We start from the raw sequence: 42,220 nt of genomic DNA, 5'->3' as shown, positions 1-42,220 counted from the left end.
TTCTTGACGACCATAGAGCATTGGAACCACCTGATCCCATCCCGAACTCAGTAGTGAAACGATGCATCGCCGATGGTAGTGTGGGGTTTCCCCATGTGAGAGTAGGTCATCGTCAAGATTAAATTCCGAAACCCCATTTGCGAAAGCAGATGGGGTTTTGTTTTGGGCGGTCGGAAAATGGGCGTGCCAATTCCACGCTTCCTCTGTTGGCTTCAAGCAATCCGGCATCGTCTTTGAATACGGTATCTTCAAAAAACCACGCCTACCCGTTACGGCCTACCAAATCATGCTCCAACCTGCCGTTGGGCAAATGGATACAAAGTGTTTCTGCATTTTTGGTATGGTGCAGCACATTTTCACAGGGATTGATCTTTCATCCGCAGGACGCGGCGTCGACCTTCTTCAACGAGATGCTGTAGAAATGCCTGAACCGATAACGATCAAGGATCACGAAAAAGAGAACCGCCTGGTCAACAAGCGCCTGCTCGCCTGCGCGTTGCTCGTGATTGGCATCACCTGTGCCCTGGTGGGGCGTATGTACTTCCTGCAGGTCGTACAGTTCGACTACCACTCCACTATTTCCGAGAACAACCGCGTCCACGTGCTGCCCATCACGCCGACGCGTGGGTTGATCTATGACCGTAATGGCGTCGTACTGGCCGATAACCGTCCCAGCTACAACTTGACCATCACCCGTGAGCGCACCACCGACCTCAAGGCCGAACTGGACGCCATCGTCAACTTGCTGCATCTGCCCGCCGAAGACCGCGCTGTATTCGACAAGGCGCTGAAACAGGCGCGTCACCCTTTCGTGCCTGTGACATTGTTTTATGAACTTACCGAAGAGCAGATCGCGCTGCTGGCCGTAAACGAATTCCGTCTGCCTGGGGTAGACGTAGAACCGCAATTCGTTCGCCACTACCCCTTGGGCGCTCACTTTGCCCATTCGATCGGTTACGTAGGACGGATCAACGAGAAAGAATCCAAAGCGCTCGACTCGGTGGAGTACCGCGGTACCCAGTCCATCGGCAAGACCGGTATTGAGCGCTTCTACGAGTCCGAGCTGCATGGCCACGTAGGCTATGAGGAAGTCGAGACCAATGCCCAGGGCCGCGTACTTCGCGTGCTCAAGCACACCGACCCGATTCCCGGCAAAAACATCGTCCTGAGCCTCGACGTCCATCTCCAAGAAGCGGCAGAAGAAGCCCTGGGCGATCGCCGAGGTTCAGTGGTTGCCCTCGACCCGCAAACCGGTGAAGTACTGGCGATGGTCAGCAAGCCGAGCTTTGACCCGAACCTGTTCGTTACCGGTATCAGCTTCAAGGAATATGCTGCGCTGCATGATTCCATCGACCGACCGCTGTTCAACCGCGTTCTCAGAGGGCTCTATGCGCCTGGCTCGACCATCAAGCCGGAAGTCGCCATCGCCGGCCTGGACAGTGGCGTCGTCACCGCCCAAACCCGCGTGTTCGATCCCGGTTACTACCAACTGCCGGACTTTGACCACAAATACCGCAACTGGAACCACAGCGGTGACGGCTGGGTAGACATGGACGCGGCGATTATGCGCTCCAACGACACCTATTTTTACGACCTCGCCCACAAGCTCGGCATCGACCGCCTGCACGACTACTTGGCTGAGTTCGGCCTGGGTCAGAAAGTGTCGCTGGATATGTTCGAAGAGTCAGCTGGCCTGATGCCTTCCCAGGCATGGAAGCGTGCCACCCGCCGTCAACCCTGGTTCCCGGGTGAAACGGTGATCCTCGGCATCGGCCAGGGCTATATGCAGGTCACGCCGCTGCAATTGGCCCAAGCCACCGCGTTGATCGCCAACAAGGGCGTGTGGAATCGACCCCACCTGGCCAAGACCATTAATGGCGTGCCGCCGGTGGACGAAAATCCCATGCCCAACGTAGTCCTCAAGAACCCGCACGACTGGGAGCAGGTCAACCACGGCATGCAGCTGGTGATGCACGATCCTCGCGGTATTGCCCGTGCCGCCGCACAAGGCGCGCAATACCGCATCGCTGGTAAGAGTGGTACGGCGCAAGTGGTGGCGATCAAACAGGGCGAGCGCTATAACCGTGAAAAGACCCTGGAACGACATCGTGATAACGCGTTGTTTGTCGGCTTCGCGCCAGCTGAACACCCCAAAATCGTGATTTCGGTAATGATCGAAAACGGCGAGGCCGGTGGTCGCGTTGCAGGACCGGTCGTGCGCCAGATCATGGATGCCTGGTTACTCGATCAGGAAGGCCACTTGAAACCGCAATATGCGACCCCGGCCAAAGCGCCTGGAGACCCAAAGGTTTAAATCAAACCGTCCACTCGTCCCACCGCTCTACATCCTCATAGACAAGCCAGGGCACATCATGGGCTGTCCAGAGGTGCGCGGTGGGGCTGGCGCCCGGGTCATCATCCAGCGTCGCCACCCGCACGATGACGTGCGGTTGATGCCCACGCTCCGCCATCAGATGCGAGCCGCAGCGCGAGCAGAAATGCCTGAATTTACCCGGCGACGATTCAAAGGACGCCAACAGCTCCGCGCCCTGAGTCCAGCGAAAGTGCTCACGCATCACGCCGGCTGTCGCTACGAATGCCGCCGCATGCACCTTGCGGCAGCTGTTGCAGTGGCAGTGGCTGATGGGCATGTCGAGGCCGTCTACCTGGTAGCGCACGCCTTTGCAGAAGCAACTTCCATTCAATGGGTCAGTCATAACGTATTGCCGGTTCAAGGATGGGGTCATCATCATTGCTTACAACCTAAGGTTGCGCATTATTTGATGTCGCCTACTGTCAATGGAGGAGGTGACTTATGCACGTATTAGATCGCATAGAACGAAAAGTCCTGCTCAACGCGTCACGTAAAAAGGTGTGGGAAGCCCTCACCGATGCCGAGCAATTCGGCAGCTGGTTTGGTATCGCTCTAAAAGGCAAAACCTTCGTTGCTGGGCAAACGCTCGAGGCGCCTATCACTTATCCGGGGTACGAACACGTGATCTGGAAGGCCAAAATCGAACGCATCCTGCCGCAAACGCTGTTCTCTTTCTGGTGGCACCCCTTCGCGGTCGAGAAGGGCGTCGACTACGACCAGGAAACCCCGACACTGGTGGAATTCACCATTGAAGACCGAGCGCCGGGCATTCTGCTGCGAGTGGTCGAATCGGGCTTTGACGCCGTGCCTCAGGCCCGTCGGCAAAAGGCCTTCAAGATGAATTCCCGTGGGTGGGACGAGCAGATGGGCAACATCGAAACCTACCTGAACCAGGCCCGCCAGGCCTAACCCCGATGGGCATCAGGGTTGATGCCCGTTTTTCCTGTCGAAGCCTCGCAACAAATTTACGAGATTAAGATCTGCGCACGCGGATGCCGAGTAGAATCACGCCCTGAAAGCGATTCCTGAGGTGCGGTACGGTGGATTTACAGCAGGGTTTTGTCCTGACCCGGCATTGGCGCGATACGCCGACGGGCACGGAGGTCAGTTTCTGGCTGGCCACCGACCAGGGCCCGAGGTTTATCCGCCTACCCGTGCAGACCTCCGTGATGTTCGTCCCCGAAGCCCATCGCAAGCCGCTGGATTGGTTGCTCAAGGGGGAGCGCGATATCGAATTGCGCCCGTTGCAGCTATGCGATTTCCACCACCGTCCCGTCCTGGGCTTGTATACGCGTCAGCATCGCCAGGCGATGGACGTGGAAAAGCGCCTGCGCGCCGCGGGTGTCGATGTCTACGAAGGCGACGTGCGCCCACCCGAGCGCTACATGATGGAGCGTTTCATCACGGCGCCCGTGTGGTTTGGCGGCACGCCCGATACCAGCGGTGTGCTCTGCGACGCACAGATGAAGCCCGCGCCCGACTACCGCCCGCCGCTGAAACTGGTGTCTCTCGACATCGAGACCACCGCCCAGGGCGATCTCTATTCGATTGCCCTCGAAGGCTGCGGCGAGCGCCAGGTGTACATGCTCGGCCCGCCGAACAAAACTGACGCGGTGGACTTTAAGCTCGACTACTGCGACACCCGCGCCCAATTGCTCGAGCGCCTCAACGAGTGGCTCGCCCAGCATGACCCCGACGCGATCATCGGCTGGAACGTGGTGCAATTCGACCTGCGCGTCCTCCACGAACATGCCCAGCGCCTCAACGTGCCGCTCATGCTCGGGCGTGGCGACGAGCCTATGGCTTGGCGCGAGCACGGCAGCCGCAACCATTACTTCGCCGCGGCCGCGGGGCGGCTGATCATTGATGGTATCGAAGCCCTGCGCTCGGCCACTTGGAGCTTCGAATCCTTCAGCCTGGAAAACGTCGCGCAAACCCTGCTGGGCGAGGGCAAGGACATCTCCACACCGTACCAGCGCATGGATGAGATCAACCGCATGTTCGCCGAGGACAAGCCCGCCCTGGCGCGCTACAACCTCAAGGATTGCGAACTGGTTACGCGGATTTTCGAGAAGACCGAACTGCTCAAATTCCTGCTGGAGCGCGCCAGCGTTACGGGATTGCCGGCCGATCGCAACGGTGGCTCCGTCGCCGCGTTCACCCATTTGTATATGCCGTTGATGCACCGCCAAGGCTTCGTCGCGCCGAACCTGGGCGACAAACCACCCCAGGCCAGCCCCGGCGGCTTTGTCATGGACTCACGCCCCGGTCTCTACGAGTCGGTGCTGGTGCTCGATTACAAAAGCCTCTACCCGTCGATTATCCGCAGCTTCCTGATCGACCCGGTCGGCCTGATCGAAGGCCTCAAGTACCCCGATGACAGCGACTCGGTGGAAGGCTTTCGTGGCGCACGTTTTTCCCGCACCCGGCACTGTTTGCCGGCCATCGTCGCGCGGGTCTCCGAGGGCCGTGAAGTGGCCAAGCGCGAACACAATGCACCGCTGTCCCAAGCCCTGAAAATCATCATGAACGCCTTCTACGGCGTACTCGGTTCCAGCGGGTGCCGCTTCTTCGACACCCGACTGGCCTCGTCGATCACGATGCGCGGCCACCAGATCATGCGTCAGACCCGCGAACTGGTCGAAGCCCAGGGCTACGAGGTGATCTACGGCGACACCGACTCCACGTTCGTCTGGCTCGGCAGCGCGCACTCCCAGGAGGAGGCCAGCCGCATCGGCCGAGGGTTGGTGCAGCACGTCAATGACTGGTGGCGCGAGCACTTGCACACCACATTCGGCCTGCAAAGCGCCTTGGAATTACAGTACGAAACCCACTTCACGCGCTTCCTCATGCCAACCATCCGTGGTGCGGAGGAGGGCAGCAAAAAGCGCTACGCCGGCCTGGTGGTTCGCAGCGATGGCAGCGAAGACATGGTCTACAAAGGCCTGGAAACCGTACGCAGCGACTGGTCGCCGCTGGCCCGCCGGTTCCAGCAGGAACTCTACCAGCGCATCTTCCATCGCCAGCCCCATCAAGACTACATACGCGACTACGTACGCCGCACCTTGAGCGGCGAGTTCGATGAGTTGCTGATCTACCGCAAACGCCTGCGCCGCCGGCTGGATGATTACGAACGCAACGTGCCGCCCCATGTGCGCGCTGCGCGCCTGGCCGATGAGTACAACGACCGCTTGAACCGGCCGCGCCAATACCAGCGCGGTGGCTGGATCAGCTACGTGATCAGCGTCAACGGCCCGGAACCGTTGGAAGTGCGCCAGGCGCCCATCGACTACGACCACTACGTCACCCGGCAATTGCAGCCGGTGGCCGATGCGATCCTGCCGTTCGTGAATGACGATTTCAGCACCCTGGTCGGTGGGCAAATGGGCCTGTTTTAAAACGCTTGCCTCGTTTGTGTGAGTGCCTGCACTCTTGGGCACTGACGACCCAAACACGGCGCCGCTTCCATGACCCAGATCACACTGACCGGCACCACGGTCGAACTCCTGCCCCTGCAAAGGGCACACAAGGCCGCCTTGCTCGAGGCCGCCGCCGATGGCGAACTGTGGAACCTCAAGGTCACCCACGTACCGGGCCCGGACACCGTCGATCAATACATCGACACCGCCTTGGCGGGCCGCGACGCTGGCACCATGATCCCCTTCACCCTGGTGCGCCGCGATACCGGCCACGTGGTCGGCAGCACGCGGTTCTGGAAGGTCGACCGGGTCAATCGCAAGCTGGAAATCGGCCATACCTGGCTGGCGCTGTCCGCGCAGAAAAGCGGCATCAATACTGAAGCCAAGCTGCTGTTGCTGACCTACGCTTTCGACGTGCTCGACTGCGTGCGCGTGCAATTCACCACAGACGAACTCAACGAAAAATCCCGCGCGGCGATCCTGCGGCTCGGTGCCGTTCAGGAAGGCATCGTGCGCCACGAACGCATCATGCCTGACGGCCGCAAGCGCAACTCGGTGCGCTTCAGCATCATCGATTCGGAATGGCCGCAGGTGAAAGCCAACGTGCAGGCCAAACTGCAACGCTAGGAGGAAAAGCCCATGTACACGCTTTATGGCATCGACGAGTCCGGCTCCTGCATGATCGAAATCGCCCTGCAGCGCTGTGCGGTGCCATGGCGACGGGTAGACGCAGCCTCTTGGGCCGACGGCGAGGGCAGCGACGAACTGGCCCGCATCAACCCGCTCAAACAAGTGCCCACCCTGGTCACCCCCGACGGCCAGGTGCTGTCGGAAAGCGCCGCGATCCTGATCCACCTGGGCCTGGAGTTTCCCGCTTCTAACCTACTGGCGGGCAACCGCGCGCAGATCATTCGCGGCCTGGTGTACATCGCTGCCAATTGCTATTCGGCGATAGGCATCATCGACTACCCGCAACGCTGGCTGGGCGACGTCAACGAAACTGTGCAGGCGCAACTGGTCACCGGCACCCGGCGCTACCTGCACCAGGCCTGGGTGGTGTTCGCCGATCAGTTTGCCGACCAGTTGTTTGCCGCCAACAACGCACCCAATGCGCTGGGCTTGATGGCGGCTGCAGTGTCGCGCTGGGACGAGGCGCGGGAGGCGTTGAATGGCCTGGCGCCGGGCTTTGCCCAGACACTCGCGCAAGTGGATGCCGACCCCCTCGTAGCGCCCGTATTTGCTCGGCATTGGCCGGAATGGAAGGTCTCATAATGTTTCCGCAATCAGTGGAAACAATGCCAGCCACATCCACCAAACCCTTGCGTAGCGGGCGTCCTGACCTACGCTTTCTTAAAGTGGTGTAGGAATCATCCTTGAATTTGACTGTCGCAGACATGAAACTCAAGAACCCTGCATGGAATTTAAAGGAGGTGCGCATGCTCATCCGGTCGCTGACCCTGGCTACCTTGATGGCTTTTACGGGGCCGCTGTTGGCTGCTGATGATATCAACCCGCTCAAGCAGGACTTGGGCAAAGCCCGGCCGCTGGTGGTGGTGGAGCTTGATGCCGGCAACGACACCTTGGCGACCCTCAAGAAACAGTTGGACGAGCCTGCGACCAAGCAGTCCTTTGAAGAACGCAGCATGGTGTTCTACACCGTGAAGTTCGGCAGCATCGGTGCCGAAGGCGAGAAGTTCGCCAAGGACCCCAAGGACAACAAAAAGCTCACGCCGCCAGAGACCAACGCGCTGATACGCGCCCTCAAGCTGGGTGCGGGCAGCGGCACCAAGGTGATCCTGGTGGGCAAGGACGGCGAGAAGAAACTCGAGAAGACCGTGCCACCGGATACCCTCGACCTGAAGGAATTTTTCAGCGCTATCGACCAGATGCCGATGGCTGAAAAAGAAGCCGCCGCCGCCGCGGAACCTGAACCTGCAGCACCGCCGCCAGCCAAGGGCGCCAAGCCTGCCAAGCACGGCAGCAAGCCAGCCCCTCAGCCCCTCGACGACTGAAATACAAATCTCCAGGTGGGAGCTGCGGCGCCGCTCCCACAGTTGGATCTGCTGCGTCCTTAAGTCGGTGCCTTTTCCCCAACCGCCTTACGCACCGGAAACGGAAAGTAGAAAAACCGCAGGAACGCCACCCGCTTGATCACTTCCCCGATCAACAACGGCACCACCACCGCCACCACAAAACCGATGCAGGCCGCGATAAGCGCGGGCAGCCCCAGACGCTCCATCAGGTCGAAGGTCTTGTGTTGGATTTCGCCGTGGAAGATCAGCAGGATCAGCGTCGACTGGCCGATGTAGGTCATCCCGCGCGTGATCAGCGCCGACACCATCAGCACCCGCGCCAGCGCCCAGCACGCGTACACCCCAATCACCGCCATCAGGCTGGTCCACAGCCAGTGATCGTAGCGACGCTGCGCCAGGTCCATGGTGTCACCTCGGTAGAGGAACACGGCGGCAAACAGCACGACCGACACCAACAGGGTCAGCAGTGAACCCGCATGGGTGCGCAGCCAGTCCCGCAGCAGATAGCCGTAGATGAAACAGGTGCTGCTGATCAGGGTGATATCCAGGCTGAACGGTAGGCCCGGCAGTACCCAAGTGCTGCCGCCCAGGGTCACCGGCCGTTGCCAGAACCACGGCAGCGTCCAGATGCCGATCAGCAAGGGCACCAGCATTACCAGGCAACGCACGGCCAGCGGCAGGCGCTGGATCAGTCGGAGCACGACCCAACTGAACAGGATCGCCACCCAGAAGTGTGGCAAAAACCACAGCGCCTGCCACGGGATGGTGTCCACCGAGGCATACAGCACGCCGCCAATATCCGGCAGCAGCGGCTGGCCACGCAGGATACTGCGCACGATCACATAGGTGAGCATGGTGAAGAAAAACGGCTTGAGCAGGCCGTCAGCCTTGCGCACGGCCATCTCTACAAAGGGTTGTTCAGGCTTGAAGAACACCCCGGACAAAAAGAAGAACAACGGCAAAATGAACGACGCCAGTATCGGATACAGCACGTCCGGCGAGGTGGCGACGAACCAGCTGTGTGCATACACGATCACCAGGATGCCGATGCCTTTGGCGATATCCATTTGAATCCAGCGATGTTTCATCTGAGTCGTCCCGATCGATCGTTCATGCCTTGCGCCACGGCTTCAGCCACAGCCCCATCCCGAGCAACACCACGGCGCCGGCCAGGGTGCTCAGCCCCAATTGCAGCCACACGCCCTCAATCCGAAACAGCGCCAACGCCGCCGCGCCCATCAGCACGCCACTGAGCAACCATTGCCGCGCCCAGGGCAGGGCACCCAGCAAGCCCTGGCGTTGCATCAACAGCAACGCGGTGCAGAGCACTCCCGCCAGGGCCGCCAACGGAATGCCCGCCAGCCCGAATACAAACGGCAGTACCCCCAGCAACAGCACATTGACCAGGCTGCCGAGCAGCTCGCAGCGCAGTGGTTGGCGCGTGTCACCGGCGGCGTAGGCATAACGTGCGAGCAGGGCGTTCCAGGCGCCGAATACCAGCGGCACGGCAAACCAGGCCAGCAGCAGCGGCAACGGTGAGTCCAGCGATTGCGCGGGCAGCAGCAACGCCACCAGGCTCGGGGCCGCCGCCACCAGGCCGACGCCGGCGGGCAGGGTCAGCATGCTGGCGGTCTCCAGGCCACGCTTGAGCAGGGCCAGGCGCTCAGCGCCCTGGCGGCGGCTCATCATGCCCAGCAGCACCTGGTTGAGGCTCATCAGCGCAATCAGCGGCAGGTTCATCAACTTGCGCGCCAGGTTGACCCAGGTCACCGCGCCTTCGCCCAGTAACGACGCCACCAGCCGTTCGATCAACGCCAATCCCTGGCTGGCACCATTGCTCAATAACAAGGGACCGATGCGTTGGCCCAATTCCCGCAGCGGCGCCAACGACAGCTGCCAATGCCACGGCCGCCAGCCCTGGCGCCACATCGATGGCAACAGCGCCAACGGCATCAACAGGCTGCCCGCCAGACAGGCCAGCGCCAGCGAATGCGGTTGGGTGGCGGTGCCGGCCAGTGCGAGGTAGGTCACCGGCGGCAGGTTGAACAACAACGAGCCCAAGCCTGCCAGCACAAAACGTTCGCTGGCCTGCAAAGGAATGCTGAACAGCGCATGCAGCATCAGCCCCGGCACGCACCAGGCGACAATCTGCAAGTTATTGCTGGCGAGCGCCGTGGCACTGGCCGCCAGGCCCGGCCCGAGCAATTGCACCAGCCACGGCGCCAACAGTGTCAGCAGCAGGCTGGTGACCAGCGCGATCAGCAGCAACGCCGGGAACAACACCGTCAACCAGCCTAGTCGCTCGTCGTCCTTGCGCGCCAGGTACAGCGGCAGCGCAGCGGCACTCAGCACGCCGCCGGCCAACGACATGCGCAGCGCCTCCGGTAAAAACAGGGCGATCAGGAACGCATCGCTGCGTTCTCCTGCGCCCCAGGCCGCCACCAGCAACCATTCACGGGCAAAGCCCAGGCACAGGCCGAGCAGCGTCGCCAGCGTCAGCCAGACGGCGGAGCCCAGCATCAGGGTTGCGCGCCATCAAGCGCGGATTCGCGAACGGCCACGTTTTTCACCTGCGGCAGGCGCGCCGGAAACAGTCGCCGCGCCTCCAGCACATTGATCCCGACCATCAGCCAGAACAGCGCAACCATCACCACCGCAAAGCTGAAGTAATGGTCGAACAGACCGCTGACCAGCGCCGAGAGAATCCCGGCGGTGGTGCCCAGCCACAGTGCATTGTCCTTGGTCAGGCGGATCGGGCCGCTGTCCGGGCGCGCTTCACGCCACCAGCGTACCGTCACCGCCACAAAGAACAGCATGCCGACGATGCCGGTCTTGTAGATGAAGTTCAGCCACAGGTTGGAGATGCCCAACAAGTCGGTGCCCGGCACCGGCGGGTCGACCTTGAAACCGATGCCGAACGGATACGCCAACACCGCCTGCGGGAACATGCGGTATTCGTCGAAACGCACTTCGGTACTGGCGTTGTTCGAGGAAAAAATCGTCGCCAGGCGTTCCTGCAACGGCGGATACGCGATCACCAGCGCCACCGTCAGCGCCGCGCCGATCATCAGCAAACGCCCGGTGTATGGCACCCGGCGCGTGGCCATCCACAGCAGCACCAGCGCCAGGCTGACCATCGCGCCACGGCTACTGGCCAGCAGCAACGCCGCCGCGCCGAGGCAGGCCACGCTCAGCCCCAATGCGCGCTTCCAGCCTTGCTCGGTCATGCCGAAGCAAAAGGCCAGGGGCAGCAGCAACGCCATGATCCCGCCGATGGCATTCGGGTGCATCCACGGTGAGCCCATGCGCGAAGACATGGCCTCCAGGCCGAATTTCAGCATGTCGAAGTTGCCGTAATTGAACAGCGCCAGGATCGGCGCGATACCGGCCCCGGAGCGTGTGCGCACGAACACCGCGATCGACAGCACCAGCATCGCCAGGCTGCCCAGCAGCAAGGCGATCACCAGGGATTCGCGGTGCTTGTGGTCCACCAGCAATTTGGCGCAGAGGAACACCGACGACAGGCTCAGCAACCAGCGCAACCAATTGGCCACGCCGCTGGTGTCGGCGTGGATGGTGACCTGGCCGACGATAAACGGGAACACGCTGAACAGCATCAGCCACAACAGCATCTGGTCGGTGGGGCGGCGGGTGAGGCTCGGTGGGTCGGGCAGGCGTGTCAGCAAGTTGTGCCACAGCACCGCGCCCCAGGTCAGCGCCAGGATGGCTTCGCTGACGGTGCTGCGAATGCCCAGGTTGACGGTGGAGTACGGCATGAACGTGGCGACCAGGGCAAACAGCAACAGGCCCCAGAACGGAAAGCGCAGGATGGTCACTGCCCCGGCCAGGCCGATCACGGCGAGGAACGCCTTGGCCGGTGACAGCAGCAGGGCGAGGGCGCCAAACAGCAGCCCAAAGAGGATCGCGACGAGACTGGGCAGGTTCACGTTCACGTCAGCTCCTTGATCAGTTCGGCCAGGCGCCGTTGATAAGCGTGATGGTTGAAGCGTTCCGCCCATTGCCGGTGTTGCTCGGGCGATGCTTCATCGGCCTGTTCGCTCAGGCTGACCATCAACTGCGTCAACGCCGGGCCATCGGTGGGCGAAAAACGCGGTGCCGACGGTGGCGTGATCTCATCCAGCGACGTGCCGCTGGCCACCGCCACCGGGGTGCCGACGCTCAGGGCTTCGATCACCGGCAGGCCAAAGCCTTCGGCGTACGACGGTTGCCACAGGCGCGAGGCCCGGCGGTACAGCGCGTGCAGTTCGGCATCCGACACGCCACTCAGCGCGCGAATGCCCGGCAGTGCGCGCTGTGCTTCAGGCAGATGGTCGAGGCTGCCCACCAGCACCAACTCCGGCACGGCGGGGGACTGACGCCGCGCCTGTTGCCAGGCCTCCACCAGGAACGGCACGTTCTTGCGCAGCTCGCGGGTGCCCACCAGCAACCAATAGCGCTCGGGCAATTGCCGTGCGCTGAGGTCCGCTGCCAGTGCGGAAAAACCATCGACCTGGTTGGGCAGCACGCGAATCTTGCCGGCTGCCTTGGGGAACAACCGCGCGGTTTCATCGGCGCTGTACTGCGACGGCGTCCACACACGGTCGGCGCTGTGCACCGCGTAGGCAATCGACAGGCGATCGCTGGTCTTGTAGATCAGCGCCTTCAAGCGGTTGGCGTGGTAGTTGTTCAGGGTGATCTGGAACAGGTCGTGCAACAGCACCACGGTGCGCAGCCCCTTCGGCTTGGGCGGCAAGGGCAGGCCCATGTTGAAGGTGCTGATGTACAGATCGATATGCTGCTCACGCAAGGCGCGCGGTAGAAAACCGGCCTCGAAACGCAGGCGATTCTGCGGCTGGTGCATGGCGGTCTTGGCACAGCCCCAGGCCGGGCAGTGGGCCTGCAAGCGGGTTTCATCGCCCAGGGGCGCCACGGTAAACCGCTCAAGCTCAATGCCCGGCAGGCTGTGCAGGGCGCTTTCCAGCGCGTACACCTGGCGGCTGATGCCCGATTGCGGCGAGGTGCCGACGGTGCGGTAATCCAGGCCTACACGCATGCGGGCTCCTTTTGATTTTGCGGTGAAAGGGCGGCGTACACCGTTTCCAGTTGGCTGGCGGCGACGCTCCAGTCATGGGCGCGACGCACATAGGCGCGGCCGGCTTCGCCCATGGGCGCGGCGGCGTCGGGAAATTGCAGCAGGCGCACCACGGCATCCGCCAGCTTGGCGGCGGTTTGGCCGCCGAGGTAGTCCAGGCCTTCCACCAGGTCCAGCCCCGATACACCTTGCTCGGTACTCGCCAGCGGCAAGCCGGCCGCCAGCGCTTCGAGCACCTTGAGCTTGGAACCGCCGCCATGGCGCAACGGCGCCAGAAACACCGAGGAACTCGATTGCAGGCTCAGCAGGTTAGGCACAAAACCCTGCCACTCAATGCGCGGGTCCTGCCAGCGTTCCCGCCAGGTGTCGGGCATGCCGAAGCCGCACACGCTCATGCGCGCGTCCGGGCAACGCTCCCAGACCTTGGGCAGGATCTCGTCCAGGGCCCACTCGATGGCGTCCACGTTGGGGGCGTATTCATAATTGCCGAGGAACAGCACGCGGCGTGCCGACGGGTCAGGGCGGGCGGCGGCGAAGTGGTCGCAGTCCACGCCATTGACCACCACCGACACCGGTTTGCCGGCGATCTTTGCCAGGGTCTGTGCATCGCTGTCGGTCACTGCCACCACCTGCGTGGCCTGGCGCATCACGCGACGTTCCCAGCGGGTGTAGCGCCATTGATCGTAGCGAATGAACGGCAGCGCCCAACCCGGCAAGCGGTCGTAGGTGGCGGCGCCAAGGGCTGATTCAACGTTGTGTTCCGTCAGCACAAAGGGTTGGGATTTACGCGCCAGCGCCGCTTCGTACGGCTGAAAGCTGTAGCTGTGCTCGATCTGCACCACGTCCCAGCGCTCACCCAGCAACCAATTGAAAGTGTCCTGCAATACACCCGACAGCCCATTCACGCTGGCCAGCAGCGGGTAGGGCGCGAACAGCCCCGCCAGCAGCGTTGTGGCGCTGCGCAGCGGGCGGCGCGGCAGGATGATCAGTTGTTCGAGAAACGCTTCCAGCACCTTGCGGTCGGTGAGTGACACCGGGTGTTTGTCCTGCAGCAGCAGGGTGATCTGGTGCCCACGTGCGGCCAGGCTGCGCAGCAGATGGAACTGGCGCGTCTTGCCGCCGCTGGTGGCGGGCCAGGGTGAGTAGGGCAAAATCCACAGAATGCGCATGGCAGGCCTCACTCCCATAACAGAATTTGCAGGTTCGACTTGACCGGTACGGTCAGGCCATTGGTACCGCTCACCGGCGTTTGTGTGCCGCGCAGCGGGTCGTACAGGGTGGCGCTGGCCAGCCCCGACAAGTGCGCGTTGCCACCCTGGGCTGACCAGAAAAACCACAGCTTGCGGCCGTCGGCGCGGGTCCAGCCGATGCTGAACAGGCCGTCCGGCAGTTGGTCGGCGACCGGCGGATCGCCCGGCGTGAGCTTCGGTCCGCTGACGTCGAGGAAATTCTTCAATGCGGTGTAGACGGGCTTGGGGTTAGTGTCGATATCCAACAAGCCATAGGACTGATCACGGATGCTGGCGCGCTGGTCCAGGTCGCTCAAGGTGAACAGGAAGATCTTGTCGTAATCCATCGCACTCATCAGCGCCAGGCGGCGAACCACGTAGTCGGCCTGTGCCTGGGGCGTGATGATGTCCTGGGCGTCTTTGGGCCCCTTGTAGGTTGACCAGCCCCACTCGGTGCTCCACAGGGTGTTCACGCCGCCGTTGCGCAGGGCCTGGTTGAGCTGGGTGGTCTTGGCGATGAAGTCCAGGTTGGCCGGGTCGTTGCCTTCGGGCAATTGGGTGTAGGGGTGATAGGACACCACCGTATTCAGGCTGGCCACGCCCAGCGCGCCCAACGCGTCGAACATGGTCTGGCCATTGGGCATTTCGCTGAAAAACGCCATGCCGGCGGCCACCACGGGCTTGTTCGGGTTTACCACCCGCAACGCTTGGGTGGTGGCGGTGAGCAGTTTGGCGTAACCCGCCGGGTCTGCCGCCGGGCGCCAGAAGCCCAGCAGGTTCGGTTCGTTCCAGACTTGCCAGGCATCGACGCTGGGGTAGCGCTGGGACAGCAACGCCATGCGGTTGGCGAACACGTTGGGGTCTTTCGGTGGGTACTGGTCCGGGTACATCGACAGCGGCGGGGCACTGGTGATAAAACGCGCCGAACCGACCAGGTAAAACACCGACTTGATCTGGTTCTGTTGCAGCTTGCCTACCAGTTCATCGAGGGTGGCGAGCTTGTATTGATTCTGCGCGGTCTCCAGCTGATCCCAGTGCAAATCCAGGCGTACCCACTCCAGGCCCAGGGCCTTGAGACGGTCGATCTGCTTCTGGTAGCGCTCGGGGCTGAACCACAAGAACTGCGCGTTCACCCCCAGGAAATCCTTCCACACCACCTCCTTGCTGCCCTTGAGCACATGGCTTTCGGCGTCCGCCTGGCGACCCCACAAAAATGCGCTGAGGCCCAGGGCCGCGACCACCGCGAAGGTGGCAAGGTAGGTGCGTTTACGTGCCATAGGTCGACCCTGCAATGGCTTCTTCGAAGAGCTGCTTGAATTTCTGCGCCGTCAACGGCCAAAGACGTTCGCGGCCAATCTCCCCGGCGCGTTCGGCCCAGTCCCTGGCCAATAGCGGCGTGCGTGCCAGGCGTAACAGCTGTTCGCTGAGCGCGGCCACATCACCTTCGGGGTAGATCGCACCGTTGCCGCTGGCGACTTCCTCGGCGAACGCGCGCGCATCGGAGGTGATCGCGCCGCGCCCGCAGGCGGTGGCCCAGGACAACGCGCCGCTGGTGCCGCGCTGGCGCCCCAGCAGGCCGAGTTTTTTCGATTCGCGATACGGCAGCACCATCACATGGTGCGCCTGGATGGTCTGGGCAATTTCATCGGCGGGCAGGTTCAGCCGCCAGTCGATGCAACCGGTCAGGCCCAGCGCGGCGATCTGCGCGGTCAACTGCTCCAGGTAGTTACCGCCCGCGCCAAACGCCATTTCCGCGGCGGTGCCACCGGCCAGGGTCAGGCGCACGCGGTCGCGCAATTCGGGGGCTTGCTTGAACACATCCGCCAGGGCCTGCACCAGGTCTTCGATGCCTTTGCCACGGTAGATAAACCCAAAGTACAGCAGGTGCAGCGTGTCGAGCGACGGCAACGGGGCCGGGGGAACGGCGAGGTTGGCGTGGTTGATCACCGCCACTTTGCCGGCAGGCAATTGCATGCGCTGGCTCAGGCAGTCGGCGCCCAGGCGGGTGAGGGTCACCAGCCGGGTCAGCCCCTTGGCAACCTGGCGTTCTTCGCGCAAGGTCAGCGGGTCGGCCAGCACCACGGCGGCCTGGGGCAACGGGCTGGGCAGGCGTTCCAGCAGGTTCAGTGGAAACGGCAGGTGCTCACGCCGCCACACCATGCGCTCCGGGTCATGCACGGTGGCCGTCAATGGCAATCGGGGGTACGCCTTGCGCAGTTCACGCAAGGCCAGGAATTCCCCCAGCCGCCCACCGCCCAGCTCTGCGTGTACCAGGTCGACGGCTTGCCAGTCGAACGCGCGGATGGCTGGCTGGATCGCCTCGGAGTTGCCCGCCACACCGGCCAACGGCGTCAGCACCGTCACACCAAGGTGTTCCAAGGCCGTGCGGAAATGGTTCGCGTAGTCGGCGATCCCGTTTTTCTCCGGCGGCAAGGGTGCGAGCAGGGCGATCCGCATCAGAACGCCCCCCGGTATTTACCGATGGTCTGCAGCACTTTGCTCGGCACTTCGAACTTGCGCCGATTGATGATGATGCCGTCCACCTTGCCGAACGCGGTGTTGAGGATCGACAGCGCATGCTCGACCACCGGCACGGTACTTTTGCGCGCTTCCACCACCAGCCCGATCAGGTCGGCGCGGCGCAGCGCGATAAACGCTTCGCGGTTGTCCAGCAGGGCCGAGGCGTCCAGCAGCACTACTTCACCCGGCGCCGCGGGCTCCAACCCGCCCACGCGCACATTGACGCCATTCTCACGCAGCAGTTGGCGCAGTTGCTCGACCACAAACGTCACCCCTTCGCCGTGGCGTGCCGACGTCAGCCCCAGCACCAGGCCCTCTTCGGCGATGCGGTCGGGCTGCAGCAAACTGTACAGCCGGTAGATGCTCGCATTGAACGCGTTGGCGCTTTGCGCGGTGGTGGTGTCCAGCTCCGGCAGGGTGGTCCACAGCGGCAGGCCGAACTTGCGTTCCACCAGGCCACCGTCGTGAATGCGCTGGTCGAGCAGGTAGCACAGGTAGATCACCAGCAAGCCGACGACGATGGCAAATGGGATCGCCAGGAACAGCATCACCAGGGTTTTCGGGAAGATCCGGCCCGGGTTCAGGGTGGCTTCTTCGATCACGGCGATGTTGCTGATCTGGCTGTTGTCCAGCTCGCGGTCGATGCGCGATTTTTCCAGGTTGTCCACGTACAGCGCGTAGTTGCGCTCGGTGGTGTTCAGCTCGCGGGAGAGGCGCGCCAGTTCGGGTTCGATTTCCAGGGCTTGCTTGCGTTGTTCTTCAAGGTTCAGCAGTTGTTTTTGCTGTTGGATCAACTGGGTGCGCAGCGCCTGGTTGTTGCTGGTTTCGTCCAGCAGCACGCGCTGCAGGTGAATTTCCAGGGTGTTCGGCGCGCGGTTCTCCGAGGCTTGCACCGTGTTGCTCTCATTGGCGACCTGAACCTGCATCGCACGGATCGAGGCATCGAGGGCTTTGACCGGCGGCGCGTTGTCGGTGTAGGTGCGCATCATGTCGGCCTTTTCCAGCAGCTTCTGGTTAAGCAGGCGACGCAAATCCTGCTGCTGCGGGTTCAGTGCGATCTGGCGCACCGTGGTGACTTCCTTGGGCTGGCCCTTGAGCTGGCTGCGCGTGCTCTGGATGGCGCTGTCGGACGAAGCGATCAGTCGCGTGGTGTTGAAGGTCTCGCCGCGCAGCACGTTGATGCGCTCGGACAGGTCTTCCAAACGGTCGGTGATGCTGGCGGCGCCGATCTCATTGAGGTGGATGAGGATCTGCTGCTTGTAGCTCTTGATCTCAGTGGCGCTGTTGGCCGCCTGGCCTTCGTAGAAGGCGTACAGGCTCTTGCGGCCCAGGGCCTGGGTGCGTTCGTTGATGTAGGTTTCGACCCAATCCTTGACCACCGCCTGGGCGATCTCCGGGTCGCCCCACTTGAAGCTGATGTCCATCACCGTGGAACCGGCGGCGTGGCTCACCTCAAAGTTCTTTTCCAGGCCGGCGGCCAGGCGTTCCACCGGGGTGGTTTTCTCAACCACACCGACGGTTTCCAGCACCACGCGGATGCCGTCGAACACCGCCCCCACGCCGCTCTTGACGTAGTATTTGGTGCGCTTCCAGAAGCCTTCCGGCGGCGGCGCGTTGTCGATCACTTCCAGGTAATGTTCAGCCACGGCGCGCACGATGGGGCGACCGGTGAGCAAACGCTCCTCGTCGACAATCGGGTCACGCTGGGTGCTGGGCATCACCAGCGCCTGGCGGTTGCTGATCTCGATCGGCAGGGTCGAATCACGCCCCGGTTTCACCAACAGCCGCGCAGTGGATTCGTACTTGGCCGGCAGCAGGAACGCCCCCAGCAGGATGATCACCAGCGCGGCAATCGCCGCCAGTTTGAACTCGTGCCGGAAGATGAAGAACAAGCGCAGAAGATCACGAAAAGAACGGATCTCGATCATTGGGATGTCGCTCCTTTAGTTGTTGCCGCCGCTGGTTCGGGTGTAGTTGTAGCCAACCCCAATGGACTTGGTGAACGGGATCAGTTGGTTCATGTAGGTGTCCACCCCTTGGATCCGCTCGCCCACGTTCGACTTGGGCACGAACACCACATCGCCACGTTGCAGGTGAACGGGTTTGCGGCCATTGGGGCCGGTGTTGAGCAGTTGGCTGAAGTCCAGGAAATACGCGCGATACGCGCCCTGGGCGTCTTCGCGCAGCAGGGCGACCATGCTGGCATTGCCTGCCGGGCTGACCCCGCCGGCACCGATAATCGCCTGCTCCAGAGTGTTGGCCGTGGCGATTTGCACCGCCGTCGGGTTGTTCACCGCGCCGCCGACAATGATTGAACTGGCGGGCGCCTGGTTGATGTTCACCGTCACGCGTGGCTCGCGGTACACCGGGGCGAGCTTGCTGGTCAGCTCCGTGGCCAGCTCCGAAGGCTGGCGCCCGGCGACCTGGATCGGCCCCAGGAACGGGTAGTTGATCTTGCCGTCGGTCTGCACGGTGTACAGCGTCAGCTCGTAGATGGTGCTGACGTTGAACGCCGACAGCGTCGGCATCTCGCCGGCATCGCGCACGATGCGCAACTGGTCGCCGATGCGGATGCGCTCCACCGCCGGTGGCAGCTGGGCAAGCTGGTCGAGGGCGCGCTTGCCGGCCTCGACGGTGTCGCTGTCCGGCGGGACGATGCGCGCCGGTGTATTGCAGGCGGCCAGGGCCATCATGGCCACGACGAGCAGGGTTCGTTTCATCAAGGGGGACTTCCTGTAGGTCATGATGCTCACCTCCAATAACCGGGAAACATGCTGATGCGCCGCTTGAGGGCGAGGGGGAGGCGACGCTCCAGATGGCCCAGCCGATAGCCGAGCAGTTTGAACGCACTGCGCACCAGCACTTCTGGGACGCGGTGCAAGGCGCCGGCCTTGCGCAAGGCTGCGAGTTCGGCCAGCACATAGCGCTTGCCTTCGCCCCCCGCATCGCCAAAGGCCTGCTTGATCCACGGCTCGCGGCCATAGAACACACCAATGTCGAAGTAGCGGTGAAACTCATCCATGAGCTTGTAATCGTGGGAGTGATGCACCAGCGCCGTGGCGGCGTAGCGCACCTTGTAGCCGTCGAGCAGCATGCGCGCCGCCACGAAAGCGTCTTCGCTGCCGATCACGTCGGCCGGGAACCCGCCCACCGCCTGCAGCACGCTGCGCCGGTACACGGAAAACGAGTCGGAACTGAAGCAGGTCTTGATCCCCAGTTCCGGCGCATCGGCCAGGCTTTTGCTGCGGCTCTGTTCCGGGTAGTTGAAGTGCCGCGATTGCGCGCCCAGCACACCGGCATCGGGGTGGGGCAACTGGCGCCCGTAGGCCACGCCGTTGAGCGGGTCCTGCTGCAACTCCGCGAGCAGGTTGGCGAAGGTTTCCGGGGTGGCGGGAATCGCGTCCTGGGTCATCACGATCAACGCGTCGCCGCTCACCTGTTCGCTGGCCCAGCGCCGGGTGCCGCCGTGGTTGAAGTCGCGCGCGTCGATCACCTCGACCCGTGCACCAAACGCGCGAAAGCGCGCCACGGTGTCATCGCTGGAGGCGCTGTCCACCACCAGCGTTTCGTCAGGTTGCAGGGTTTGCATCTTCAGCGCCGGCAGCAGGCGGGCCAGGTGGCTGGAGGCGTTACGGGTCGGGATGATCAATGAGGTGCGCATATCATTTTTTCACGTCTGCCGGGGCGCGCCCGTAGATGTCGTCGAAGCGCACAATGTCGTCCTCGCCCAGGTACTCGCCGCTCTGCACCTCGATCATCACCAGGTCGATGATGCCGGGGTTGGTCAGCCGGTGTTTGTGCCCGGCCGGGATGTAGGTGGACTCGTTGGCGTTGATCAAAAATTCACGCTCGCCGTTGGTGATCTGCGCCGCGCCGCTGACCACCACCCAGTGTTCGCTGCGGTGGTGATGCATTTGCAGCGACAACGACGCCTGGGGCTTGACCACGATGCGCTTGATCTTGAAGCGACTGCTTTCCTCCAGCACGGTGTAGGTGCCCCACGGCCGTGTGACGGTGCGGTGCAGGCTGTACGCCGGATGGTTCTGACGCTTGAGCTCGGCAACGATGTAGCGCACGTCCTGGCTGCGGTGGGCGTCGGCGATCAATAGCGCATCGGGGGTGTCGACGATGATCAGGTCGCGCACGCCCACGGCGCCGAGTACGCGCTTGGGCGAGTCGATGTAGCAGTTGTGCACGTCATGCAAAATCGCTTCGCCATTGACTTGGTTGCCATGCGCATCGCTGGGGGTGAGCTGGCGCAGGGCCTCCCACGAGCCGATATCGCTCCAGCCGATGTCGCAGGGCACCACGGCGACTTGCTTGGACTTCTCCATCAGCGCCACGTCGATGGACACATCCGGCGCGCTGCCGAATGCTTCCGAGTCGAGTTCACGCTGGCGTGAGGTTTTGTTTTGCAGGCTCTGGCTGTGGTCCAGCGCGGCGCGGGCGGATTCCAGCACATCGGGGGCATGGGCGGCGAGTTCCTCCACCAGGGTGCTGGCCTTGAAGCAGAACATGCCGGCGTTCCACAGGTGCTTGCCGCCGTCGAGGTAGCCCTGGGCAGTGGCCAAGTCGGGTTTTTCGACGAAGCGCTTGACCCGGTTGCCGGTGCTCAGTGGCTCGCCCTGTTCGATATAGCCAAAGCCGGTTTCCGCGTGATCGGGCTGGATGCCAAAGGTCACCAGGTAGCCGGCTTCGGCGAGGTCGCGGGCCTGGGCCACGGCCTCGGCGAACGCCACTTCATTGAGGATCAGATGGTCGGCGGGCATCACCAGCAACTGCGCCTCACCGCCGAAATGTTCCTGCACATGCAGCGCCGCCACGGCAATCGCTGCCGCCGTGTTGCGGCCGAACGGTTCGAGCAACAGGTCCAGGGGCAGGTGGGCCTTGTTGACCAGGCGGTAGTCATCCAGGGTGCGGAACAGCAGATCGCGGTTGGTCACCGTCAACACGCTTTCCACGCCGGGCAGTTTGGCCGCGCGCTGGAAGGTTTTCTGCAGCAGGCTCTGGCCATCGCGCATGCGCATGAACGGCTTGGGCATGTTCTGCCGCGACACCGGCCACAGCCGTGTGCCCGAACCACCGGAAATGATGCAGGGAATTAATCCGTTGAGTGTGTTCATCAATAGACTTCCTTGGTGGAAAGGACGGCGGGGACCGTCATGAAGACGATGTACAAGTCAAACCACACCGACCACTTGGAGATGTACTCCAAGTCGTACTCGACACGTTTCTGGATCTTGAACAGGGTGTCGGTCTCGCCCCGGTAACCATTGATCTGCGCCCAGCCGGTGATGCCCGGTTTTACCCGGTGCCGTGAGCTGTATTCGCTCACCGCCACCTCGAAAGGAACGCCTGCCGCCTTGGTCGCGGTGGCATGCGGGCGCGGGCCGACCATGGACATGTTGCCCAGTAGCACGTTGAACAGCTGTGGCAGCTCGTCGATGCTGGTCTTGCGGATGATGCGGCCCACGCGGGTGATGCGCGGGTCTTCGCGGGTGGTCTGGCGTTCGGCGGTGAAGTCGCTCTGGTCGGTGTACATCGAGCGGAATTTGAACACGCGGATTTCGTTGTCGTTGTAGCCATAGCGGTTCTGGCGAAACAGCACCGGGCCCTTGGAGTCGAGCTTGATCGCAATCGCCGTCGCCAACATCACTGGTGACAGGCACACCAGCGCCAGGCTGGCCAACAGTAAGTCCTCGCAGCGTTTGATCACCGGCGACCAGCCGCGCAGCGGCAACTGCGAGGTGTTGAACATCAAGATGCCGCCCACATCGGTGATCTTGCTATGGCCGTAGCGCAGGGCAGCCATGTCCGGCACCAGCATGACATTCACCGACAGCTGCCGCAGGCGGTTGACCAGCCCGTGGATGCGCTGCTCGGCGGCCCAGGGCAGGCAGATCATCACCTGATTGACCTGCTCGGCGCGGATCAGCTTTTCCAGGTCACGGGTGTTGCCCAGCAGGGGCAGGTTGCTCAGTTCCTTGGGAATGCGCTCGGTGCGGTCGTCGATAAACCCCACCAACCCGGAGCGGATATCACCGTTGCGCTGCAGGTGATCGGCGACATGCACGGCGGTGTCGGTAAACCCCAGGATCACCGTGCGTTGCAGGTATTTGCCGGCGCGCATCAGCCGGCTGTACAGGCGCAGCATTACCAGGCGCTCAAGGCAAAACAAGCCCAGGCTGGCGATGTACCAGACCACCAGGTTACGCGGGGTCAATTGCGGGAAAAACTGCAGGATCTGGTACATGAACAGCAAAATGCAAAACGCCGCGGTCCAGGCCTTGATCTTGATTTTCAGGCGCAGGCGGTTGCTGAACAATTCCTCGGAATAGATGCCCAGGGCCTGGAACAGAATAATGGTCAGGACCGCGAAAAAAACCAGCAGGCCCAGGAAGTGGGCGCGCAGCTCGGGGTCCAACGGGTCCAGGACGAACACCAGGACCAGTGGGGGTAAAATGGCACTCAGGCCGTGGATCAACTTGACGAATACAACAAAGAACTCAACAAAACCGGCGCGCGTTAAAAACAGGCTGTCGACGGACGACTTATCTCGCATATAAACATCCCTCATTGCACTCCAGATTCCACTGTTCGGCTATTGGCTCAATAAGGCGGCGAGCCGCTTTAGAACGTAGGCCGAACGACTACTCTGGGTAATACGCAACTTTCCAATTCAAATGCACGATACAAAAACAACTAACCATTTGAATTGATCTTGCGGGGGTAGTGACTAAAGGAGTGTTCCTTGTATGGTTAGTCAATTGATTGACGATGCTGCGGGAGTGGCGTGCTAGATAGGTTAACCGGTCTTTTGTGAGGCATTTTATTGACGTTCCTTGTCTGAAAATTCAGTCATTGGCTGTGTTTTTGAGTGTAGGAACAAATGCAGGATTTTGCCTGCTTAAAGGCGAAACCTTTTTCGAAACGAGGTAGAAAAGGGGGACAAAGAGGGTGTGGAAAGGCGCACTTAGTGCCCTGCCACCGGGGCTTTCGCCGGAGCAGAAGTTGCCTTTCAAACTCACTGTAAAATTGCGTGGTTCACCGTAGAAGTTGCCCCAGGAGGCGGTGCCGACCGTGTTGTAATAGCTTTTGTCGAACAAATTGTTGCCGTTGAGTGCCACGGTCCAGGCATCCTGGCGCAGCCGTCTTAATTAATAATGTTTCGCATCACACCGTCGTTGGGCGTAACCCTTCGCAAGTGCCGCAGCGCAATGTATCCAGCACAATTTTTTGTCCGCCCTGGGTGCACGGACTAATCTGCAGGCTTTTCCCGGTGGAAGGCTTGAGCATGATCGACCTCGCGACCCTGGCGGTTTTTTCCGGTGCTGTGCTGTTGTTGCTGTTGTCCCCGGGGCCGAACATGGCCTTTGTGATCAGCCATGGCGTCACCCACGGTTGGCGCGGGGGGATGGCATCGGCCCTGGGTATCGGCGTGGCCGACGTGCTGTTGACGGCCTTGACCGCTACCGGGGTGACGGCGTTGGTTGCCAGTTGGCCGCCGTCCTTTGATGTGATCCGGTATGCGGGGGTGGTCTACCTGTTGTGGCTGGTGTTCAAGACCTTGCAGAAAAGCCCAGGGTCGGACGCGGCGCACATCAACCGCGTGCCCTTGGGCCGGGTGTTTCTGCAGGCCATGCTCAATAGTCTGCTCAACCCCAAGGCGTTGTTGTTTTTTTTGGTGTTTTTGCCGCAGTTTTTACGTCCGGAAGCAGGGGCCATTGCGGTGCAGTTGATGGTGCTTGGGGGGGTGTTGACCTTGATTGCAGCTGTATTTCATATGCTGCTGGGTATTTTTGGGGGGGCGCTGAGGCGGTTTTTTGCCGGTCGCTCAAAAGGCGCCTGGCTACAGAAGTGGGGCTTGGCGACGGTGCTGACGGTACTGGCGGTGCGTTTGGCGGTGATGTCTCGGCCTGCGTGACTTGAGAACACGGCTTATCCAAATGTGGGAGCTGGCTAGCGTGCGATGTGGGCACCTCGGTGTATGAGGTTCACCGTGGACCTGTGGCGAGGGAGCTTGCTCCCGCGGGCCGACCGCAATCTGACTGTTGCACCGCGATCAAAATGTGGGAGTGGGCTTGCCCGCGAAGGCGGCCTGGCGGGCGATGTGGGTGTTGGGTCAGACTGGGTACATATCCGTTATTTAGGTCACGGCTGCTATGGGTTCCGCCCTTACGGCGGGTCACTTTTGGAAAGGCCCAAAAGTAACCAAAAGGCCTTCGCCCCAACACTCGGCACCTCGCTCACGCTCGGTGTGCCCGTAATCCGACAGGTATTTGGGGGGCCGCCGCCACGCGCCATCCATGGCGCGGGGCGGCTAAACCGGCATCCCTGCCGGTTTACCCCCCAAATCCCTGTCGAATTCCGGCCAGCGTGTTTGACGGGGCGCCTGAGATCAAAAGCTAGATCAAGATCAGGATCAAGAGCGGCTCGCTTCGCATCGTGGTTAGCGTGGGCTGCGTGTGGGTACCTGGAGTTATCGCCGGCGAGCCGGCGCTTGCAGGTGTTTTGCAGAATCAGCCTAACCGTGCAGCCGCGCGTGCGACGATCTCGCCGCGCACCCTGCGCGATTCGGTGGTGCGCTTGTTGGCTTCTTCCAGCACGTGCTGGGGCGCGGTGTCCGGGCGGCCGGAGTTGAAGGGGGGCGCCGGCGCGTATTCGATCTGCAATTGCACCAGCTGCGCCGCCGCTTCGCTGTACAGCTCGGCCGCCAGGCTCAGGGCGAAGTCGATGCCGGCGGTGATGCCGCCGCCGGTCAGCAGGTTGCCGTCACGCACCACGCGTGCCTGCACGGGGATGGCGCCGAGCGGGGCGAGCATGTCGTGGTAGGCCCAGTGTGTCGTCGCCTGGCGGCCACGCAGCAAACCCGCCGCGCCCAGTACCAGCGAGCCGGTGCACACCGAGGTCACGTAGCGCGCGGTTTGCGCCTGGGCCTTGAGGAAGTCCAGGGTCTGCGGGTCTTCCATCAGTGCGCCTACGCCGGAACCGCCGGGCACGCAGATCACATCCAGGCGTGGGCACTCGGCATAGGTCATGGTCGGGGTGAACACCAGGCCGGTGCTGGAGGTGACGGGTTCCAGGTCTTTCCACACCAGGTGCAGTTTCACATCCGGCAACGAACCCAGTACGTCATAAGGGCCGGTGAGGTCCAGCTGCTGGATGCCGGGGAACAACAGAAAGCCGATCTGCAAGGTCATGAATGAAGCTCCGTCAAAGGGGTGGACGGCTTCACTCTAGAGGCCTAGGCTTTGGCGAATACGCCATTGAGCCCACGAATCACGCCAATCATGCCTCGAATCGTCCATGTACTCGCTTTCGATAACGCCCAAGTGCTCGATGTCACCGGGCCGCTGCAAGTGTTCGCCTCCACCAATGACCTGGCGCGCCAGCGCGGCGAACCCTTGCCGTATGCCGTCTCGGTGATCGCCGCGCAGGCGCAGCCGGTGATGACTTCCGCCGGCCTGGCGCTGGTGGCCGAGCCGCTGCCTGCCGTCGATACGCCGTGCGACACGCTGGTGATCGCAGGGGGCTGGGGTGTATACGGCGCCGCCGAAGACCCGGCGCTGGTCGATTGGGTGCGGGAAAAAGCCGAGCACACGCGGCGCATGGCGTCGGTGTGCACCGGCGCCTTCCTGCTGGCCGCCAGTGGCCTGCTCGACGGTTGCCGCGTGGCCACCCACTGGACGCGTTGCGAAGAGCTGGCGCGCAAGTTCCCCTCGTTGACGGTGGAGTCCAACCCGATTTTCATCCAGCAGGGCGCCGTCTGGACCTCCGCCGGTGTCACCGCCGGCATCGACCTGTGCCTGGCGCTGGTGGAAGAAGACCTGGGCCGCGCGGTGGCCCTGGAAGTGGCGCGGCACCTGGTGGTGTTCCTCAAGCGCCCCGGTGGCCAGTCGCAATTCAGTGTGACGCTGTCCCTGCAAAAAGATGACAACCGTTTCGCCGAGCTCCACGCCTGGATGGCCGAAAACCTGACGTTGGACCTGAATATTCCCACCCTGGCCGCGCAAGCGGGCATGAGCGAGCGCAGCTTCGTGCGCCATTACCGCGCCGAAACCGGCCAGACTCCGGCGCGTGCCGTCGAATTGATCCGCGTCGAAACCGCGCGCCGACAACTGGCCGACAGCACGGCGTCGATCAAACGCATCGCTGTGCAGTGCGGGTTTGGCTGTGAAGAGACGTTGCGGCGCAGCTTCCTGCGCGCGCTGGACGTGACGCCCCAGGCCTACCGCGAGCGCTTTTCGCCCAGCAACGCCAGCAGCGCATCAAGCGTGGCTTGCGGCGCTTCCTGAGGAATATTGTGGCCCACGCCCGGCAACACCTGGCGCCGGTAAAACCCGCTGAAATGCTCGACGTCATCATCCACCTCGGGCGGCGGACCTACGCCGTCATCGGCGCCGCACAACGAAATGCTCGGCACCGAAATCGTCGGTTGCAGTGCCAGGGCCTGCTCGATGGATTCCAACGCCGGGTCGCCGGGCGCATACATGAAACGGTGGCGATAGGAGTGAATCACCACCTCGACAAAATCCGGGTTATCGAACGACGCCGCCGTCTGGTCATACAGGCCCGGCCCTTCGGCCCAGGACGGCGACCACAGTGACCACAATAGCTTGCAGAGCTCACGGCGGTTGGCAGTCAAACCGTCGACACCGCGCTGGGTGTGAAAGTAGAACTGGTACCACAAGCGATGCTCCGTCGCAGGCGTGCGTGGCGTGAGGGATTTGCCGATGTCCTGGATGTTGTAGCCATCGCCGGTCACCAACCCACGCACCCGTTCGGGCCACAGCGCCGCGACGATACACGCGGCACGCCCACCCCAGTCATAGCCGGCGAGGGTGGCTTGCGCAATGCCCAGCGCATCCATGAACTCCAACAGGTCCTTGGCTAACGCTGCCTGCTGCCCGGAACGCATCACCTGCTCATTGATAAACCGCGTCGGGCCATAACCGCGCAGATACGGCACCCACACCCGACAACCGCGCGCGGCCAGCACCGGCGCGATCTCGTCATAGGCGCGCGGGTCGTAGGGGAAGCCATGCAGCAGGATCACCGGCGCACCGTCGGCAGGGCCGTGGGCTTCATACGCCATGTCGAGCATGGAAGTGCGCACGGAGTGCAGGGGGAAGGCGGTGGTCATGGTGGGCTCCTTTCAGGTGCTGGAACGCTAGCCGATGGGCGTGACGGGCTGACGCACGATTGAAGGCCGTAGCGTGACGTGTCGAGACCGTGGTCGAGGGCCTGCCCATCATGCACACGCCACATCAGGGTTGCCAGGTGGTTTTCTCGCCGCTGAGCTTACGGTCCAGGAAGGTCGCCGCGCTGATCAGCGCCAGATGGCTCAAGGCCTGGGGCGTATTGCCCAGGTGGCGGGCCTGGCTGTCGAATTCTTCGGCGTACAAACCCAAGGGATTGGCGTAGCGCAGCAGTTGTTCGAATTCCAGGTGGGCCTTTTCCACTTGACCGGCACGGGCCAGGCATTCGACGTACCAGAATGAGCAGGCCGCAAACGCGCCTTCGGTGCCTTGCAGGCCGTCGATCTGGCTGTCGTCGTTGCGGTAGCGGTAGACCATACCGTCGCGTACCAGGCTTTTCTGGATGGCTTCCAAGGTCGAAAGCCAGCGTGGGTCGGTCGCCGCGACAAAGCGCACCAATGGCATCAGCAGCATCGAACCGTCGAGCGCGGTGCTGCCGGTATGCTGCACGAAATGCCCGCGTTCTTCGTTCCAGAAATTGCTCCAGATGTCGGCGTAGATCGCTTGGCGGGTTTGGTCCCAGCGCGCGAATGGCGCCGGTAGCGAACGCTTGGACGCCAGGCGGATGGCGCGGTCCAGCGCGACCCAGCACATCAGCCGCGAGTGCAGGAAGTGATGCTGCTCGCCGCGCATTTCCCAGATGCCCACGTCCTCGGTGTTCCAGATTTCGCAGACCTGGTCGGCGACATCGACGGTGTGTTTCCAACCCTCGTGGGAGATGGCTTCCCCGTACTTGTTGACCAGGTACACCGCGTCCATCAGCTCGCCATAGATGTCCAGCTGGATCTGGTCGAACGCCTCGTTGCCGATGCGCACCGGTTTGGCGCCGCCGTGGCCGGTAAAATGATCGAGTTCGGCCTCCGGCAATTCCTGGCGACCGTCGATGCCGTACAGGATATTGATCTTGGTCGGCTGGCTGCAGCAGTCGCTGACCCGTCCTTTGAGCCAGCGCATATAGGCGTTGGCTTCTTCGACAAAGCCCAGGCGCATGAAAGCGTAGACGGTGAACGACGCATCGCGGATCCAGGTGTAGCGGTAGTCCCAGTTGCGTTCGCCGCCCGGCGTTTCGGGCAAGCCGAAGGTGGCGGCGGCGATAATCGCGCCGTGTTTGCGCGAGGTCAGCAGCTTGAGGGCCAGCGCCGAGCGGTTGACCATTTCGCGCCAGCGCCCACGGTAGTTCGACTGCGCTATCCAGCCGCGCCAGTATTTCAAGGTGTGGGCCAGTGCCAGGTCGGTGCAACGGCTGTCCACGCGTTCATCGTCCTGGCCGCCGAGGACGAACTCGGCGCCTTCTTCCTGGTCCAGGACAAAGCTGGCCACGGCGGCGCCGTCCTTGATCTGCAGCGGATGGCTGCCGGACAGGCGCAGGCCGGGTTGGCCGTCGGCACTGAAGACGACGGTGCCGTCGTCGAGGTTGGCGTGGGTCGGCGTGCGGGCGTAGTCATGCCGTACCGCGCAGCGCAGATGGATATTGGCCTTGCCACTGACTACTCGCACCCGGCGGATCAGCAACGGCAGGTCATCGATTTCTTCGCTGATGGCCAGCAGGTCAGTGATCTCCACCACGGCTTCGTCGCTGAGCCAGCGGGTTTGCAGCACGTTGGTGTCGGGCAGGTAGATCTGTTCACGGCGCGCGTTGGGCAGGTCCGGGGTGAGTTGGAAAATCCCGGCATCAGGGCTGTCCAGCAGTGAGCAGAAGATCGACGGGCTGTCGAATTCCGGCCAGCAGAAGAAGTCGATACTGCCTTTGTCGTTTACCAATGCGGCACTGCGCATATCGCCAATGATGCCGTGGGCATCGATGGCGCTCTGTGGTTCGTTCTTCAAATCAACCATTGCCACGGAACTCCGGATAAAGGCTCATGCCGCCGTCAATAAAGAGTGTGCTGCCTACGACATAGTCGGAGGCATCGCTGGCCAGCCACACCACGGCGTTGGCCACGTCTTCCACATCACCGATGCGGCCATACGGAATCAGCTTGAGCAGCTCTTTTTCTGCCGCGCCTTCGGTGGCGGCACGATTGATCGCCGTACGGATTGCCCCCGGCGCAATGCCGTTGATGCGGATGCGCTGTTCGCTGACTTCCTGGGCGAGGGTGCGCATCAGCATTTCCACGCCGCCCTTGGATGCTGCGTAATTCACGTGCCCGGCCCACGGGATCAATTGGTGCACCGAGCTCATGTGGATGATTTTGCCGGCAGCCCGCGACACGCCTTCGCGCACGCCCTGGCGATTGAAGATGCGCACCGCAGCGCGGGCACACAGGAACTGGCCCGTCAGGTTGACGCCGATCACCGCATTCCAGTCGTCAAGGGTCATGTCCACCAGGTTGGCGTCCTTCTGCATGCCGGAGTTGGCCACCAGAATGTCCAGATGGCCGAAGGCATCCAGGGTCTGGGCAAACAGCCGTTCCACATCTTCTTCTATTGAGACGTTGGCGCCGATGGCAATCGCCCGGCCACCCTCGGCGTTGATCTGCTTCGCCAAGGCCTCGGCCGGTGCGGCCTGGCTGTTGTAATTCAGCACCACGGCCGCTCCGGCTTGCGCCAGGGCCTTGGCCGCGCCGGCGCCGATTCCTGAACTGGCGCCTGTCACCAGGGCCACTTGTTGCTCCAAAGAGATACGCATTGCTCACCGACCTTAAATACGTGAGTTCCAGTAGCTGACTGGCCGCGCGCAGGGGAAGTTCATCCGTGTGATTTTAGCGACTACAACCATGGTGAAAAATGGAATAACAGAACTATAAAAAATAACCATAAGATACTAAAAAACCGCTCAAAAGCGTTTGACAGGCTTTTTCGCCACGTGTCTTATAGGCACACCTCAACCCGCTCCGTTGGTAGTTCGGAAGTCATCGCGGGGCCACCTATAAGAGATTCCTATGTGCCTTTCGGCCGATATAGGGGAACTACCTGGTCAGGTAAAAGCAGCGGCCTTAGTTGGCGTGCCTAAGTTAATTATCTTCGATTGCGACGGCGTACTCGTCCAAAGTGAAGAAATAACCCTGTCTGTGTTGATCTCCATGCTTAATGCGCTTGCTTCGCGCGACAGGTTACTTGATGTAACCGGCTTTATTGAACACTTCCGTGGTCGCAAGATTGCGGATTGTCTGCGCGAAGCTGAACAGATATTAAAACTCACGCTGGACACTGAGTTTGAACAGCGTTTTCGCCAGCAGGCCCTGGAAGCACTGACACTCAGTTTGAAGGCGACTGAGGGGATGGTTGAAGTATTGGAAAGCCTGACGGTTCCCTATTGCGTCGCCTCGAGTGCGCCGCGCAATAAGATAGAACACTGTCTGCGTATTTCTGGACTGTTTTCTTATTTTGAAGGGCGAATATTCAGTTGTTATGAAGTCGGTCGCTGGAAGCCTGATCCGTTGGTATTCCTGACGGCGTGTGACACTTACAACGTCGATGTCAGTGACGCGTTGGTGATTGAAGACAGTGTTACGGGTATTCAGGCGGCGGTCGCTGCCAATATTAGTGTTATCGGTTTTGGTCCGACGTATCGGCATTCACAGTTGGTCGCAGTCGGCGCAGTGCCGATTACCGATATACGTGAATTACTGACCATTTTTAATTGATCTCATTACTCAGGGAGGAGGCGTCGTGAACACACTTGGTTACCTGGAACGACTTAAGCGCAACGATCAATGTTCGCAAGTTTGGTGGGATTCATCGCCTGCTGTGTACCTGCCTTACAAACGCCACTTGCTGGAAAAGTACCCGGCGGCGGCTACCTATATAGAAAGGTTGATGCCGAATGATTTTTCCAAACCCTGGGGCTTGTGCAGTGTGACCACCAACCCCCGATTGGTGACGGCCGTTATCCTCGAAAAGCGTGAGTATTGGTCTTCACGCTTCAACCTTGCCAGCCTCTCTCCGGATGAGTTGCGCAAGCAGCTGTACAACGAAGTCATCATCGAAGGGGCCGCGAGTCTCCAGCCGCGCTGGGTGCAATCGGCACAGGCCGAAGGTTGGATTTCCGCGCAGGTCGACCCGGTGGATGTGCGCTGCGCCGAGCGCATGACGGCCAGGGGCCTGGAGCTGCAGCGCCTGGCACCGAACGTGATGGTCAAGGTGCCGGGCAGCCTGGAAGGCATGGCAACAGTCGAACAACTGGTGGCCCAAGGCGCGTCGGTCAATATCACCTTCTGCTTCACGGTCTCCCAGTTCCAGGCCGGCATCCAGGCCATCGAGCGCGGCCTGGCGACGGCGCGCAGCAACGGTGTCGACACCGCCCACTGCAACCACGTCATCACCTTCATGATCGGGCGTTTCGCCTGCCAGCCTGAATTCACGCTGCAAGCGGCCGAACGCGGCCTGGCATTGAGCGCCGAGGAACTGCGCTGGGCCGAGTTGATGATTTACGAGCAGATCCAGGCGCTGGTGGCGGCCTCGACCGTGCCGGTCAAAACCCTGCTGTCGAGCATAAAGGTCGACGTGGACGAGCGGGGCAACAAGCACTGCTGGCACCTGGAAAAGACCGGGCAGACCGCGACGTGCTACACGCTGACCCCCGACATCGTGGAGTTTCTGGTCGAGCGTGAAAGCCACGGTAAACCGGTAGTGCCCGCCGTGGGACCACAAAAGCCGCCTGCGTCGACGTTCGCGAAGCTGATTCGCATCCCGTACTTCTATGAAGCCTACTTTGTCGACAGCATCGAGCCGTACGACTTTGGCAACCACGAGGCCTTCCTCAATGCCTGCAATGAGGCCAACAGCGCACACCGGCGCCTGGCCGACTACTGCGTTCGGCTCTGCCCGGTGACAAAACCCTTCAAGCGCGCCCTCAACGCGTTGCTGGCGGCCGAATTCGGGGTGATCGCATGAACCGGATGATCGGGTTGTGGGCACATCCACGTTCGCGCTCCACCGTACTGGAGCGGGTGTTTATCGAGCGGGGGGATTTCGAGGTTTTCCACGAGCCCTTTGCGCATATGGCGTTTTCAGCGGATTCGGCGATTCCTTCGGATGAGTGGGACCACAGTTTGCCCACGACTTACCAAGGTATAAAAGAGCATCTACTCAAGGCCCGCGAACGCACTAACGTGTTTCACAAAGATATGTGTTACCACTGCCTGGACGATTTGAAAGTGGACAGTGGCTTTCTCGCACAACAGGCCAATATCTTTCTTATTCGCGAACCCGCCAGCAGCATTATTTCCCATCATCGGGTGCACCCTGATATGCCGTTGCAGGCCATTGGGCATAAAGCGTTGTACGACATCTTCTGCGTGGTCACCAAACTGACAGGCAACGTGCCTTATGTGATTAATGCGGATGATCTGGCCGCCGATCCGGAACGGGTGATTCGCAAACTGTGTGATTACTTGGGTATTGAGTTTCTACCACACGCGATGACGTGGAAGCGCGAATGCCCACAACAATGGAAAACCTGGCGCAGTTGGCATGTGGCTGCAGAAAACAGTGAGCGTATTGTGTCGCCGGAAAAAACATCGGTCGACTTGCGGGCATTCGAGCAGTTTCCAAAATTAAAGGAAATGTACGAATACCATCAAACTTTTTACGCGCGCATGAATGAGTTTTGTCAATAAGGACTGTTGTATGAAAAAGCTGATTGTGACCGGGGCAGCCAACGGAATTGGTCGGGCAACTGTAGAGATGGCGATTCAACAGGGCTACTTCGTTATCGGTGCCGACAAGGACGCCGAAGGTCTGAACGTGCTGCAAGGTCTTTACGGTGCCGATGTCTTCGAGGCGCATGTTGCGGACTTTTCCGACATGAATGTTATCAAGGGTTTTATTCCGACGCTGTATGAGCGCCATGCGACTATTTATGGGTTGGTCAATAACGCTGGCATTTACCACGGTAAAAGTGTCTACGCCTATTCCGACGAACAGATAGACGAGATTCTCACCGTCAACCTCAAGGCCTTGGTGTACCTCTCCAAGGATTTCGCCGAGCGGGAAATGCAGCACGAAGCCCCGCGCAGCATCGTCAATATCGCCTCGGTGGCCGGTGAAGTGGGCAGCTGCGACGCTCTCTACGGCGCCACCAAGGCGGCGGTGATCGGCCTGACCAAGGCCAACGCCTGGAATTTTGCCCCGTTCGTGAGGGTGAACGTGGTGTCGCCGGCGCTGATTCATGAAACCGCCATCTACGGCACCATCCCCGAATACCGACGCGCCGAATACGCCCGCCAGGAGGTCCTCAAGGACCCGATCCTGCCGAGTGGGGTGGCCGAGGTCATCTTGCTGCTGGTCGGTGATGCCATGCGGCACATCACCGGCCGGGTGATTCCGGTCGACAATGGAGCCTACCCACGATGAGCCATCCAGTGCGCAAGAAAAAACTGCTGCTGGTGGGCGCCGGCAACCTGTGCCTGCAGATCCTCAAGATTCTGGCGCCGAAGAACGCCTTCGAATTTGTAGTGCTGGGCCGCACTGAAGAAGCAACGATTCGGTTATGCAACTTGGTGGCGTTGTCGTGCGCACAGCTGGGGCAGTTCATCGCGATAAAGCCGGTGATTGCCGACCTGACCGACATCGGCAAGGTCGCGCGGCTGCTGCGTGAAGAGGCCCCGGACATGCTGGTGAACTGTGCGTCGCTGCAGTCCTGGCGGGTCATCACCGGGTTGCCCAAGCTCTCCTTTGAAAAGCTCGACCAGGCCCAGTTCGGCCCCTGGCTGCCGATGCACCTGACGTTGATGCATTGCCTGATGCAAGCAGTAAAAGCGTCCGGCATCACCACCAAAACCGTGAACGCAGCGTTCCCGGATGCGGTCAACCCGATCCTGGCGCGCATCGGTCTGGCGCCGGACATCGGCGTGGGCAATGTGGCCAACCTGATTCCCGCCGTGCGTTTTTCCATTGCGCGGTTGCTCGAATGTGCGCCCGCCGATGTGCAGGTGCAGCTGTATGCCCAGCATTACTTCAGCCATTACGTGCCACGCGGAGGCCTGCCTCCACGCGCCAGCTACCGCCTGTTGTATGAGGTGCGCGACCGGCCGGAGGTGGCTCGCCTACCAGCCGAGGCGATTTTTTCTACGGTGAAATCCGAGTACCGCCGCCTGGGTGGGGTGGACGGGCAGTTCCTCACCGCGTGCTCCGCCGTCACCGTCATCGAAGGGCTGTTTTCGTCCACGCCGGTGTTGGTGCATGCGCCAGGCCCTCTCGGGCTTCCGGGCGGCTATCCGGTGCAGTTGCAGGACGGGCGGATCGAGGTGCAGTTCTCCGAGGCTTGCCCAATGGACGAGGCGGTACGCATCAACACGATCTGCCAGAGCCAGGATGGCATCGACGAAATCCATTGCGATGGTTCCGTCACGTACAACCCGCAGTGCATGGCCGTCATGCAATCGATGCTGGGCTATTCCAAGCACACCATGTCGATCGAGCAGTCCGCCGAGTTCGCCTACGAGCTGGCGAGCAAGTACCTGTCCTTCAAGAATTCAACCTGGTAGGTGTGTGATGAATCAGATGTCGGGGCGTAAGCACAACGAAGTCGCCAGTTATGCCACGCAGTATTCGGCGGATTTCGTCGAGCGTTGGGATGAGTTGATTGATTGGGAAAAGCGCAAGGAAGGGGAGGACGGGTTCTTTGAAAAGCTGCTGCGACGCCACGGCGTGCAGTCGGTGATCGATGTGTCGACGGGCAGTGGCTTTCATGCGGTGCAGCTCAAGCAGGCGGGCTTCGATGTCGTCGCCACGGATGGCAGCAGTACCATGTTGACCAAGGCACGAGCGAACTTTCGCAAACACGGTTTGGACATCCAGTCCCATTACCGCGACTGGCATTCACTGGATTCCCAGGAGCTTGGCCAGTTCGATGCGGTGGTGTGCCTGGGCAGTTCACTGTGCCATGTGTTCGCCGCGCACGATCGGTTGCGGGTGCTGGCGAAATTCAGGGCCTTGCTCAAGCCAGGTGGCCTGCTGATTGTGGATCAGCGCAATTTCTTCGCCATCCGTGCCGGCAAATTCAAAGCCAGCGGTCATTACTACTACTGCGGTACGAAGGCTTCGGTCAGCCTGGGGCAGGTTGATGAGCACCTGTGTGAGTTCATCTATTCGTTCGATAACGAGGAGCAGTACAGGCTGCAGGTTTACCCGCTGTTGCCGGGGGAATTGAAGGGGGAGGTGCTCAAGTCCGGGTTTACCGACCATGAGAGCTACGGTGATTTCGAACGTGACTACGACATGATGGATTGTGATTTCGTCATCCACACTGCGCGCGCCGAATAAGGAGGCTTGATGAGCACACTTGTACAGAGCAATGCCCGCCCATTGGACAGCGTCGTGCTGGCGGTGGTCCTCACAGGGTTCGTGGCCAGTACCTATGGCTTTGGCGTTTACCTGTTCGCCAACCTGGTGGTGGACATGCGTCGCGACATCGGTTTCGACTACACCACGGTGGGCCTGATCACCGGCGGCGCGCAGATCGGCTTCCTGCTGTTTTCATCGGTCACCAGCGTGATCAGCCGGTATTTCGAGGGCTGGAAAATCAGCCTGGTGTCCACGGTGATGACCTCCCTGGCGCTGTTGGGCCTGAGTGTCAGTGACAGCATCTGGTTATCGGGAGCCCTGCTGATCCTGCTCGGCGGCTGTTCCGCCTCGGTGTACATCCCGTTGGCGGAAATCGTCACCAAGGGCTTCAGCCCCGGCAATCGCTCGCGGGTCATGGGGCTGATCTCCAGCGGCACCAGCTATGGCGTGTTTATCAACGGCCTGCTGGTGTCGTTCCTGACCCTGAATGGCGGCTGGCGCTCGATCTGGCTCACCGCCGGGCTGATCTCGGTGGCCCTGTGCGTGGTGGCCTGGTTTCTGTTGCGCAACCTGGCCGCCAGCCAGGACCGCGGGTTTGCCGGGGAGCGAGCCACTGCGTTTGACAGCCGCCAACCCTGGCTCAGCCGCTCGTTGTACCTGACCTGGGCCATCGCCTTCCTCAATGGCATGGCGCTGCTGCCGTTCCAGACTTACCTGGCGCCGTTCCTTCGCGATGAACTGGGTGTGTCGGTCCAGGATGCCGGGTTTATCTGGACCACCATCGGCGCCGTGGGCATGGCGTCGGGCTTTTTGGTGGGCTGGATTGCCGACAAGGTGGGGGTGCGGGCGTCGCTGGCGATGTGTTTCCTGAGTGCGGGGCTGGCCGCCACCCTGGTGTTCAGTTTCAACAGCCTCCCGCTGTTCTACCTGGCCGCGTTTTTGTTTGCGCTGGCGTTCTATCCCATCTTCGGGCTGGTCCCCAGTTACATCGGGCAAATTGTGCCGGTCAGCCGACTGACCCAGGCCTTCGGCATTGCCAACGTATTGATCGGCCTGGGTGGGGTGTGCGGCAATTTCCTCGGCGGTTTTTCCAAGGACCTAACCGGGTCGTTCTCGACCGTGTATTGGGTGGTTGCGCTGCTGCTGTTCGTGCAATGCGTGATGGTGTTCATGCTGGGTAAACAACCTGTTTCGGTGACGGAGGGTGAGCGGCCATGAGTTATTTTCCAGACAGTCCAAACCAGAATCTGCATGCGTTTGCGTTCAACCACCGGCGCACCGAACACGCGCAAACGAACCATAAGCCAGCCGTGATCTGGATGACGGGTATCTCTGCGTCAGGCAAGTCGACCATTGCCGATGCGCTGGATATTGCCCTGCAGGAACAAGGGCGGCTCACCGCCATTATCGACGGCGATTCGGTGCGTGGCGGGCTGTGCCGGGACCTGGGTTTTACCGACAGCGACCGCGATGAGAATATCCGCCGGGTCGCCGAAGTGGCGCGGTTGATGCTGGAGGCGGGGTTGCTGGTGATCGTGGCGTTGATTTCACCTTCGTCGGCCAGCCGGCATTACGCGCGCTCGATCATCGGCAATGAGTTTTTTGTCGAAGTGCATGTGGATGCGCCGTTGGAAACCGCCGAAGAGCGTGACCCCAAGGGTCTGTATAAAAAAGCCCGCGCAGGCTTGATCAAGCACTTCACCGGGATTGACTCCCGCTATGACGTGCCGGTGTTTCCGGAAGTGCACTTGAATACCCAGGCGCTTTCAGTGGCGCAGTCTGTCGAGACGATTCTGGACTGGGTGGCGCGCAACGACGCTCGCACTTAGCCGTTGGTCTTTGCGCCGAGATGCCAATGTCTGCAACTCGAAAAAACAAGGTAATCTGCGCCATCGCAGGGAGAACGTGTTTTTTCAGGAGCAGGCATGACACATTTTACGGGCACTGCAAAATCGATCCGTCTGATTGGTGGGGCCCGGGTATTGGACTTTATCAATACCACCAATGGCCGGCGTCCCGGCACCGCACTCAAGGTCATCGAAGAGCGGCTCACCAGTTTTCAGTTTTTCTTCGAATGGGCCTTGCATGCGTCATTGATCTCAGCCCGAGAGTTTGATGACTACAAGCCCATGGTGTTCGAGTCGTCGATCGCCTACCAACCGGACCTGGACGCGGTTATTGCGTTCAGGGAATGCCTGTATGAGGTGTTCTATCCGTTATCAATGAACCACGCCGCCCCCGACGAGGCCTTGCAGCAGATCAACCAGATGTTCCAGCAAGGCGTCGCCTGGCGGGTGCTGCGGTCGGTCGACGGTAAGCCCGCCTGGGCGTGGAAAGCCTGCACCACGGCGCAGGAACTGACGGCCATGGTGCTGGGACGCCTGGCTATCGAGGCCACGCAACTGCTGGTGTCGGGTGATCTGCACGCGCTACGCAGTTGCAGTGCCACGGACTGCGATTGGGTGTTCATGGACATTTCCAAGAACAAACAGCGCAAATGGTGCCAGATGAGCGTGTGCGGCAGCCGCGAAAAACTCAGCCGTCTCAAACAGGTGAGCGCTCCCCATTAGGTTCTGATCCGCCGTTGACTCACCACATTGCCGCGCTTCCTGCTCAGGTTGGGCGGTAATGCTGTCCAACATATGGGGTTATCTCTCAACCCTGCCGATGCTCTTCCTACTTGGGTTCTGGAAGTTTTCAGCTGTCTCAGGAACCGCTTCCCACCGTTCTGCCACACAGGATATGCCTGCCTCTGCTGGTTGCCTGGACGGCTTATTGAGCGTCAGGGTCGCTGGGACGGTGAGGTCAGGCGCCTGAACACACCGAACTGGAGAACCAAATGTCGGTATCAGCATTCAATCAGAGCGTCGCTCCCTCCACCGATAATGCCCCTCTTGCAGAGGCAAAACCCAATACTGAGCGGTCTGGTACCTCATCAAGTGCCCAGATCACGGTAGGTGTCAGTTTCACATCGCAGTCCAGCCAAAGCGGCCCGGTATTCGGTGGTCCGCCGCCGCGCCCAGTGCCGGACGGTGTGCGCCCGAACCCCGGCCCGCCGCCGCGTCCAGACCCGACGTTACCGGACCCCTATTACTCCAAACAAAGTAATGAGCAATTGGCCCAGGGGCTTCTGGATAATTATGGGGCGTTCAAGGGCCGCTGGCCTTCACGCAGTGTGACGCCCCAGAGCGTGCAGAAAATGGCCAATCGACCGTTGACCGGCAACCCCTCCCTGGACCCGAATATCCGACTGGCGAAGGAACTGTTGCGGCGTCCCGGTCTGATGCAAGCGCTCGATAGAAATGGCAGTACGGGGGCATTGGATGGCCGTTTGTCCAAGGACGACATCAGTAGCGTTGTTCGTTCCGATAACCCGTTGAAGTTGAATAACGACAAGCAACTCGTGCGAGAAATGCTGACCCATTTCAATTCGCTGAAGGGCGGCTACTTCAGCAGCACGATCAAGCTCCGCGAACTCAGCGCACGTGCGTCGCAAGCGTTGACCGGCAACCCATTCAGCGACCATCTCACCCAGCTGTCGAGGGAAGTGATGGCCCGTTCGGACCTCAGGTCGATGATGGACAACGTTGACAGTTGGCGCCGCGATGGCCAGATCTCTCAACGGGAGTTGTACCAACTGCTTCGTTAGGCGAGGGGCGGACCTCTGTCGCGGACTGCGCGGCAGAGGTTGGCAAACGCGTGGTACAGGAAATACAGATCCACCCGCAGGAACCGTTTTCAAAAACGCACCACAGAGTAAATATCCACCGGTCATTGACTACCGATGGGGGCCTTCATCTACCGGATTAGGTCTGGACCATGAACTCGACATCATTTGAATCCCGTCACTCCCAGTACGACGTCTCGGCAATGGCTACGCTTGCGCAACAGCCAGAGACCCCGGGAACGTCCCAGCCACAGGGGCTTAACCTCACATCCTCGCCTAAGTTCAGCTTCAAGGCGCCCACCGCCGAAGATTTTGACAAAGGCTCTCGAGCGATCACTGAAGAGCCAGGGTCCAATCCTTTGCTCTGCCTATTTGCCAACCTTTGGCACAAGTTGTCCAGCCGCTAGTGGGCTGTTCCACGCCAGGAATGGTCCGGCCAGGTGCGCGGGTTACAAATGCTCAAGATTCACTGGGGTAAGTCCGGGGTTTTGGACGGCAGTCTTCGGAACCATTGTTTTCTGAGCACCACTCAATCGGTGCTTGTGCCATGTTGATTTCGAGTCGGTTTTGCGGATCAGGTAATCAAGGCCCAGGCTACGAAAATCTAGATAGGGTAGAGGTGAATCATGGCGGAAATTGTCAATAATCTGGGCCGCACGCAAATAGCGGCATTAAATGCACCGAACAATCCCTCAGCAGGTGCGGGTAATGGTCAGTTTCGCCATGAGGTAGATAACCGAGCATTGGGTAAGCCGTTGCCAGCGTTGCAGACATTCAACACCCGTTTCGCGAACGGCGCCGATCGTCACTTTGACGGCCAGAACCTGTATGGAGGCATGTCGAAGGTTGGGAACCCCTTTGTCAGCTCAGACGACCACTTGCTGGCGACCGACCTCAAAAACAACCTGCAATTACTGGATGCCTTCAAGAAAGATGGCCGACTGACCCAGGGATCTTTGCAGGAAATAGCCAAAGAAGAACCCAGCAGCAGCAAGGTGTCGGAGCGCACCATCATGTTGGCGCGAGAGATACTCAACCGTCCCCGGCTGAACGATGCCATTGTTGCCAAAGGCGGTGAAATCACCCATGAAAGCCTTGCCAAAGCGGGCGACTCACAGATCGGCAATACCAACCCCAATATCCAGAGCGCCGATCCGTTCCATGCGAAAACCGATGCGCAGGTCGTGCAGGCATTCAGGGGGAAATTTGATGATTGGCGGGACAAGTCGGAAGACTTCAGTGCCTTTTTTGGCTCAGAAAAACACCGGTACGTGAAAAGGGAAACGATTGCCGAGATCAGCAAGGACCCTAACGTAACGGACAACAACGGTGAAGCTGTACGGGATCCGCGCACCGGGTTTCCGTTGAAAAAATACACTGAGCAAGAGGTGTACCTGGCCAAGAATCTCACGGAGCGACCCGGGTTAATGGACTCTCTGGACAGTCACAAGGCCAATGGTTTCAGCCTTTTCGGCAGCCGTAACGACGATGGGTGGTTGAAGAACTACAGCCTTGATCGCTGGCTGCAAGAGGACAAGCAAGAGAGGGGAATTTAAAGACGCTCAAGGGGCACGAGTTGCTTGAAATACTCAAGCCGCTCGTGCTGCTTAACGTTCATACCCGCAGTATTTTTCCACTCACCGCCACCGCTGCCAGCAACCCCGCGATCAACAGGAAGGCCGTAGCGAGGCTGCTGCCATGGGCGATGAACCCGATCAAGGCCGGCCCGGCCAATATCCCCGCATAGCCCAGGGTGGTAATGGCCGGCACGGCAATGTGTTCTGGCATGACGTTCTGTTTGCCGACAGCGGTATACAGCACCGGGACGATATTCGAGCACCCGGCACCTACAAGCGCATAACCCAGCAAGGCCATTTCCCAAGCCGGTGACAAGGTGGCGAGGAATGTGCCGACCGCTGCCAGTGCACCGCCAGCCACGATCACCCGAGTAGCGCCCAGCCGGCGCACGATGGCGTCACCGGTCAACCGTCCGAGCGTCATGGTCAAGGCAAAGGCTGCGTAACCCAAGCCTGCATAGGCTTCGTCCAGGCCGCGCTCGGCACTGAGGAACACCGCGCTCCAGTCGAGCACTGCGCCTTCGGCCAGAAACACAATAAAGCACAGGCAACCGATAAACAGCACCACGCCACGCGGAACGGCAAACGCCGGGCCCGAACTTTCACTGCCGTACGGCAGCAGGTGCGGTGCCGCCTTGAGCAGTGCCGCCAGCGTGATGACGATCACCACCAGGGTAGCCTGCAGTGGCGAAAGGCCCAACCCGAGCAATCCCGAGACCCCCGCCGCGCCGATAATCCCACCCAGGCTGAACAGCCCGTGAAAACCGGACATCATCGTCTTGCCACTGGCACGTTCGACGATCACGGCCTGCAGATTGACGG

General features: G+C 61.0%; 38 protein-coding genes and 1 rRNA gene (1 of these 39 cut by a window edge). 20 read left to right on the top strand and 19 right to left on the bottom strand.

Annotation, left to right across the window (positions count from 1 at the left end):
• The first annotated feature begins 2 nt into the window (after nt 1-2).
• Both rrf and mrdA read left to right on the top strand, forming a co-directional pair.
• A 5S ribosomal RNA gene (gene rrf, locus K7431_RS19665) occupies nt 3-118 on the top strand.
• A 303-nt stretch (nt 119-421) separates the two neighbouring features.
• Nucleotides 422-2,314: a penicillin-binding protein 2 gene (gene mrdA, locus K7431_RS19660; RefSeq protein WP_012723309.1), complete on the top strand. Its 1,893-nt coding sequence runs from the start codon at nt 422-424 to the stop codon at nt 2,312-2,314.
• 1 nt (nt 2,315) lies between these two features.
• Here mrdA and K7431_RS19655 read toward each other — a convergent pair whose 3' ends face one another.
• A complete protein-coding gene (locus K7431_RS19655; RefSeq protein WP_043206174.1) occupies nt 2,316-2,717 on the bottom strand; it encodes a GFA family protein in 402 nt (133 codons plus the stop codon).
• 98 nt (nt 2,718-2,815) lie between these two features.
• Here K7431_RS19655 and K7431_RS19650 point away from each other — a divergent pair, with 98 nt between their 5' ends.
• From K7431_RS19650 to K7431_RS19630, 5 genes are all read left to right on the top strand, one after another.
• A complete protein-coding gene (locus tag K7431_RS19650; RefSeq protein ID WP_012723311.1) occupies nt 2,816-3,283 on the top strand; it encodes an SRPBCC family protein in 468 nt (155 codons plus the stop codon).
• 131 nt (nt 3,284-3,414) lie between these two features.
• Nucleotides 3,415-5,772: a DNA polymerase II gene (locus tag K7431_RS19645; protein ID WP_012723312.1), complete on the top strand. Its 2,358-nt coding sequence runs from the start codon at nt 3,415-3,417 to the stop codon at nt 5,770-5,772.
• A gap of 69 nt (nt 5,773-5,841) precedes the next feature.
• Nucleotides 5,842-6,420 carry a GNAT family N-acetyltransferase gene (locus K7431_RS19640; protein WP_012723313.1) on the top strand — a complete coding sequence of 193 codons (579 nt, stop codon included), beginning with the start codon at nt 5,842-5,844 and terminating at the stop codon, nt 6,418-6,420.
• A gap of 12 nt (nt 6,421-6,432) precedes the next feature.
• Nucleotides 6,433-7,065, top strand: a complete 633-nt coding sequence (locus tag K7431_RS19635) for a glutathione S-transferase N-terminal domain-containing protein (protein ID WP_012723314.1) — start codon at nt 6,433-6,435, stop codon at nt 7,063-7,065.
• A 164-nt stretch (nt 7,066-7,229) separates the two neighbouring features.
• On the top strand, nt 7,230-7,805 hold the full coding sequence (locus tag K7431_RS19630) for a DUF4174 domain-containing protein (RefSeq protein WP_043205117.1): 576 nt from the start codon (nt 7,230-7,232) through the stop codon (nt 7,803-7,805).
• 59 nt (nt 7,806-7,864) lie between these two features.
• On the opposite strand, the gene K7431_RS19625 is transcribed toward K7431_RS19630, so the two are convergent.
• The 13 genes from K7431_RS19625 to K7431_RS31265 form a co-directional block, all read right to left on the bottom strand.
• Complete coding sequence (locus K7431_RS19625) at nt 7,865-8,914, bottom strand: acyltransferase family protein (protein WP_012723316.1); 1,050 nt, start codon at nt 8,912-8,914, stop codon at nt 7,865-7,867.
• A 22-nt stretch (nt 8,915-8,936) separates the two neighbouring features.
• Nucleotides 8,937-10,346: a murein biosynthesis integral membrane protein MurJ gene (gene murJ, locus K7431_RS19620; RefSeq protein WP_012723317.1), complete on the bottom strand. Its 1,410-nt coding sequence runs from the start codon at nt 10,344-10,346 to the stop codon at nt 8,937-8,939.
• The gene (locus K7431_RS19615; protein WP_043206175.1) at nt 10,346-11,773 is read right to left on the bottom strand and encodes an O-antigen ligase family protein; all 1,428 of its coding nucleotides are present in this window, start codon (nt 11,771-11,773) and stop codon (nt 10,346-10,348) included. Before K7431_RS19615 ends, murJ begins: the two co-directional genes overlap by 1 nt.
• A gap of 2 nt (nt 11,774-11,775) precedes the next feature.
• Nucleotides 11,776-12,879: a glycosyltransferase family 4 protein gene (locus K7431_RS19610; RefSeq protein WP_012723319.1), complete on the bottom strand. Its 1,104-nt coding sequence runs from the start codon at nt 12,877-12,879 to the stop codon at nt 11,776-11,778.
• The gene (locus K7431_RS19605; protein WP_012723320.1) at nt 12,870-14,087 is read right to left on the bottom strand and encodes a glycosyltransferase family 4 protein; all 1,218 of its coding nucleotides are present in this window, start codon (nt 14,085-14,087) and stop codon (nt 12,870-12,872) included. The genes K7431_RS19610 and K7431_RS19605 overlap by 10 nt, the downstream gene beginning before the upstream one ends.
• A gap of 8 nt (nt 14,088-14,095) precedes the next feature.
• Nucleotides 14,096-15,424, bottom strand: coding sequence for a GH39 family glycosyl hydrolase (locus tag K7431_RS19600; RefSeq protein ID WP_012723321.1), 1,329 nt, complete (start codon nt 15,422-15,424; stop codon nt 14,096-14,098).
• Nucleotides 15,414-16,604 carry a glycosyltransferase gene (locus tag K7431_RS19595; RefSeq protein WP_012723322.1) on the bottom strand — a complete coding sequence of 397 codons (1,191 nt, stop codon included), beginning with the start codon at nt 16,602-16,604 and terminating at the stop codon, nt 15,414-15,416. Before K7431_RS19595 ends, K7431_RS19600 begins: the two co-directional genes overlap by 11 nt.
• Entirely contained in the window at nt 16,604-18,595 is a 1,992-nt protein-coding gene (locus K7431_RS19590) for a GumC family protein (protein WP_012723323.1), read from the bottom strand. Before K7431_RS19590 ends, K7431_RS19595 begins: the two co-directional genes overlap by 1 nt.
• A gap of 15 nt (nt 18,596-18,610) precedes the next feature.
• Nucleotides 18,611-19,387, bottom strand: a complete 777-nt coding sequence (locus K7431_RS19585) for a polysaccharide biosynthesis/export family protein (protein WP_012723324.1) — start codon at nt 19,385-19,387, stop codon at nt 18,611-18,613.
• 29 nt (nt 19,388-19,416) lie between these two features.
• The gene (locus K7431_RS19580; RefSeq protein WP_012723325.1) at nt 19,417-20,328 is read right to left on the bottom strand and encodes a glycosyltransferase family 2 protein; all 912 of its coding nucleotides are present in this window, start codon (nt 20,326-20,328) and stop codon (nt 19,417-19,419) included.
• Nucleotide 20,329: 1 nt separating this feature from the next.
• Entirely contained in the window at nt 20,330-21,790 is a 1,461-nt protein-coding gene (locus K7431_RS19575) for a mannose-1-phosphate guanylyltransferase/mannose-6-phosphate isomerase (protein WP_012723326.1), read from the bottom strand.
• Nucleotides 21,790-23,229 carry an undecaprenyl-phosphate glucose phosphotransferase gene (locus tag K7431_RS19570; RefSeq protein ID WP_012723327.1) on the bottom strand — a complete coding sequence of 480 codons (1,440 nt, stop codon included), beginning with the start codon at nt 23,227-23,229 and terminating at the stop codon, nt 21,790-21,792. The genes K7431_RS19575 and K7431_RS19570 overlap by 1 nt, the downstream gene beginning before the upstream one ends.
• A gap of 292 nt (nt 23,230-23,521) precedes the next feature.
• Complete coding sequence (locus K7431_RS31265; protein ID WP_080567172.1) at nt 23,522-23,794, bottom strand: TonB-dependent receptor; 273 nt, start codon at nt 23,792-23,794, stop codon at nt 23,522-23,524.
• A 167-nt stretch (nt 23,795-23,961) separates the two neighbouring features.
• Here K7431_RS31265 and K7431_RS19560 point away from each other — a divergent pair, with 167 nt between their 5' ends.
• Entirely contained in the window at nt 23,962-24,591 is a 630-nt protein-coding gene (locus tag K7431_RS19560) for a LysE family translocator (protein ID WP_012723328.1), read from the top strand.
• A 595-nt stretch (nt 24,592-25,186) separates the two neighbouring features.
• Here the strand turns inward: K7431_RS19560 and K7431_RS19555 are convergent.
• Nucleotides 25,187-25,867 (bottom strand): DJ-1/PfpI family protein, encoded by a 681-nt coding sequence (locus K7431_RS19555; RefSeq protein WP_012723329.1) that lies wholly within the window; start codon nt 25,865-25,867, stop codon nt 25,187-25,189.
• A 90-nt stretch (nt 25,868-25,957) separates the two neighbouring features.
• On the opposite strand from K7431_RS19555, the gene K7431_RS19550 reads away from it, so the two are divergent.
• The gene (locus K7431_RS19550; RefSeq protein ID WP_043205119.1) at nt 25,958-26,962 is read left to right on the top strand and encodes a GlxA family transcriptional regulator; all 1,005 of its coding nucleotides are present in this window, start codon (nt 25,958-25,960) and stop codon (nt 26,960-26,962) included.
• Here K7431_RS19550 and K7431_RS19545 read toward each other — a convergent pair.
• From K7431_RS19545 to K7431_RS19535, 3 genes are all read right to left on the bottom strand, one after another.
• The gene (locus K7431_RS19545) at nt 26,896-27,810 is read right to left on the bottom strand and encodes an alpha/beta fold hydrolase (protein ID WP_012723331.1); all 915 of its coding nucleotides are present in this window, start codon (nt 27,808-27,810) and stop codon (nt 26,896-26,898) included. The genes K7431_RS19550 and K7431_RS19545 overlap by 67 nt on opposite strands.
• 124 nt (nt 27,811-27,934) lie before the next feature.
• Nucleotides 27,935-29,761, bottom strand: a complete 1,827-nt coding sequence (locus K7431_RS19540; protein WP_043205120.1) for a glycoside hydrolase family 15 protein — start codon at nt 29,759-29,761, stop codon at nt 27,935-27,937.
• A complete protein-coding gene (locus K7431_RS19535) occupies nt 29,754-30,554 on the bottom strand; it encodes a glucose 1-dehydrogenase (RefSeq protein WP_012723333.1) in 801 nt (266 codons plus the stop codon). Before K7431_RS19535 ends, K7431_RS19540 begins: the two co-directional genes overlap by 8 nt.
• A gap of 253 nt (nt 30,555-30,807) precedes the next feature.
• Between K7431_RS19535 and K7431_RS19530 the strand changes: the two genes are divergently transcribed.
• The 11 genes from K7431_RS19530 (at nt 30,808) to K7431_RS19480 (ending at nt 41,377) form a co-directional block, all read left to right on the top strand.
• A complete protein-coding gene (locus K7431_RS19530; protein WP_043205121.1) occupies nt 30,808-31,512 on the top strand; it encodes an HAD family hydrolase in 705 nt (234 codons plus the stop codon).
• A gap of 25 nt (nt 31,513-31,537) precedes the next feature.
• Nucleotides 31,538-32,761 (top strand): transaldolase family protein, encoded by a 1,224-nt coding sequence (locus K7431_RS19525; RefSeq protein ID WP_043205122.1) that lies wholly within the window; start codon nt 31,538-31,540, stop codon nt 32,759-32,761.
• Nucleotides 32,758-33,486 (top strand): sulfotransferase family protein, encoded by a 729-nt coding sequence (locus K7431_RS19520; protein WP_012723336.1) that lies wholly within the window; start codon nt 32,758-32,760, stop codon nt 33,484-33,486. Before K7431_RS19525 ends, K7431_RS19520 begins: the two co-directional genes overlap by 4 nt.
• Nucleotides 33,487-33,496: 10 nt before the next feature.
• Nucleotides 33,497-34,222: an SDR family NAD(P)-dependent oxidoreductase gene (locus K7431_RS19515; protein WP_012723337.1), complete on the top strand. Its 726-nt coding sequence runs from the start codon at nt 33,497-33,499 to the stop codon at nt 34,220-34,222.
• Nucleotides 34,219-35,355: a hypothetical protein gene (locus K7431_RS19510; protein WP_012723338.1), complete on the top strand. Its 1,137-nt coding sequence runs from the start codon at nt 34,219-34,221 to the stop codon at nt 35,353-35,355. Before K7431_RS19515 ends, K7431_RS19510 begins: the two co-directional genes overlap by 4 nt.
• A 7-nt stretch (nt 35,356-35,362) precedes the next feature.
• Nucleotides 35,363-36,133 carry a class I SAM-dependent methyltransferase gene (locus K7431_RS19505; RefSeq protein ID WP_043205123.1) on the top strand — a complete coding sequence of 257 codons (771 nt, stop codon included), beginning with the start codon at nt 35,363-35,365 and terminating at the stop codon, nt 36,131-36,133.
• Nucleotides 36,134-36,142: 9 nt separating this feature from the next.
• Nucleotides 36,143-37,372, top strand: a complete 1,230-nt coding sequence (locus tag K7431_RS19500) for an MFS transporter (protein ID WP_012723340.1) — start codon at nt 36,143-36,145, stop codon at nt 37,370-37,372.
• Nucleotides 37,369-37,983, top strand: coding sequence for an adenylyl-sulfate kinase (gene cysC / locus K7431_RS19495; RefSeq protein WP_012723341.1), 615 nt, complete (start codon nt 37,369-37,371; stop codon nt 37,981-37,983). Before K7431_RS19500 ends, cysC begins: the two co-directional genes overlap by 4 nt.
• 96 nt (nt 37,984-38,079) lie before the next feature.
• On the top strand, nt 38,080-38,724 hold the full coding sequence (locus K7431_RS19490; RefSeq protein ID WP_012723342.1) for a CGNR zinc finger domain-containing protein: 645 nt from the start codon (nt 38,080-38,082) through the stop codon (nt 38,722-38,724).
• A 269-nt stretch (nt 38,725-38,993) separates the two neighbouring features.
• Nucleotides 38,994-39,803, top strand: a complete 810-nt coding sequence (locus K7431_RS19485; protein ID WP_012723343.1) for a hypothetical protein — start codon at nt 38,994-38,996, stop codon at nt 39,801-39,803.
• 644 nt (nt 39,804-40,447) lie between these two features.
• On the top strand, nt 40,448-41,377 hold the full coding sequence (locus K7431_RS19480; protein WP_012723345.1) for a hypothetical protein: 930 nt from the start codon (nt 40,448-40,450) through the stop codon (nt 41,375-41,377).
• Between the two features lie 58 nt (nt 41,378-41,435).
• On the opposite strand, the gene K7431_RS19475 is transcribed toward K7431_RS19480, so the two are convergent.
• A protein-coding gene (locus K7431_RS19475) for an MFS transporter (protein WP_012723346.1) crosses the window boundary here: on the bottom strand, nt 41,436-42,220 show its 3' portion. Its footprint extends 367 nt past the window's final position; only the last 785 of its 1,152 coding nucleotides appear in the window; its start codon lies off the right edge, out of view; it ends in the stop codon at nt 41,436-41,438.

Origin of the sequence: Pseudomonas fluorescens group sp. (genome assembly GCF_020093335.1) — a bacterium.
GTDB lineage: Bacteria > Pseudomonadota > Gammaproteobacteria > Pseudomonadales > Pseudomonadaceae > Aquipseudomonas > Aquipseudomonas petroselini.
Note: the sequence above shows the minus strand (reverse complement) of the source record. Positions and strands in the feature narration are given on the sequence as shown.

What these genes read in the sequence shown, in the direction of transcription:
- mrdA (WP_012723309.1), top strand. Translation starts at nt 422, where the DNA reads ATGCCTGAACCGATAACGATCAAGGATCACGAAAAAGAGAACCGCCTG.
- K7431_RS19655 (WP_043206174.1), bottom strand. Translation starts at nt 2,717, where the DNA reads ATGACTGACCCATTGAATGGAAGTTGCTTCTGCAAAGGCGTGCGCTAC.
- K7431_RS19650 (WP_012723311.1), top strand. Translation starts at nt 2,816, where the DNA reads ATGCACGTATTAGATCGCATAGAACGAAAAGTCCTGCTCAACGCGTCA.
- K7431_RS19640 (WP_012723313.1), top strand. Translation starts at nt 5,842, where the DNA reads ATGACCCAGATCACACTGACCGGCACCACGGTCGAACTCCTGCCCCTG.
- K7431_RS19635 (WP_012723314.1), top strand. Translation starts at nt 6,433, where the DNA reads ATGTACACGCTTTATGGCATCGACGAGTCCGGCTCCTGCATGATCGAA.
- K7431_RS19630 (WP_043205117.1), top strand. Translation starts at nt 7,230, where the DNA reads ATGCTCATCCGGTCGCTGACCCTGGCTACCTTGATGGCTTTTACGGGG.
- K7431_RS19625 (WP_012723316.1), bottom strand. Translation starts at nt 8,914, where the DNA reads ATGAAACATCGCTGGATTCAAATGGATATCGCCAAAGGCATCGGCATC.
- murJ (WP_012723317.1), bottom strand. Translation starts at nt 10,346, where the DNA reads ATGCTGGGCTCCGCCGTCTGGCTGACGCTGGCGACGCTGCTCGGCCTG.
- K7431_RS19610 (WP_012723319.1), bottom strand. Translation starts at nt 12,879, where the DNA reads ATGCGTGTAGGCCTGGATTACCGCACCGTCGGCACCTCGCCGCAATCG.
- K7431_RS19605 (WP_012723320.1), bottom strand. Translation starts at nt 14,087, where the DNA reads ATGCGCATTCTGTGGATTTTGCCCTACTCACCCTGGCCCGCCACCAGC.
- K7431_RS19600 (WP_012723321.1), bottom strand. Translation starts at nt 15,424, where the DNA reads ATGGCACGTAAACGCACCTACCTTGCCACCTTCGCGGTGGTCGCGGCC.
- K7431_RS19595 (WP_012723322.1), bottom strand. Translation starts at nt 16,604, where the DNA reads ATGCGGATCGCCCTGCTCGCACCCTTGCCGCCGGAGAAAAACGGGATC.
- K7431_RS19590 (WP_012723323.1), bottom strand. Translation starts at nt 18,595, where the DNA reads ATGATCGAGATCCGTTCTTTTCGTGATCTTCTGCGCTTGTTCTTCATC.
- K7431_RS19585 (WP_012723324.1), bottom strand. Translation starts at nt 19,387, where the DNA reads ATGAAACGAACCCTGCTCGTCGTGGCCATGATGGCCCTGGCCGCCTGC.
- K7431_RS19580 (WP_012723325.1), bottom strand. Translation starts at nt 20,328, where the DNA reads ATGCGCACCTCATTGATCATCCCGACCCGTAACGCCTCCAGCCACCTG.
- K7431_RS19575 (WP_012723326.1), bottom strand. Translation starts at nt 21,790, where the DNA reads ATGAACACACTCAACGGATTAATTCCCTGCATCATTTCCGGTGGTTCG.
- K7431_RS19570 (WP_012723327.1), bottom strand. Translation starts at nt 23,229, where the DNA reads ATGCGAGATAAGTCGTCCGTCGACAGCCTGTTTTTAACGCGCGCCGGT.
- K7431_RS19560 (WP_012723328.1), top strand. Translation starts at nt 23,962, where the DNA reads ATGATCGACCTCGCGACCCTGGCGGTTTTTTCCGGTGCTGTGCTGTTG.
- K7431_RS19555 (WP_012723329.1), bottom strand. Translation starts at nt 25,867, where the DNA reads ATGACCTTGCAGATCGGCTTTCTGTTGTTCCCCGGCATCCAGCAGCTG.
- K7431_RS19550 (WP_043205119.1), top strand. Translation starts at nt 25,958, where the DNA reads ATGCCTCGAATCGTCCATGTACTCGCTTTCGATAACGCCCAAGTGCTC.
- K7431_RS19545 (WP_012723331.1), bottom strand. Translation starts at nt 27,810, where the DNA reads ATGACCACCGCCTTCCCCCTGCACTCCGTGCGCACTTCCATGCTCGAC.
- K7431_RS19540 (WP_043205120.1), bottom strand. Translation starts at nt 29,761, where the DNA reads ATGGTTGATTTGAAGAACGAACCACAGAGCGCCATCGATGCCCACGGC.
- K7431_RS19535 (WP_012723333.1), bottom strand. Translation starts at nt 30,554, where the DNA reads ATGCGTATCTCTTTGGAGCAACAAGTGGCCCTGGTGACAGGCGCCAGT.
- K7431_RS19530 (WP_043205121.1), top strand. Translation starts at nt 30,808, where the DNA reads ATGTGCCTTTCGGCCGATATAGGGGAACTACCTGGTCAGGTAAAAGCA.
- K7431_RS19520 (WP_012723336.1), top strand. Translation starts at nt 32,758, where the DNA reads ATGAACCGGATGATCGGGTTGTGGGCACATCCACGTTCGCGCTCCACC.
- K7431_RS19515 (WP_012723337.1), top strand. Translation starts at nt 33,497, where the DNA reads ATGAAAAAGCTGATTGTGACCGGGGCAGCCAACGGAATTGGTCGGGCA.
- K7431_RS19510 (WP_012723338.1), top strand. Translation starts at nt 34,219, where the DNA reads ATGAGCCATCCAGTGCGCAAGAAAAAACTGCTGCTGGTGGGCGCCGGC.
- K7431_RS19505 (WP_043205123.1), top strand. Translation starts at nt 35,363, where the DNA reads ATGAATCAGATGTCGGGGCGTAAGCACAACGAAGTCGCCAGTTATGCC.
- K7431_RS19500 (WP_012723340.1), top strand. Translation starts at nt 36,143, where the DNA reads ATGAGCACACTTGTACAGAGCAATGCCCGCCCATTGGACAGCGTCGTG.
- cysC (WP_012723341.1), top strand. Translation starts at nt 37,369, where the DNA reads ATGAGTTATTTTCCAGACAGTCCAAACCAGAATCTGCATGCGTTTGCG.
- K7431_RS19490 (WP_012723342.1), top strand. Translation starts at nt 38,080, where the DNA reads ATGACACATTTTACGGGCACTGCAAAATCGATCCGTCTGATTGGTGGG.
- K7431_RS19485 (WP_012723343.1), top strand. Translation starts at nt 38,994, where the DNA reads ATGTCGGTATCAGCATTCAATCAGAGCGTCGCTCCCTCCACCGATAAT.
- K7431_RS19480 (WP_012723345.1), top strand. Translation starts at nt 40,448, where the DNA reads ATGGCGGAAATTGTCAATAATCTGGGCCGCACGCAAATAGCGGCATTA.